Source organism: Bacillus sp. HMSC036E02 (genome assembly GCF_001836235.1).
In the GTDB taxonomy this organism is placed as follows: Bacteria; Bacillota; Bacilli; order Bacillales; family Bacillaceae_G; genus Bacillus_A; species Bacillus_A cereus.
The window spans coordinates 1-57,671 of record NZ_KV827801.1 but is presented as its reverse complement, the minus strand read 5'-3'; the positions used below and the strand labels follow the sequence as shown (position 1 = coordinate 57,671).

Genomic DNA, 57,671 nt, shown 5'->3' with positions numbered 1-57,671 from the left:
GAGCTCTTCCAAAAATGCTACTTCCCTATCAATTCTATATCGGCGGCACCATTGGTTCTGGGAAGCAATGGTTATCATGGATTCATATAGACGATGTCGTTCGTATGATGGATTTCATTATACACAAAAAAGAAATTGATGGTCCTCTTAATATGACAGCACCAACACCTATAAGAATGAAGGAATTTGGAGAAACCATTGCAACTATAATGAAAAAGCCTCATTGGTTGCCTGTACCTTCTTTTATCATTCAAACTTTATTAGGTGAAATGAGCATACTTGTACTAGAAGGGCAACGTGTATTACCCATTAAAGCAATTGAACATGGATACCAATACACATTTCCAGAAGTAGACCATGCATTACAAAATATACTTTCGCATACAATGTAGTACTTCTAAAACACAATTTTACATGGGCTCTTTCAAAACTTTCATTTTCTAGGATCCGAAGCATTACCATACAAATAACCTTTCAGTTACTTTCCCTTAACTTCCATTAGCATTATAAAGTAACAGAAATGAGGTACCTATGAAAATATTGCTCAAACAAGCCATTGTATACCCTATTACATCTCAAAAGTTTCAAGGAGATGTACTCGTTACAGGAGAGCGAATTACCGAGGTCAAACCTTTTATTCCACCTACTCAAGATATGACCGTTATAGATGCACGAGCACTCCATCTCTTACCTGGCTTTATTGATGTCCATACTCACCTTGGTCTCTATGATGAAGGTACTGGTTGGGCTGGAAATGATGCCAATGAAACATCTGAAGTTTCAACACCACATATTCGTTCTTTAGATGGAATCCATCCTTTCGATATTGCCTTTCAAGACGCTGTACAAAACGGAATTACAACCGTTCACGTTATGCCTGGCAGTCAAAATATTATCGGGGGTACTACTTGTGTAATAAAAACAGCTGGAACTTGTATTGATCATATGATTATTCAAGAACCTGCTGGTTTAAAGATTGCCTTTGGAGAAAATCCTAAAAAAGTCCATAGTAATGGAACAAAAGAATCCATTACACGTATGGGGATTATGGGGTTACTTCGGGAATCATTCTATGAAGCACAACACTACGGGCACGAAGCTGATTTTCGAATGCTTCCTATTTTAAAAGCATTACGTCGTGAAATACCCGTACGTATCCACGCTCACCGAGCAGATGATATTAGTTCTGCTCTACGCTTTGCAACAGAATTCAATCTCGATTTACGCATTGAACATTGCACAGAAGGACACTTTATTGTTGAAGAACTTTCAAAACACAATTTGAAGGTTTCAGTTGGTCCCACTCTGACACGCCGTTCTAAAATCGAACTAAAAAACAAAACATGGGATACTTACCATATATTATCAAAAAATGGTGTGGAAGTTTCTATCACAACAGATCATCCTTATACACCCATTCAATATTTAAATGTTTGCGCTGCTGTTGCAGTAAGAGAAGGGTTAGACGAGAAAACAGCACTAGAAGGAATCACCATATTCCCAGCACGAAATTTGCGTTTAGAGGATAGAATTGGAAGCATCGAGGTTGGAAAAGACGCCGATCTCGTGCTATGGACTCATCATCCTTTCCATTATTTAGCCAAGCCTGTACTAACTATGATTGATGGAAAAATAATTTACAAAAAAAATAAAAAAAACTAGTTTATTTTTTTGACTAGATAAAGTATTATACGATTATAAACTGAATGAAACCATAATCAATTTGTGTCGTGATTATCATTTTCAAATTGATGAATGGGGAAGGCAAATGGTGCGCCACCAGCGTTAGAAACTGGTTCTAGTGGGTTCGATTCCCACCCCGAAATTTTTTAAAGATTGATATAAAAATTTCGAGGGTGGGGTGTTTTTTCGTCATGCTACCCTCGTGTGAGGAGGAGTTAGTATGTTGAAAAAACGCGACTTACACGACAGCCACGTTCTATACGAATTAATGGTGGATCCAGCTGTCTTCCCTTTTGTGCGTCAAAAGGCTTATTCTTATGAAGAATATTTATTCTTAACGAAACAAACGATTGAAGCTGAAGAGCGTGGTGAATTAATTTCACGCACAATTTTAGATGAATGGGGTAACCCTATCGGAACAATTACTTTATTTGATGTGCAAGAAAAAGCTGGATTTCTCGGGACATGGCTTGGCAAACCATATCATGGAAAAGGCTATAACAAATTGGCAAAAGATTCATTTTTTAGTGAACTTTTCTATGAATTAGATATTGAAACAATTTTCATGCGTATTCGTAAAATAAATATTCGTTCTATTAAAGCTGCAGAAAAACTGCAATATGTGAATCTAGCAAACGAAACAAGAAAAGCCGTATATGATGAAATTAACGCAAACGAAGAAGTGTATAACTTATATGAAATTCCAAAAGATCAATACACACTTGCTACAATGCGAGATACAACCTTCCAAGATGCTCATCAATTAAAAGAAGCGTAATCTAAATTTTCTGAAATGATAATCAATCGTTAACATTTTCCATATGCGTATATCCCCTCATGTCTTTGGAAACGATAAATAGTAACTTTAAGACACGAGGTGATTTGTAATGGATAAAAAGAAACGTGATAAAGCAAAAAACACATTATCTAGTACACAAGAAGTTCTCTATCAACGCGAATTTCAAAAAGCAGATCGTGCAGCAGGATATCGCTCGAAAAGCATTTAAAGTGAAAATGAATAATTAGAAGTTTCCCCCCTAATTATTCATTTTCATTACATAATTTTCTCGACTGATAGAAGTAAGCAAAAAAGCCCCTTATACATAAGGGACTTTTTTGCTGTGGACAACTTTATCCACAAAACTGATGAAATTGTTAGTAATTTTCAAAAACATTTAATATTTTTCTATATTAAAGCATATATCAGCTGTTTTAATTGTGGATATTTTTCTAAAAATTGTGGACAATGTGGATATAGTTGTTAATATTCCGACTTTACTGTTTAATGAAAGCGCAATCCTTTTGTGGATAACTCACTAAATTTTCTTTAAAAATAATAAAGAACCCTCTTTACATATACAAAGAGGGTTTCATATTAAGTAAAAGATTGTGCAAGAGCAGGTGATTTAATAGGTATATGACGCGGTTCTGCATGATTTTCCGCCAAAATTGCATCTACAATATGGCCAGCTGGCTCTGGAAGATAGATGCTTTTCATTGCTTCTTTCATTTGAAGAAGCTTCACATCATCTTGTAATAATGCCTCTGTTTTTGCAAAAACCTCACTATCATCGCGAATGACAACTGCTGCTCCCTTTCTTTCAAAGTACATCGCATTTTCATTTTCTTGTCCTGGAACAGGCTTATATAAAATGACAGGTACTTGCAACGCTGCTGCTTCACTTAATGTTATTCCGCCTGGCTTCGTAATCATACAAGAAGTAACACGGAATAATTCATCAATATTTTCAACATACCCAAACACTTTTAATGCATCGGAATTTTGCTTCTGTAAACTTAATAAATCCTGTTTTAAAGCTTCATTTTTCCCACAAACGACAACTACTTGTAAATTAGGCACTGACATAAATGATTGGCATAGTTCTTTTACATTTCCTAATACCCCATGAGCACCTGCTACAATTAGTAAAATCTTTTTATTCTTACATAACTGATATTTATTATATATGATTTCTGGATTTACCTTTAACTCAAAACTACTCCGAATTGGAATTCCTGTTTCAACAATTTGTTCCGCAGGTACACCGATATCAACCATCAATTCTTTCACATGATCCGTTGCAACAAAATAACGATCTACTTCTCGATGAATCCATATTTTGTGCACGCAAAAATCCGTTAATACGTTATAGACAGGAATTGAAATACCTGTTTGTTTCTTTAATTCTGGTACAGCGATAATTGGAAATGTATTAATTACAATATCTGGTTTCTCCACCTGTAAAAGTGTTTTCAAACGTTTCCTTCCAAAGTTCGCATACCAAGATGCTATTTTCTTATCATAAATTTTTTCTACCCCGTAATAAAACAAACGATATAATTCTTTTCCTATTGTATAACTTTTTAAATATAGATATTTTGTAATGTCAGTTATAAATGGATGTGATTCTCCAAACAAGTCGCATACAATAACATCTTCAATTCCTTTTTGGCGAAATGTTTGTTCTAATGTTTTTGCTACTTGCACATGACCATTACCGTAATGTGCAGTTAATATTAAAACCTTGGGGTTTTTTATCAAACAAATCCACTCCTAGCTTTTTGTTTCTCCATATTGCATATACGACAATAGGAAAAACATTTTCCTTAAAAATTACATAAACAGATTTTAATAATTCCCTTTCAGCTATGTACCTGTCGTGGATATGCAAAGCATATAAGATTGACCCCTTAATCCTATCTGTGCTCATATCTTTACATTATACTTTCCTATAAGAGCTTTCGCAATAACTTACAAATGTTCTCTATTCCATGATACTCACTCTTTTACTTCTTAATTCTTTTTACTATTTTGATTTCCCTTTACAATTATGTAAATTTCTCCATTTATTCCGTACAAAATTATGGATATTCTATTTTCAGTATACTCTTTTATCAATATATACTCTAGATTTTATTGTAAAGAAAGCAAAAAGCCTAATCCAATATTTGGATTAGACCGCTTGTAAAATATATTTAGCATGTTCTACATTTTTCTCAGTAGGTGGTTCTACATTTGCGAGTGGATACTTGTGTCCAAGCGCCTCCCATTTATATACACCAAGCTTATGATATGGTAACACTTCAACTTTTTGAACATTAGACAGACTTTGAATAAAGCTAGATAGTTTTTGTAGATCCTCTTCATTATCCGTAACACCAGGAACTAATACGTGTCGTACCCAAATCGGTTTATTCTTATCCGATAAATAACGAGCAAATTGTAAAATATGTTCATTTGGTTTCCCTGTTAATTTACGATGCTTTTTGGAATCGATATGTTTCAGATCCAATAAAACTAAATCTGTATAATCCATTAAAATATCTAGCTTATTTTGGAATTCTGGTTCCTCAGAATAACAACCACCAGAAGAGTCGATTGTTGTATGGATACCAGCCTCTTTACACTTTTTAAACAACTCAATTAAAAAGTCTAGCTGTAATAATGGCTCTCCACCGCTAACTGTTATACCACCTCCGGAAGCTTCAATAAATGGAAGGTAACATGTCACATCCTGCATCACTTCTTCAACTGTTATTTCTTTACCTTTACCGATTTCCCACGTATCAGCATTATGACAATATTGACAACGTAATAAACACCCTTGTGTAAATATGACATAACGAATCCCTGGGCCATCAACAGTACCACAAGACTCTACAGAATGTATTCTTCCTTTTACCATGTTACTTCCTCCTTTATTGAAACAGCCTCCCTTCGCTATATATTAAGAGCGAAGGGACACTTTTTTTCATTTACATGCTTTCATGCATTGTACGGTTAATTACATCAATTTGTTGTTCACGAGTTAATTTAATAAAGTTTACAGCGTAACCAGATACGCGAATTGTTAATTGTGGATATTTCTCAGGATGTTCCATTGCATCCATTAATGTTTCACGGTTAAATACGTTAATATTTAAGTGGTGGCCTTCTTTTACTGCATAGCCATCAAGCATTGATACTAAGTTACGTACTTGTACATCATCTTCTTTACCAAGTGCTTTCGGAATAATAGAGAATGTATTAGAAATACCATCTTGTGCATCTTCATATGGTAATTTAGCCACAGATAATAATGAAGCTAATGCACCTTTTGTATCACGTCCATGCATTGGATTCGCACCTGGTGCAAATGGTTCTCCAGTACGGCGGCCATCTGGAGTATTACCAGTTTTCTTACCGTATACAACGTTAGATGTGATTGTTAAGATTGACATTGTATGAACAGAATTTCTGTATGTTTTATGTTTACGAAGTTTATTCATAAATGTTTTTACAAGATTTACAGCAATCTCATCTACACGATCATCATTGTTACCGTATTTAGGGAAATCTCCTTCAATCTCGAAGTCAACTGCAATACCATTTTCATCACGAATTGGTTTTACTTTTGCGTATTTAATTGCACTTAATGAATCTGCTACTACAGATAGACCAGCAATACCTGTTGCCATTGTACGAAGAACGTTTGTATCATGAAGTGCCATTTCAATACGTTCATAGCTATATTTATCATGCATGTAATGGATAACATTTAATGTGTTTAAATATAGACCCGCCAACCATTCCATTGTCATATCAAACTTATGCATAACTTCTTCATAATTTAATACTTCAGAAGTAATTGGTGCGTACTCAGGACCAACTTGTGCTTTAGATTTTTCATCTTTACCACCGTTAATCGCATATAATAATGCTTTCGCTAAGTTTGCACGAGCTCCGAAGAACTGCATTTGTTTACCGATTCTCATTGCAGATACGCAACATGCAATACCGTAATCATCGCCGTATTCAGGGCGCATAATGTCATCATTTTCATATTGAATTGCTGATGTTTTAATAGACATTTTCGCACAGTAGTTTTTAAAGTTCTCTGGTAATTGTTTAGACCAAAGAACAGTTAAGTTTGGTTCTGGAGCTGGTCCTAAATTATCTAATGTATGCAAGAAACGGAATGAGTTCTTTGTTACTAATGGACGACCATCTAATGCCATACCACCGATAGATTCAGTTACCCAAGTTGGGTCACCAGAGAATAATTCATTATAATCAGGTGTTCTTGCGAATTTCACAAGACGTAATTTCATAATGAAGTGATCTACAATTTCTTGTACTTCTTCTTCTGTTAAAGTACCATTTGCTAAATCTCTTTCAATGTAAATATCTAAGAATGTAGAAGTACGCCCAAGACTCATTGCAGCCCCGTTTTGCTCTTTAATCGCTGCAAGGTATGCGAAGTATAACCATTGGAATGCTTCTTGCGTGTTTGTTGCTGGCTTAGAAATATCGAAGCCATGAGAAGCGGCCATTTCTTTTAACTCTTGAAGTGCACGCATTTGCTCAGATAACTCTTCGCGTAAACGCATTGTATCTTCGCTCATTACACCGCCAGTTAAATTTAAATCAGCTTTTTTCGCTTCAATTAAATGATCAATACCATATAACGCTACTCGGCGATAGTCACCGATAATACGTCCACGTCCGTATGCATCTGGAAGACCCGTAATAACACCTGATTTACGTGCATTTCTCATTTCTGGTGTGTATGCATCAAATACACCTTGGTTATGAGTTTTTCTCCAATCTCTAAAAATACGACTAAGTTCTTTATCCATTTCGTATCCATAAGATTCACAAGCTTGTTCTGCCATACGAATACCACCATATGGTTGTAAAGAACGTTTAAATGGTTTATCAGTTTGGAAACCGACTACTTTTTCAATATCTTTATTTAAGTATCCAGGGGCATGTGATGTAATAGAAGAAACAATTTTTGTATCCATATCAAGAACGCCACCGTTTTCACGTTCTTTCGTTGTTAAATCCATTACTTGATCCCAAAGTTGTTTCGTTGCTTCAGTTGCTTCTGCTAAGAAAGATTCGTCTCCTTCGAAAACGTTTACATTATTTAAAATGAAATCGCGAACATCAATCTCTGCTTTCCATTTTTCACCTTTAAAGTTTTCCCATGCGTTTTTAACATTTTCTAATACTTGAGTCATCCTAATCTCCTCCATTTTTGATTAGTACAGGACTAAGATTTTTTATATAACAGCTTACACACTTAGAATACTACTTTTTTACGAAAGTGAACGAAATAGTTGTGACATGTTTGTGAAATATTGAGCAAACTACTATATATATAGTGTTAACTTCATTTAAAAGTCTTTAAAATTAACCCTTTCCTTAATTGTATTTTTTTGGTATCCTTATATACGAGTCCTATTTTGTAATATAAGAACAATACCCATTGTAGAGCTGTAATACTCTTATCTCCTAATCTGTTATAGTTTTTATAACAGAACAAAAAAGTGTACACATGTTGTACACTTTTTTTGTTACTTCTATAAAACATCTCTTTTTCTATTGCCATCATAGAATCCGCCACGATTGTCTGTTAATGAAATTATTTGCTCTAGCCCCTCTATATGATCACCTATAATTCGAAGTACAGCTGGAGGGTGACCTATTTTTGCGAAATGTTCACTGGGACGAATACGGTTCATCTTATCAACCTCAACACGATATACACATGCAATTTCAAATCCAGACAGAAGAGCCTTCACTTGTGCTACACAAGGTGACAATAAAGATTTATACCCAATTGCTTTCAAACACTTTTGGCTAAATGCATTAGGTACCGCAATAAGTGAGCCTACCCCTAAATCCTTTCTATCACAAGCTAAATTTAGTGCATACTTAAATGCAGTTACAAGATGAAGCGGTACTCTTAAATCTAAATAATGATTTAAATCATTTAATGCGACGTCCTTTCCATCTGCTATAGCTTTTGCAAAAGGATATAGCTCACTCGCTGGAATAACAAAATCGCCGTCTATAAATAACACAATTTCTCCTTTTGCAAAATACGTTCCAAGTGAGCGCCCCACATCATTTCCGAGTGCTTCTTTATATACAATTGTCGTTGCCCCTTTGTCTTTTGCAATTTTTTTCGTTTTATCTGACGAACCATTTACGACAACGATAATTTCGAAGGGTTCAATTTTGCGAAGCTCTTCTATAACGTTTCCGATTGTTTTCTCTTCATCTTGTACGGGAATAACAACAGATAGTTGCTTTCCTTTATACAAATTAGATGTGACGCCCCATCCTTGATAAAACTCTTCAAAACTTAAAGTATGATACACACTATCCCTTTTCCTATTTCCATCATAATATCCTCCGCGCTCATCACTGCTTAATATCCGTGCCGCTACTGCTTCTATATGATCACCTATCATTCTTTTTTCAGATTGGGAAAGGTTTGTTCCATATGCAGCATGTTGGAATGGACGAAATTTATTTGGCGTAATAACGTCAATGGCGCAATGACGACTAATTCTCCATTTACTTTGAAGTAGGCGTAAATGAGCCACAATAGGATTAACAAAACATTCATATCCGATGCTTTGAACGACTTCTTTCGTCAGCGCATGAGGTACATCTAATAAAGAATTAATTTTTAATTCTTCACGCTCTAACATTGCATTTAATATTTGGCGCCATACTGTAATAGAAGTAGGTTTTTGCCTTTTTAAAAATAATGCATCCAAATTATTTAAAACTACATCCGCCTGATCGTATAAAATCGGATTAAGGAATAATTTTAATTTTGAAGTTTGAATAGCAAAATCACCATCTATAAATAGTAATACATCACCTATCGCATGTTTTGCGCCGACTGCACGTCCAACATCGTTCCCTAGTAGCTCTGTATGTTTGATTACTTTACACCCTAAACGATCTGCAACATCTTCTGTTCCATCATTACAACCGTTTGCTACTACAATAATTTCTACTGGATTTAATGGTCTTACCGATTGAATAACGTCTGAAATCGTATCGACCTCATTACATGCAGGAATAATAACAGATAATGACTTAGCCATTGTTTTGTTCACGAAACCACTTAATTGTTTCCTTCAATCCGTTTTCCCACGTTACTTTCGCCTGAAATTGAACAAGCTCTTTTAATTTTGTTACGTCTGGTCTTCTATTTGGAATTTCTTCAAAACCATAAGGATATACTTCTTCAAAAGGCACTTGTACAATCTTCGAAGAAGAATTCGTTAATTTTTTAATTACTTCTGCTACTTCTTTTATACTCTGTTCATTCTCAGAACCTATATTAATAATCTCACCATTTACCTTCTCATCCATTGCCCGAATTGTTGCTTCTACCGCATCACTCACATACGTAAAACAACGTGTCTGCTTTCCATCTCCATATACGAGAATGTCTTCTCCTTGCAAAGCCGCACTAATAAATCGCGGGATTACCCCTGCATACGGACCATCTTTCGCTCTTGGACCATAAATATTAAAATATCGAACAATAGTTACCGGTAAACCTTCTAATGCGTATCCTAAACATAATGTCTCTTCCAACGTTTTACAAACTGCATAACTCCAACGAATTTTAGAAGTTGCCCCGTATAATCGATCTCCCTCTTCAGAGAAAGGCGGCTTGGCCTTACCATATACTTCTGAAGTAGAAGCAAAAACTACTTTCTTCTTTCCTTTTAACGCTGCTTGTAAAATATTTCTCGTCCCATCAAAATTCGTTTCTATGAGCTCTATACTTTTTTCCATTGTTGTTTTCACACCTAAAATTGCTGCTAAATGAAACACGACATCATGCTGATCTACTAATTCATAAATAGAATTTTTATCTAAAACACTTATTGGAATAACACGGATTTTTTTCATTAACTCTTCATGGTACTTATTTTTACCTTTATAAAAGTTATCCACAACAGTGACCTCATAACCTCTTCTCATCAACTCTTCAGCTAAATGCGACCCGATAAATCCGGCCCCACCTGTAATTAAACATTTCTTACTCATTTACTCACCTTCTTTACAATCCCGCGTGTATCTATTACTCGGTCCATTCCTTTAAAAAGCTTCCAATCAATATTAGAATGATCCGTTAAAATTAAAATACAATCCGCATTTTTAACTGTTTCTTTATCTAAAGAAACAGATTGATACACCTTATCTCCAATTTCCGCGAAAGAAATATAAGGATCATGATATTCTATCTCGTATCCTTGATTTCTTAATAATTGAATAATCGGTAACGCTGGTGATTCTCTCAAATCATTTACATCTTTTTTATACGCAATCCCTACAATTAACACCGTTGCAGGTGATTGCACCACACTTTTTACTTTCCGGACCATTTTCTCTGGCATTTCTTCATTAATTATATGTGCTGCCTCAATTAATTGACTAATTGCCCCATTCTTTTTTATTCTCCATTGAAAATATAAAGGGTCTACTGGAATACAGTGTCCCCCTATCCCTGGCCCTGGCCAATATGGAGTAAACCCAAATGGTTTTGTAGATGCCGCTTCAATGGCCTCATAAAAATCAATGCCTAAACTTTCACATAGTGTGTTTAGTTCATTTACTAAAGAAATGTTAACTAAGCGCTGAATATTTTCAAATAGCTTACACATCTCTGCTACTTTCGGAGAGCTAACAGGTACAACTTCGTCAAAAATGGTACTATATAAATCCTGTACCTTTTGTCTACACTTTTCTGTTTGTCCACTAATAACTTTTGGAATAGCTTGAACTGAATATTGACTATTTGCTGGATCAATTCTCTCAGGCGAATATCCGATATAGAAATCTTCCCCTACCTTGTTACTATTTTGAGAAATAATAGGTAGGATGACTTCTTCAAGTGTGCCTGGATATGTGGAGCTTTCAAAAATGAAGGTTTGTCCTTTTTGAAGGTTTTGTTGTATATAATGCGAAGCTGAAATGAGGGCACTTAAGTCTGGTTCTCTTTGTTCATTAATTGGAGTCGGGACAGTGACAATAACATAATCACTACTTTGAAAATCAGCAATGCCTTGATCCGGTGTGTTTACTGTTAATTTTTTTTTCGTCAATAAACTTTGTAACTCTTTAGAAGAAACATCTGGAATATAACTTTCTCCTTTTATAATTGAGTCTATTTTTCTAATATCTTTATCTAATCCAAGTACTGTATGCCCTCTTTCTGCAAAATGTACCGCTAAAGGAAGGCCAACATACCCTAACCCAATAATAGCTACTTTACTACTATTCATTTGTATTCTCTTCTTCCCTTCTCAATTGTTGAATGATATCTCTATCTCTATCTCCATCAGTAAAGCCACCACGTTCGTCCGTACGTTGTAATAAATACGTAACCGCCTCAAGTTGATCACCGAAAATACGATCAAACGCTGAAATACGCCCATTTACAAATTCGTGTTGCTCTGGACGTACTCGATTTGTTTTTATAACATCTACTAACTCTACTGTTGTAATAGAGAATCCTTCTAAAATAGCTTTCACTTGTGCTAATGGCGGAATGATAAGGGAGTCATATCCTATTTTCTCTATTACCTTCTTATGCATGGCATGTGGTACAGCAGTTAGTGAGTTATTCCATAAATCTGGTCTTTTCGCTACCAAATTCAAAAAGTATTTTCCCATACTAATTGGATCTGCTGGATGAAACATATCTAATAAGCATTGTAAATCATTTAACACCACGTCATTTCCATCTTCAACAGCATGTAAAAATGGAGTGAGTTTTTTTGCTGGAATAACAAAATCACCATCAACGAATAAACAAATATCTGCCGTAGCATGCATAGCCCCTATTGCTCGTGCTACATTATGTCCAAGCGCCTTCGTAAATTCAACTACAATAACATTCTCTAGCTTTGCCTGTTTAACAGTCTCAACATCTGCTCCATTTGCGACAACTATAATTTCATCTACACCTGCTTCTTTCACTTCTTGTATAACAGACCTTATAATTATTTTTTCTTCTGATACCGGGATAATGGCACTATATTTCGCTTTTTTCTTTTGTAATAAAACTGGTTTATACTTTCCTACAAACGCTCTATCTCTATTGTCCTCTGAAAAACCACCGCGATTACCGTATGTTTCGATTACGTATTGTAAAGCACGCAAATGATCACCCATAATACGACTAGTCGCTTTCGGATAAGGAGAGCCAGGTGATGTGCCCGTATGGACAGGACGAACTTTATTTGTGTAAATGACATCAACTGAAGCCATATCAGAAATATCTACTCCTCTAGACATCGCCATCGCTTGAAATAATGCTGGATCTGCTAAATTCCACCACCCCAGTTTTTCAATCACTTTACGACTTATCGCATGTGGTATTGCAATTAAAGATCCTACAACAAACTCCTTCTTGTTCAAATAACGATTTAACATATATTTTCCAACCGTCGTATAATGCGGTCTCATCTTCAAATAAACGGACCATGTTAAATTATTTAAAACAATCTCATGTCCTTGCTGTATTCCTTTAATAAAATTGTATAATTCTTCACTTTTCATGACGATATCACCATCTAAAAATAAAACAATTTCACCTTTTGCTTCTCTAGCACCAATTGCCCGTCCCACATCATTACCAAGGGAATATCTATAATAAATCACACGGCAATTATGCTGTAGCGCTATTTCTTTCGTACCATCTGTCGATCCATTATCTACTATGATAATTTCATATGGTTCGAGCTTTCTTACTTCTACTAAAACTTTTGATAAAGTACTTGCTTCATTATGCACTGGAATAACAACTGACACTCTCATACTTGTATCACTCTTACCCTTCCAAGCGAACATAAGCAATAATAGGAATACGCACAACTACATCTTCTGGTGGTCCATAAGAAGGAGAAGTACGAACAATTACTGCCCCATCCGTCACAGATAAAAGAACGCCTGCAATGATTTCTACAGCTGTCACAACTTGCACTAGTTCCCCAACATGGTTACGTAATTCATCAGTAAATAACATATATAACGCTCCTTTCTTACGCTTCTTTAATTGATATAATACTTGTAAATGGTAATAAAACTTCTGTTCCTATTCCTTCTTGCAATGTTAAGAAGTCATCACCAACTGCTACAATAACGCCTGTTAACTGTCCCACTGTCACAGTAATTTCTACGTTTTTACCTAAATACTGCTCTGCAATTTCTTTAAAAGGTGATGTAGTACATTCTTTTAAAATGTTACAAATAATAGATTGAAATCTACTTGATTCAATAACTTCTTCAGTAGCTTGCTTAGAGTTTCTTTGAATAAATCTCGCGAAGTTTTGTGAAAATAAAAGTCTTTCCACAGCAGGTAATAACTTATTATCTAAAAAATAATCTAATTGCCTATTAAACAATCTCGATAATTTATTCCAATATTTTCTGAACAGACACATACACTTCTCCTCCTATTATTTTTAGATTATAAAATTTCACATCCATACATCTTAATGTATACAAAATAGATATTTTTGTGATAGGTAAGACATACATTTTCTAAAAGAAATATTTGGTTCAAGGCATAAAAAAAACTATCCAAAAGGATAGTTTCTTACACTTCAATATTCCGCAATATCGAATAAATATCGTTATTCACTTTACCAAATGATTTAATGTTATTTTGAATGTTAGATAATAAAACAACATATACACTACCATTTTTACTAAATCCGTTTAAGCAATTCCAACCTGGCATTACACCATGATTCGAATAGCTTCCTGGGTCTACGTACCATCCAAACCCGTAATCCTTTTTTCCACCCGTAAACATTTGATCGTAACTCTCTTTGGAAATTAATTTTCCAGAATATAACGCCTCATTAAATAAATACAAATCATGTGCACTCGTATATATATCACCACAACCATATAGTTGTGACATGCTCGGAATATTAGGTGTTGTCATATTATTATTTACTATTTTATAACCCGTTGATGGGAACCTTGTTTGCTCTAACGCTGTGCCAAAGCCAGAATGTTTCATACCCGCAGTAGCAAAAATATGTTGTTTAATATATTCTTCGAGTGACTGTCCACTTACCTTCTCGGCAATGTATGCAAGTATAGAGTAGTTCGAATCAGAATACTTCCACTTCTCTCCTGGACCACCAATACGCTTTTGATTTCCTATCCGCTTTATCAGTTCTTCATGAGAAATATCTTCTTTTCCCTGCTCATATTCGGGAATCCCTGATGTATGTGTTAATAGATGTTTTAGCTGAATACTATTACCTTGAGGAAAATTTGGAATATACTTTGCAACAGTATCTTCTACTTGTAATTTATTTTGATCTTTCAACTGCATAATAGCAGTTGCTACAAATGCCTTTGAAATAGAACCAATATAAAAAGTCGTCTCTGAATTATTCGGTACTTTCTGTTCTTTATTTGCCATACCGTACCCTTTATTCAAAAGAACTTTTCCGTTCTTCACAATAACAGCTGTCCCGCTAAATCCTGCGTTTTGTAAATACTGGTCTAATTGAGCGTTTTCATTAATTTCTTGAGGTGGTCCCTCGGGAAGCTTCTCCACAGCTTGCGCTTGCTTCACTTGTTCTTCCTGCTCTTTTTGTTTTTGCTTCTGTACTTCTTGTTTCTTTTTTTCTTCTTTCTTTTTTAGCTCTTCTTGTTTCTTCATTTCTGCTGCCGCTTTTAAAGTTTCTTCTTTCTTATTATGCGCAACAATTTTTGTATACATAAAATATACAAGTGATAATAGTAAGACGAGAATGATTGTTCTTTTTATGTATACAATCGGCCGACGTACTTTCCCATTCGCATTATTTTTTTCCTGATCCATAATTGCTTTTTTCCCCTTACTCGCCAATAATTTAATTCCTCTATTAAAGATTTATTTTAGTAGATTATGGATAATCCATTCTATATCATCCCTACTTTATCACGCACTGCACATATTACCAACCTATATGTACAAAAAAGAAAAAGAAAATTTACAAAAGTAAGATTCCCGTTAAATTATTAACAAAAAAAAGAGGATATCCTCTAAAAAATTGATTTTATCAATCTTTTTGGACATCCTCTTATCTCATTATTTATACGTGTTTTTTCATATCATCGGCAACAGATTCAACATTTGTACCTACGATAACTTGTACACTTGTATTACTTAATTTCATAACACCTTTTGCACCAGCACGTTTTAATGCTGCTTCATTTACTTGACCAGCATCTTTTACTTGTAAGCGTAGACGTGTTGCACAGTTATCAATAACTGTTAAGTTTTCTTTTCCGCCTAAAGCTGCTACGTAAGTTTCACCGATTGAACCTGCAACTGGTGCCTCACCATCTTCAACTAACTCATCGTCATCTTCACGACCAGGAGTTTTTAAATCGAACTTCTTAATTAAGAAGTAGAATACTATGAAATAAATTGCTGCGTAAATTAAACCGATACCTGCTAGTAAGACTGGTTTTGTTGCAATACCGAAGTTTAAAGCGTAATCGATTGCACCGGCACTAAATGAGAAACCATCATGAATGCCAAGCGATGTTGTAATGAATAAAGAAAGACCTGTTAATACAGCATGAATACCATATAATACTGGTGATAAGAACATGAATGAGAATTCAATAGGCTCTGTAATACCAGTTAAGAATGAAGTTAATGCTAGACCAGCTAACATACCAGTAACTGCTTTACGCTTTTCTGGTTTAGCAGCTGCAATCATTGCGAAACATGCTGCTGGTAAACCGAACATCATAACTGGGAAGAAACCAGTCATAAACATACCTGCTGTTTTGTCACCTGCAAGGAAACGAGCAATATCACCATTAACAACATTACCTGCTGCATTTGTAAAGTCCCCAAATACAAACCAGAAGTATGTGTTCATTACGTGGTGTAAACCAATTGGGATTAATAAACGGTTTAATAAACCAAATAATCCTGAACCAATTGCACCTAAATTAACAATTCCATGAGCTAATGCATCAATACCATTTTGAATTGTTGGCCAAATTTGTGCAAATAGAATTCCTAATATCAGCATCACGACTGATGTAACAATTGGAACGAAACGTTTTCCAGCAAAGAAACCTAACCATTCTGGAAGTTTAATCTTATGGAATTTATTATAAAGAAGTCCTGCTATAACACCAACAATAATACCACCTAAGACTTTCATATCTACTTTAGTCGATAATTCAGCAGCCTTAGATACTTGTGTCATTGTATCCGCAAGCTTAGATGGATCTACATTTGCGCTATTACCTATTAAATCTTGGACTTTACTTAATTTACCTTGTAATTCAGCAGTTGAATACCCTTTGCTAAGTGCATCAATACTATTTTTCATAACAAGATAACCAATTGCACCTGCAAGACCTGCTGCACCACTACCATCCACTGAAAGACCGATTGCAATACCAATTGCAAAAATAAGTGCTAAGTTATCAAAAACTGCTGCGCCGGCCTGTGCCATAACAGGAATATCAAATACATCTGGTTGCCCTAAACGAAGCAATAATCCTGCTGCTGGTAGTACTGCGATCGGAAGCATTAAAGCTTTACCAATACGTTGTAAAAACTGCAACATTTTAATTCCCCCTAATCAAATTTATGAAATCGTTATCATTATAAGTACGCTTTAGAAAACGCTTTCTATTACATAACCATAATAACATATAGTTGTATAGATGTGTAGTTTTTATTTCTGAACTTTTTATGGATAAATCTCCTATTTCCAAACTGTTATATAAAAGGAAAATTCTCCTTTTTAAAATACAGAATACTCGAAACGAAAGACCTATTATAGCACATTGAACTTTCGTTTTATCATTCCACTTTTTCATGTTATTATTTATTTCCGAGCATATCGGGAAAAGTAAACTTAGTTAATTCAAAATAGGAGCGTTGGTACTATGCAGTGCATTGAAACAAACAACCTACAACAGTTGTTAGAACAAGTAAAACCATATACGAAAAAAGGAAAACTTGCTACTTATATCCCCGAACTAGGAAATGCAAATCCAGACGATTTAGGGATTGCCATTTTCCATAAAGAAACAGAATATATCCATGCAGGCAACTCACAAACACTATTTACTCTTCAAAGTATTTCCAAAGTAATTACACTTGCCCTTGCCCTTTTAGACCGTGGTGAAGAATATGTATTTTCTAAAGTTGGAATGGAACCAACGGGTGACCCATTTAATTCTATTATTAAGTTAGAAACGACAAGTCCATCCAAACCCCTTAATCCAATGATAAATGCAGGGGCTTTAGCTATTACAAGCATGCTAGCAGGAAAAGATAACGAGGAAAAAATGGAACGTATTCTTCATTTTGTGCGTGAAATAACAGATAATCCTACTATTAATTATTCCTCTAAAGTTGCCGATTCAGAACTAGAGACAGCTTACCTAAACCGTTCACTTTGTTATTATATGAAACAAAACGGAATTATCGATTGTGATATTGAAGAACTTATGGATTTATATACTCGTCAATGCGCAGTTGAAGTAAACTGCATCGATTTAGCACGTATCGGCTTAATTTTTGCAATGGATGGATATGATCCATATAAGAAAAAACAAATTATCCCTAAGCATATTACAAAAATTTGCAAAACATTTATGGTCACATGTGGTATGTATAACGAATCTGGTGAATTTGCAATTCGTGTTGGTATTCCTGCAAAAAGTGGTGTAGCCGGTGGTATTTTTGGCTGCGTAAAAGGAGACATGGGAATCGGTATTTTCGGACCAGCTTTAGATGCAAACGGAAATAGTATTGCCGGTTTTAAAATTCTTGAACTTCTTTCTGCTCAAGAAGGTTGGAGCATTTTTTAATCGCGAGTTATCCTGCTATACTAGCAGGATTTTTTATTTCGCCAAAACCTCACTTTTGTCAGTTATCAATCCTCTTACAAAAACAGTGCTGAAAGTTTCTCTATATCATGCATATTTGTTCCCCCCTCCTGAATAATATAGTACAACCTAGCGCTATATGTGGAGGTGTGAAAGATGAAACTAATATTTCAAATGGGAAAACAACCTGTTCTTGAAAAAACAATCCTTCTTTTTATATTGAGTATTGTAGAAAGCTTGAAGTTAAAAGTTGTTTCACTCGACGAAGCTCACCGATACATATTCAATTTAGAAGTACTTGAATTATTAATGGATCGGAACATCGATGATCAAGTACTTGAACTTATTCATTTCGGGATGGGACTTGAAGACATTTATCATGTGCTTCCTGAAGAACTTGAGCATACGATTGAGGAATTAAAGTGGCTTTGCATTCAAGTATTAAGTGAGTACAGTATGCATGAAGAATCCGAACAATTAATTGAAGATATACGGTAAAAAAGCACCTATGTAGGTGCTTTTAATGTTTTTTTAAACTATTTTTATACGCCTCAATATTTACTGGTAGCTCTTCCTCTTCCAAAGTATGTTCATTTACATCTTTATGAATGAACGCACCTTTAGGTGGTTGATGATCATGCCCTTTTTTCTTATGATCAAATGCTTTCCCGCGTCCCATACAAATCCCCCTTTCTTAAAAGAAATCCGTATTAGTATGGAGAAAAGTACGTCGATATATGCAATCTCTTGCTGTATTTCCAAGGAAATACTCGAACCTTGTTTTCTACTCTCCTTACAACAACTGATCGATCCCAATAAGAATTAATAATAGTCCTGCGATAACTGTCGCCCATTTCCCTAAGTATTCTGCCAAAAATCGTTTTCCTACATACGCAAAACCACTAATACAAATAAAACTAAACACCCCAGAAATAGTCGCTGTAAGCCAAAGATTTAAATTTGTTACCCCTGCATCAAATCCACCTGCAATATTATTAATAGACAACGCAACTCCTAAAACAATTGCTTCTGAGAAACTAATTGTTTTAGAACCATCAAAATCTGCTTTTTCCGGATCACGTAAAATGCCCATAAGTACATTATCATCTTTAGAACCTGCAGTATTTTTTTGACCCAAGAAAGGCTGGCACAAAATAAACACACCGATTACCCCTAAAACGATTGCTCCAATCAGATTTGCTGTAAACTCTGAAATAAATAACGCAATCCAGTTTCCAAAAAATCCAGCTAGTAAAGTAAATAAAAATCCAAAGAATGCGATGATAAAATTGTTAAACCACGAAATACGAATTTTACGAATGCCATATGCAATTCCAACACCTGCATTATCTAAATTAGAAGCGATCCCGATTAAAAAAATTGAAAATAAGCCTGCCGTACTCATAAATAGTCACCCCTTTTTCTCACTTTTCAATGCATATTATGAAAATGTTGAGCAACTGTGCCTGTCTGTTTCATATACTTGTAATAAATGCTCAATATTTTTTCAATACTAAAAAAGGAGTGCCTACACTATGGCTAATGAAAACCCGAATGATCGGCTTGGCAAATTAATAAAAAAACTTTTAAAAGAACGCGCCTTATCTATGCGCCAACTAGGAATACTTACAAATATTGATCCTGCAACAGTCTCAAGAATTATCAATGGTAAACAACCGCCAAAACAAAAACATCTACAAAAATTTGCAGAATGTCTTCAAGTTCCACCCCAATTGTTATTTGATGAAATGTACCCTGATTCTCCTCACATTAATAAAGAAAAAACAGATATGTACACATCTCTTGATACCATTCAGCAAACGCTGCAATCCTCTAACTTATTCGATTTCGATTACACTACAACTCGCGTAAAACAAGAACTCGAAAATTACGAACGCTATGCCCAGACAACAGAAGGCGAAAAACGTATTCATGACAGTTTCGCAAGCAAATTAGAGCAAATTGATAGTGCTGGTCCTTTTATTGAACAATTAACAGATATGTATCAACAATTTTGCAATGAAACCATTTCAAAAGAAGAACGTGCAGTTCTTGGAAGCGCATTACTGTATTTCATTTTATCGACAGATATTATTCCCGACTATCTCTTTCCAATTGGCTATTTAGATGATGCGATCGCCGTTGAATTAGCAAAAGAGAAATTACTTGAAATAAAACGAAAAACATAGCAAAATAAAGAACTATTTCAGTTGTTTATTTTCACCTCTGAAATAGTTCACTAAAAAATCGTACAAGTATACATACTCGTACGATTTTACTATACAAATCTATTTTTTCGTGTGGCACCATTCATATATAAATGCTGTTATTACTTTTGTAAATTCAATTAACTGTTCAATTTCAACTTTCTCATTTACAGAATGTGCTTCTTCTAATGTACCTGGTCCATATATAATCGCTGGAATATGAAACTCACTAAACCAACCGCCATCAGTTACCGTTGCAGACATATCTAAAATTGCATTTTTTGATAAAATAGACTCGTGTACTGAGCTAAGTTTTTTTACAGCTGCATGTTCCCTATCTACTTCTAATGAAGGGAAAATTTCACCACGATCTACAATCATTGATTCTCCGCCCCACTTAAATTGTGGCGGATTTTCGCTTAACCATGGATCGGCAGCTGCTACCTTTCCAATATATTCTTCAATTTCTTTTATTATTTGTTCATGTGTTTCGTTCGGATAGAAGTGCACGGTTATCCATAACTGGCACTCATCCGCAATAAACGCCGCATGCCTTCCCCCCTCAATAACAGCTGGATTAATTGTTGTTGTTCCAGATGGATAGCCTTCATATGTTTTCATGACTGCCCAGTGACGCTCTAATTCTTGTAAGCTCTGCACAATTTTCATCATTTTTTCAATCGCACTCGCTCCAAATAAACGTCCTCCAGCATGGATCATTTGTCTGCGCGTTGCATCATGAAACGTTTGCGGACTTTTCACTGTAATCCATCCAGTAATTACACCACCTTGCCCTTGCATATGTAAATCACTCGTATCCACTACGACTGCAAAGTCAGCATCGTAACCTCGCCTGCAGCATTGAAGTGTTCCTGCCTCTCCAACTTCTTCCCCTATTACTGATTGAAAGATTAAATCTCCAGGTAATTCAATACCAGCTTCTTGTAAAAGTTGAATGGCAAATAGCGCTCCAGCCAGCCCACCTTTCATATCTGCTGCGCCACGTCCAACTAACCAGCCATCTTTTATAAATGGATCAAATGGATCTGTTTCCCACGCCTCATCTGCTGAAACTTCAGCTACATCCATATGACCATTAATAATAAGACTTTTATATGAGTCACTTTTTATTCCTTTTTTTACCCCAACAACGTTCGGATCATTCGGATATACATCCCATTTATTAATACTAAAATTTCGTTTTCTTAAAAACTCTGCAACAAATTCTTGCGCTTCATTTGTATTTCTCGCTGGCGGTGCTGGTGTTTCAAAACGAATTAATGTTTTTGTAAGTTCTAACAATTCCTCTTTCCTTGAATCTATTTGTTTTAACAACTGCGAAATTTCTCGATTCATCGCTAATTCCCCTTTGCATACATAGTATGTTTCCAGCTTTATTTTCACAAAAAAAGAGACTGTTTACAATTTTACAGTCTCCTAATTGATCACTATTATAAACTCTCTACTTCCGTTGTATTTGTCTTTTCAATATGCTCTACATTACTTCCCTTATTTCTTGTAGCACGATAAAACAGTAAACAAACAATCATAAATGGAATACCACAATACAATGCCATTCTTTGTTCTGGAATAAAGGCCATGCCAACGATTACTGTTACATTTAATACTAACGCAAGCAGTGGTACGAATGGATACAGCGGTGTTTTAAATTTCAGGTCTTTCACATCCCCGCCCTGCTTTATGTATGACCTTCTAGCTAATAAGTTAGATAGAGCAATAGATGCCCAAACTAGTATCGCTCCAAATCCAGCGATAGAAAGCAGCCATAAATAAACTGTATCTTCCGCATAAATACCTGATAATAATGAGAGACAACCTACAATTGTGCTTACAATCAATGCATAAATAGGAACACCGTTTTTAGATAACTTACCAAAAATCGGACTAATCATTCCTTGATTAGACATAGACCATAGCATACGAGAAGTTGCATATAATCCTGAATTCGCAACGGATAGTACTGCTGTAATAATAACGAAATTTATAATATCGGCTGCATAAGGAATACCAATTTTATCAAATACAACTACAAATGGACTTTCTATTACTCCTGCTTGCTGCCAAGGGAATAGTCCAGCAAGAATAAAAATAGATAGTACAAAGAAAACAAGTATACGCCAAACTGTATTGTTAATTGCCTTCGGGATCGTTTTCTCTGGATTTTCACTCTCACCTGCTGCAATACCAACTAGTTCTGTTCCTTGGAAAGAAAAATTAACTGCAATCATCGTAATTAAAATGGCTGATAATCCATTCGGAAACAGTCCCCCGTAATCAGTAAAGCTAGAGAACATCGGTGCTGGTTCATTTCCTTTCATATCTAGAAAACCAAACATTGCCGCCCCGCCTAAAATAATAAATGCAATAATTGTAATTACTTTAATACTTGCAAACCAAAATTCCACTTCCGCAAAACTTCTTGAAGATAACGCATTAATAGCAAAGAGCAGTACCGCGAACACTACACACCAAATCCATGACGGTACATCAGGAAACCAACGTTTCATCAAAATACTAACTGCAATTAATTCAATACCTATCGTAGCAGACCAGTTTAACCATGACATCCATCCCACTACATAACCTGCTGCAGGGGAAATATGCTTTGTCGCATACGTTTGATAAGACCCTGCGTCAGGCATCGCAACAGCTAATTCTCCAAGACAGAGCATCGTTAAATACATTACAAATCCACCGACAAGATACGCTACAATTGCTCCTCCAGGTCCAGCCTCATGAATCGTATAACCTGACCCTAAAAAAAGTCCTGTACCAATAACTCCACCGAGTGCAATCATAAATATGTGCCTACTTTTCAATTCTCTTTTTAATCCTTGGTTTTGATCCATCATATAAATCCCCCCTTTTCACTTTGCCAACCCATTTAATGTAAGCGTTTTTAAAAGTATTCATTGTAAAAATAATGATTGAAAAGAGCAAAAATACACGTCACTTACATTAATCACTGCCTGTTACTAAAAGGTCATCCCTTACTGTTATTAATAATTTTTGATCAGCAATAGCTTGTCCTTCTACTACTTCTAATGATTCAATATAACCACTGATCCCTATCTTAATTTCTACTTTCTGTTTATCTATTGTTTCAATTAACGCTAATTTCTCCCACTCGTATACGTAAGAACTTTCCGTAACAAATAACTTCTCTACTTTTCCATAACAAGGACTATACACACCTTCTATAACTGTCTTCACTTTATAAATTCCTCCCTCTTATTAATTGACACCAAAACGTTGTATATCCTGTAAAAATTCATATTCTCCCCTCTAGAGATTTCGAATATTATTTATGCAAAATACGTACCAAGTCTCTAATTCATATATTAAATGAGAGTTTCATACAAAAAAATGTGCACAACCGCAAAATTTTTCGATCATTTAAAAAGTTTTAAACGAAAAATAGCAAAATTTTTTTGCGATTTTATAAGAATTTTAATAAAATTATAAAAAGTCAGTCTTCATAGGGTGAAATGAGGAGAAGATGTTACATGCATACAGAAGAAATTAATTTCAAACAACTTATTGAAATGAATATGCTATATGAAACTTTAATCAATGAACTCGATATCGGGATTCATATTATTAATGAGGAAAGTAAAACGATTGTCTATAACCGCAAAATGATGGAAATTGAATCAATGGAACGCTCAGATGTATTATATAAAAGTCCTTTAGAGGTATTTGCATTTGAAGAAAATAAAAATAGTACTCTTATAGAGGCATTAAAATTTGGAAAAACAAAGAAAAATATAAAACAAACGTATTTTAACAATAAAGGACAAGAAATTACAACGATTAACGATACTTTCCCTATAATAGAAAATGGAAAAATTAAAGGCGCTATTGAAATATCAAAAGAAATTAGTAACTTAAAACAAACGATAAAAATAAGTCCTTCTCGAAAACAAAGCACTAAATTTACCTTTGATCACATAATTGGTGATTCTGAAGCCATTCAATCAATCATTACAGAAGGAAAAAGAGTAATTCGTACATCTTCCTCCATACTTCTCGTAGGGGAAACAGGCACTGGTAAAGAACTATTTGCACAAAGCATCCATAATGAAAGTCAGCGTTCAACCAAACCCTTTATTTCACAAAACTGTGCCGCTATACCTGATACCTTAATGGAAAGCCTACTATTTGGCACAAATCGAGGTGCCTTTACAGGAGCAATAGATAAATCAGGCTTATTCGAAGAAGCGAACGGAGGAACTTTGTTATTAGATGAAATCAACTCATTAAGTCCAGCACTTCAAGCGAAGTTACTACGAGCTATACAAGAAAAAACAATACGAAGAATCGGAGGCACACACGAAAAAGAAATTGATGTTCGTATTATAGCAACTATCAATGAAGATCCTTTCGAAGCCATCGCACATAATCGATTAAGAGAAGACTTATATTACCGATTAAGCGTCGTTACTTTATGTCTTCCGCCTTTACGTGAAAGAAAAGAAGATATTCCAGATCTTGTTCAGCACTTTATTGAAAAATATAATACTCAATTTGGGCTCAATGTAACCGATGTAGATGTAAATGTAAGAGAATTTTTCTATGCATATGATTGGCCTGGAAACGTACGGGAGTTGGAACATATAATTGAAGGTTCCATGAACTTGATAGAAGATGAAACCATCATTACAGCGTTTCATATGCCTACTCGCTTTCGTGAACGAATAAAAACAGAATTCAATATGCAACATGCACTAACTAATCACAATACTCATGCACCTAAAACTTTAAAACACACAATAGAAAAAATGGAAAAGAACTACATTAATCAAATTCTTAAAGAGAATCATGGCAACATTTCACAAGCTGCAAAATTTTTAGGATTAAGTAGGCAAAACTTACAATATCGAATTAAAAAACTGCATTTACACATATGAAATAAACATGTCTCCAAGTGCAAAAAATAACTTGGAAAAATATGTTATAATAAAAATATAACATGCTAGAAAGGGCTATATATATGAGTAATGATAAAAAATTAAAGTTATTACACTACTTATACCTTCTCCCTGCTGTTCTATGTATAATGTTATTCATTAATGGTGATATGAGTAGCTTTCCTTATGCAAAGCTATTAGGAACAATTAGCGGCTCCTTTGCAGCTATTATGCTTGCTGCTTTTTGGAATTTGAAGCTACGTATAAAAAACGAGAAATCTTCGTAATACTAAAAAAATCGAGCTACTTAGCCCGATTTTTTTATTTGCCATTAAAACTCAACATTCTCTAAATACAACCCACTTGCCTCAGCAAGACAATTAATTTGATTGCGCTGCTTTTCCTCTAAAATGTTTGGAATTGCTTCAGCGTCTAATTGTCCTAATCCAACTTCAATTAATGCCCCGACAATTTTTCTTACCATATTATGAAGGAAGCCGTTACCACTTACTCTAATTTGTACAAACCCTGCCTCTTCCATCACATCAAGTGTATATACTTCTCGAACCATAGATTTTTTCTTTGATTTCGCATTTGAAAAAGCAGTAAAGTCATGTGAACCAACTAAATGTTTCGCAGCTGCTTTCATGCTTTTCACATTTAATTTTTTATTCACATGCATGCTGTATTTACGCATAAATGGATTTGTATGCTCTTCATTCCAAATTTTATACAGATATGTTTTTGCTTTAGAATTGTAACGAGCATGGAAACGATCATGTACTTCTTCCACATTCGTAATGCTAATATCATTAGGTAAATATTGATTTAAATATTTTTTCACTTTATGTTCCACTAACTTCTCATCACTTTGAAAGTTAGCAACTTGATTCAAAGCATGTACACCAGCGTCTGTTCTACTACAACCGATAATTTCAATTTCTTTTCCGACCATTTCAGATATGACACTTTCGATTTTTCCTTGAATTGTATTATCGTTATTACCGAGACGTTGCCATCCTTTAAAACGTGCGCCATCGTACTGAATTGTTAATTTATAATTATGCATAATATTCTCCTTCATAGAAAATATTCCCTCATACCATGAGGGAATATTAATAAACTTTACTTTCTAACAAGCTTCACTACATTTTCTACGTGAGCTGTATGCGGGAACATATCAACTGGTTGCACATACTCCACTTCATAGCTCTTCATTAATGCTTGTACATCACGTGCTAATGAAGAAGGATTACAAGACACGTACACAACTTGTTTCGGCTTCACTTTTAAAATTGTTTCCAGTAATTTATCATCGCAACCTGTACGTGGTGGGTCGACAACAATTACATCTGGACGCCATCCTTCTTTTACCCATTTCGGTAACCATTGTTCAGCTTTACCTGCTTCATATTTCGTATTTGTAAATCCGTGACGCTTTGCATTTTTTCTTGCATCTGCAATCGCTTCTGGAATTACATCCATACCACGTACTTCCGCTGCATCATTTGCAAGCCAAAGACCGATTGTACCAACGCCACAATACGCATCTACAATTTTCTCATCGCCTGTTAACGCAGCGGCTTTTTTTGCTTCATTATATAAAACAACGGTTTGCTCTGGATTCAACTGGAAGAACGCACGTGCTGATAATTCAAATGATAAATCACCAAGTGTTTCTTGAATTACTTCTTTTCCAGCTAATTTAAATGTTTTGTCGCCAAAAATAACAGATGTTTTACGCCAGTTTACATTTTGCATAATTGATTTAACCGCTGGCATCTGTTTTTGTACTTCTGCAATAAATTGTTCTTTATTTGGTAATTCTTCTTTTGTTGTAATAAGTGTAACTTGTACTTCACCTGTTTGAACTGCAGTACGTGTTACAATTGTGCGTACTAAACCTTTTTGTTTTTTCTCATTGTAAATAGAAACATTTAATTTTTCTAAAATACGTCTTACAACTTTTGTCGCTTCATTCGTTGCTTTATGTTGAATCATACAGTGAGCGATATCAATTAACTGATGTGAGTTTTGTTTATATAGCCCTGTAATAACCTTTTCGTCTTTACGCCCCACTTGTAATTGACTCTTATTACGATAATGCCATGGATTTTCCATGCCAAGCGTTGGACGAATTTTCTCTTCCATACTATTTTTCATGTACTTCTCAAATGCTTGTACAACGATATCACGCTTTTGATTCAATTGTTCTTTATAATCTAAATGTTGCAGCTGACAACCGCCACACTCCTCATATACTGGACACGGTGCTTTCACACGATGCGGTGAAGCTTTACGAACTTTTTTCACTTTCGCTTCAGCGAAGCCACGCTGAATTTTCGTTGTTTCTGCAACAACTTCTTCTCCTGGTAATGCCCCTGGAATGAAAACAACTTGTCTCTTAAAATAACCAACGCCTTCTCCGTTAATCCCAAGACGTTTAATTGTCACAGGAAACGTTTGACCAACTTCCAACTTACTCTCATGTTGCTTTTGTATCATTATTACACCTCTACTCTATACTTTTCCATAAATATAACGCTGCATAACTGCAGTATGGTTCACACTCTTGTTTCAATTTTTCTAAAAATGCATCATCAGGTTTATCATCTAATTGAAATATACCTTGCACTGCACGCTGAATCCCAATGTCCGCTTTCGGGAACATATTTTTCCGTCCAAGCCCAAACATTAAAAAGTTTTGCACTGTCCATGCACCAATTCCCCTAATTGGCAACAATTGTGCTGAAATGTCTTCTTCCGTCCCATTTTCTATACTCGCTAAATTTAATGTACCACTGACAATACTTCGACCTAATCCTACTATATATTCAGCCTTTCGCTGACTAAACTTCTGCTCTCTCAATTCTTCTATTGAAATATTTGCTACTATTTCCGGAGTGGGGAAAAAGAATACACCGTTCTTCTCTGTTCCATACCGTTTCACAAATTGTTCTGTTAACACAGTAGCAAATTTCAAATTTATTTGTTGGTGAATGATACAGCGAAGCAGACAAGCAAAATAATCAAATTCTAAAATAATTGGAGTATGAGCATATGTTTCAAATAGTGGACGTAATGATGTATTTAAAAAATGATTTTGTATATCTTGAAACGGTTCATTCCAATGAAAAATGGCTCTCATTCGTTTCATGACTTTCTCTGGATCTCCTGTCTGACTAGAAATCCAAAACTGTGGATTTTGAACAGTACCAATCCCTTGTAAGCGAACAACAACCTGTTCCTCGTCTATACAAAGCGGGATATAAATAACTTTCTCATCTAATTGAATGACGTTAAGAGGATCAAAAGATAAACGTTTTAATACTTCTTCAAAATGATACGGATACTCTAACGTAACATGCTCGCTCCACATACGTTTCCCCATCCTTTTTACACATCATTATAGCATGAGAAAACCGTAAGCATACATGCTTACGGTTGATTGCCTTTTACTAAGTCATCTAGACTTTTAAAATGATACCCTTTCTCGCGCAAATCATCAATGATTTTTGCAAGTGCTTCTGCATTATCTTTTGATATTGCATGAAGTAATAAAATAGATCCTGGATGAATCATCGTCATAACATTATTATGCGCATATTGCCATCCTCTTTGCTGATCCACTTTCCAATCCAAAAATGCAAGTGACCAAAATACATTATAATAGCCCATTTCTTTCGTAAGAGCTAACGTTCTTTCACTAAATACACCGCGCGGAGGACGTACATATTTCACTTCTTTTTGCCCAGTTACTTTTTTAATTTCTTCCGTTACACTCGTTAATTCTTCACGAAGTTTCTCATCATTTACCGCTGTAAAATCAGGATGACTCCAAGAATGGTTTCCAATAATGTGTCCCTCATCCTTCATTCTTAACAATAAATCTTTTTGTGTTTTAATGTAATGTCCCGTTACAAAGAAAGTTGCTGGTACTTTTTTCTCTTTTAATACATCTAATATTTTCCCTGTGTATCCATTCTCATATCCATTATCAAATGTTAAATAAATATCTTTTTTCTTCGTATCTCCTAAATAAAACCCGCCATTTTTTTGTAGTAAATCTGTATATAACTTTCCTGCATCTGGTACTGTTTCATTTTTAGGACGCGGGATTCCCCAGTTATGTGGAGTATTTGTATAAGCCAGTGCTGAAACTGGAACAAGTGCCATCATAATTGAAAAAATGAGACCGATATATAACCATTTATATTTCATAAATAGTCTCCTTTCCATATATAATCGTACTTGTAGTTTCTGTTGCAACGCATTCTTTCATGCTGAACATGTTTTTCTATATATACCAAAAAAATGCATCTCGAATCATTCGAGATGCATTTTTTATTTACTTAAATACTGGCTCTTTAAAGCTAGCTAATTTTTCAAGTGATGTTTTATCAACATCTGCATGTAAGCTATTACCATGAGAGTCCATCGTTACAACTGCTTTAAACCCGTCGATACGTAAATGCCACATTGCTTCTGGAATACCAAATTGTAAGAAATCAACATCTTTCACTTCTTTAATACATTCAGCATAATATTGCGCTGCACCACCGATTGCGTTTAAATATACACCGCCATGTTCTTCTAAAGCCGCTAATGTTTTCGCACCCATACCGCCTTTTCCAATGACAGCGCGAATACCGAATTTCTTCATAATATCGCCTTGGTACGGTTCTTCACGAATACTTGTCGTTGGACCTGCCGCTTTAATTTGCCAATTGTCATTGTCATCTTTCACAACAACTGGACCACAGTGGTAAATAATTTGTCCATTTAAATCTACTGGACAATCATTATCCATTAAATGCTTATGGATTGCGTCACGACCTGTATACATCATGCCATTAATTGTTACAACATCACCAACGCGAAGTTCACGAATTTGCTCTTCTGTAATTGGTGCTTCTAATACAATCTCACGTTGCTCTGTTTTTTCTTGTACTTCATGCTGAAGTGTATCTTCCCCTTCTTGATATAGCCAATCCATAATGTCTCCTGTTTCAGGATGAATTTTCACACCAAGGCGACGATATGCCCAGCAATTATACGCAACAGATACATAGAAACTAGCTGGCAAACGATTATAGACGCCAATTTTACAACCAAGTAAAGTTGTTTCTCCGCCAAATCCCATCGTACCAATGCCAAGCTTGTTCGCATTTTCTAATACGTACTCTTCAAGATGTTGTAACTCTGGTACTGGATTGACATCATCTAATGTACGGAATAATTGATTTTTTGCTAATTCATAACCTGATGTGCGGTCTCCCCCGATACCAACACCAATTACACCAGCGCTACATCCTTGCCCTTGTGCTTGATATACTGCATGAAGAAGGCATTTACGAATCCCTTCTAAATCACGGCCAGCTCGTCCAAGTCCTTCTAGTTCACACGGTAAGCTATATTGAATATTTTTATTCTCACAGCCACCACCTTTTAGGATTAAACGTGCATCAATATAATCTTTTTCCCATTGTTCAAACTTAATCACCGGCGTACCTGGTCCTAAATTATTTCCACTATTATCTCCAAAAAGAGAATCAACAGAATTGGGACGAAGTTTACCATCTTTTGTCGCCCGCTCAAGCGCATTATAGATAGCTTCCTTCAACTTTAATTGATTCACACCAACTGGTGTATAAATTTTAAACGTTGGCATCCCTGTATCTTGGCAAATCGGCGAGATGTTATCATCAGCCATTTTAATATTATTTGTAATTGTGCCAAGTGCCATCGCAGAACGAGTCCCTGCATTTTCTCGCTCTTTCGCTTGTTGAATCGCACGACGAACATCTTTCGGTAAGTTCGTTGACGTTTCAACAATTAGTTGATACATGCTTTCTTGAAGCTTTTCCATTGTTACTTCCCCCTCAATTGTGAACGCTACCAAAACGTTATGAGCTGAAAATTCAATTGTTATGCTCTTTAGCTATTTATTTCACGCTATTAGAGCATAAATGAAATTTTTCACAACTTGATTATACCTCTTTTTCTATCGTCCTTCTATTACCCGAACAGAAAAAGGCTACCAAATTGGAATTGGTAGCCTTTTTAATATATTATTCGTCTTTTTTAAATTGCTCACATTTTAATTCTAATTCATCTAACATTGCAAGAAGACGATCTACATCTTCTAATTCTACTTCTTCGGGTTCAATTGTATCAATTACTTCAATGAACATATTTAAACGTTCTTTTAAATATACTAATTGTGTATCTTTATCTTGAATTGCTTTTCCCATGAAGGCACTCTCCTTTTAATTCGAGTTGCTTTTATTATACCGCAAAAACGATTGCTATGGGCATGAAATTTCATCAATTTTGTCACAGTCATCCACTATAATGTAAGCCCTCTCTCTTTTCATGCTAAAAAGTTTCACTTTATAAAAAGCACATATTCTTCTATTATAGAGAATGGACAAATTGTTATTTCAATAGTCAAAGGAGTATTTCATATGACGATATCACAAAAAATGAAGCCGATTACTCCTTCTTACGATCCATGGGAAGCGTATATGGACCTTGAAGAGTACGGCAAACTACTATTAACAAATGTTGAATTTACAACGACGACGTTATGCAATATGCGCTGTGAGCATTGCGCTGTTGGTTACACGTTACAGCCGAAAGACCCAAATCCGCTTCCGATGGATCTTTTATTAAAACGATTAGATGAGATTCCTCATTTACGTTCTTTAAGTATTACTGGCGGAGAACCTATGCTTTCAAAAAAATCCGTCGACAACTATGTAACACCACTCTTAAAATATGCCCATGAACGAGGCGTTCGCACTCAAATCAACTCTAACTTAACTATAGATTTAGCACGTTACGAACAGATTATTCCTTATTTAGACGTATTGCATATCTCTCATAACTGGGGAACAATTGATGACTTCGTTGAAGGCGGATTTGCAATGATGGAGCGTAAGCCTACTTACGAACAACGTGCAAAATTATTCGAAAGAATGATTACAAATAGTAAGGCTCTATCAGATGCAGGTGTACTTGTATCTGCCGAAACAATGTTAAACAAAAGAACTCTACCACATATTGAACATATTCACCGCCAAATCGTCGAAGAGATGGGCTGTAAACGTCATGAAGTTCATCCAATGTATCCAAGTGACTTCGCGAGTAATCTAGAGATTTTAACAAAAGCTGAAATTCGTGATGCGATTGAGCATTTACTAGAAATTCGCGATGAAAATGTATGGATGTTATTTGGAACTTTACCTTTCTATGCTTGTAGCGATGACGAGCGAGACATTGCCACATTTAAAAAGTTACAAGAGAGCAAAAATGTAACTGTTCGTAACGATCCAGATGGTCGTTCACGCTTAAATGTAAATATTTTTGATGGCAATATTATCGTTACTGATTTTGGTGATGTTCCACTTCTAGGAAACATACAAACAAACACATTACAAGAAGCGTATGAAAAATGGAGCGCTTCAAAAACAGCAAAATCATTAAGCTGTCACTGTCCTGCAGTAAAATGTCTTGGACCAAATGTTCTTGTAAAAAACAGCTACTATCCGACAGAAGATTTCTTATCAAAAACAGCAAACATTACATTATAAAAAAACGTCAGCTTATAAGCTGACGTTTTTTCATGTTATTGCGAGTGGGAAGAAGAAATGAATTTAAAATACAAATGATCATGAATTGGAATAGCAGCTCCAATTCCTTGAGAAGTAATATTTTTCACAACAAGTCTTTTTTGATTTCCCTTTAATACAAGATACACTTCTCCAAATGTTACTTTTCCTTTTTCATTTACTGCTGGTGTATAAGCGTATAAATATCCGAGTTGACTCGGACTAATATTATACACACGCTCATGTCCAGTACCATAACCAATGGTCGTTTTAAACGAAAGGGGTAATTGTACTTTTTCAAGTGCTTTGAGAAGCATCATTTTTTTCACATCTGCAGCATCTTTCATATCTGCTGTTAAATCGCCTTCAACCGTCTTTTGTGTTTCTTGCTTATAGCGAAGTGGATATAAATGGTCTCCTCCGCGATTATCATACACATTTCGATTCACTTGTTTATATTCCCAATTAATCGATGTGTCTACTGATTCATAATGTAAAGCCCATTGACCCAAATAAATTTTTGCCCGATACCCTACTGCAAGCGGCGCATTTGAAATTGTCGTTTCATTAAACATCCGAATTAAGTCTGGATTTTCAATTTTAATATTAGCCGTTTTCAATAGCTCTTGAGCAAATTTACTTGGTTGTAAACGTGGCAAATCTTGCGCATCATTTGGAAATGTATTGTCTTTTGAAATATTTAAAACAGATGAAGGCATTTTTGTTCCTACTGTTGTCTTTGCAAAACTCATGTTAGGAAATAATAAAATAAACGAGACCATAGTTGAAAGACATATGCTGTATACTCGTTTCACCTGTCTGGCTCCTTCCTATGTAGGTATATATACTACTTCGTTTATTGTTTTCTCTGAGCGCAATTGTTATGCCTATTTTTCATAATAAATAAAAACCAATTCCCATAATGACATACGCCGCTAGTAAAGTGCCACCTTCAAACCAGTTTGTATCTCCATCATTGGAAATCGCAATCGTTAAGAAAACGGCTGTAATCATAGACACAAGTTCTGGTATAGTAAATACTAAAGGCATCCTTTGCGCGAAGAACATAGATAGCAATACTAATACAGGAGCAACAAACATGGCGATTTGTAATGTAGAGCCTATTGCAATTTCGACTGCAATATTTACTTTATTTTTATAAGCCATAATAATTGCAGACGCATGTTCCGCTGCATTCCCAACAATTGCAACGATAATAACCCCTATAAATAACTCTGACCAACCAAATGACTTTGCAACAGTTTCAAAAGTATGTACGAGTGCCTCTGACACATAAGCTACTGCCAGTGTTGCTATCGCTAAAATAAGGAGCGCCTTCCCTTTTGACCACTCTGGCTCTTCTTCATGCGCTACTTCGTCACTTTTATGTTGATATACACCACGGTGCGTAACTAACTTAAATAGTAATGCAGCAAGGTACATGATAATCATAATAATAGAAACACCTATACTTAATTGATACGTCTTGCCAGCGTCCATCTTCATTGAAAAGATCTCTGGAATAACAAAGGCCACAACAACAGCAAATATTAATAAAGCTGAATTATGCCTTGCATCATATACATTAAAACTTTGTCTTTTGTATTTAAGACCTCCAACAAAGAAAGATAACCCTCCTACCAATAATAAATTTCCAAGTACAGAACCGGTTAAAGAAGCTAACACCACTTCAATTAACCCTGCTTGAAGTGCAAAAATTGAAATGATAAGTTCAACAGCATTACCGAAAGTAGCATTTAATAATCCGCCTATTCTAGGACCAGAAACAATTGCTAGACTCTCTGTTGCTCTCCCCATAAAACCAGCTAATGCGATAATCGTAATACAATACACAGCGAACATAATTGTTTCTGGCCAATGAAGTGTTTTTCCAAGTACAGATAGTGGTACACCTATAAGCGCTACTATAAGAAATATTTTATTAAACATGCTTTTCATCCTTCCATCGTATGTATTTCTCCTCAATATTATTATTATTCTTCTCCTAACTTGTCCGATTTCATCACAATTACGTTTAAAAAATCGGATTGAAGAAAACAGTATGAAAGATATTTAAATTATCTTGTTTAAACAGACAGAATTATAAATTGTGAAAAGGGGTTAAAATTATGCACTTAAAAGAAAAAATCGCAACTATTATTCAAGGTCAACGTACTGGTGTATTATCTACAGTACGAAATGAGAAACCTCATAGCGCCTTTATGATGTTTTTCCATGAAGATTTTGTACTATATGTTGCAACAGATCGACAATCAAAAAAGATAACAGATATTGAACAAAATCCTAATGTCCATGTACTACTCGGACGAGAAGGAAAAAAATTAGATGAAGATTATATTGAAGTTGAAGGGTTAGCTTCAATCGAGGAAGACTCAACATTAAAAAACAAGTTTTGGAATAATAGCTTAAAACGTTGGTTACTCGGTCCTGAAGACCCTAATTACGTATTGATCAAAATCAATCCCGACACAATTTATTACATTGATGGTGCGGGTACGACGGAGCCTGAGTTTTTACGACTATAAAATAAAACAAGCCCCCCCTTAGGTGGGCTTGTTTTGTCGAAAAGTTCTTTTAAAAAAAATAATAAAATAGGTGGAACTTTCCAAAGATTCTGTTATATAATAGCAGTAACTTAAATAAACTGTATTAAAACAGATTGAGGGGAGAAATAAAATTGATGAAGAGAGAAGAACGCAAAAATATGATTGAGTTTATTGAAAAGAAAAAAGGGATTGAGCGTGACGAATTATTGTTTATGACAGACGATGAAGTAGAACATATTTATAATGTAACGTACTTTTTATATGAGGAAATTGCAGAGTAGTATAATAATCCCCACCTTATTAAAAATATAAGGTGGGGATTATTTCGTTATTTAGCCCACTATTTACAGGCAGTAAAACTCCCACCTTAAAATTCAGGTGGAGCAAGAAGTTAAGTTGAAGTCGCGCTTTCTATAAAGCTCAATTGCTTCAACTTTATACATGAGAATCATTTTCATGTATAATACTGTAAGATTGGAGGAATTTTACTATGAGTTCGTGGCTCTTATTTGCACTATTATCAGCAATTGCTGCTGCCCTTGTATCTATTTTTGGAAAGTTTGGTTTAGACGGCATCGATGCAAACGTTGCAACAACAATTCGATCTATTATTATGGCATTATTTATGATAGGCGTTATTATCATACAAGGTAAATTTCAAAATATCGGCGACGTACTGCTAAATAAAAAAGCACTGCTATTTATCACATTAAGTGGGGTTGCAGGTGCTTCGTCATGGCTATTTTATTTTCTTGCCCTCAAAACAGGAAAGGTTTCACAAGTAGCTCCTGTCGATAAATTAAGCGTCGTATTTTCTATCATTCTCGCTATGATTATCCTCGGTGAAAAGTTAAACTTTATGACCGGTGTTGGTGTAGTCTTTATTACAGCTGGTGTATTATTTATTGCTTTCAGCTAAAAAAACCGCTATTAGCGGTTTTTCTTTTTCTTTATGTACAACCATACAACACATGTAACAACTGCTGAAATTAATAAAATCCATATTCCATAATGATGTAAACTATACTCAACGAAGCGCCACTTCTTGCCTAACTTCCAGCCAAGCCCAATAAAAACACTTATCCAAATGAGCGCACCACCGTAAGCGTACAAACAAAAACGCCAAAGTGTCAAATTTGATACCCCAGCAAAATATGCCGTTAAATGACGTACTCCCGGTATAAAATAACCAATCATTAAAAGAAATGGCCCATATTTTTCAAATAAAATATGTGTTTTTTCAATGTGATGTTCTTTAATTCTAATTTTCGGCCCATATTTCTTTAAAACAGGGAGCCCAAGTTTTAAACCTAATATGTAGCTTAACGTGATCCCTAACATCGCACCAGCCATCCCACTTAAAAAAGCAGCAGTTCCTGACATAACTCCTTTTGAAACATTATAACCAACAAAGGTCAATAAAAACTCGTCTGGTATCGGTAATCCGACAATACCACCAGCCAAAGCTATAACAATTCCAAAATAGCCATAATGCGCGATTAACTCGCCAATATGTTGTTCCATTCGGAAGACACATCCTATGCACGATCGTTATTCCACATTGTACCCTTTCTATCTTTAAGGCAAACATGGTATACATATTCACTATACATTGTTTTTATAATGAACTCTACTTCTATTCTTTCCTTTAACAGAGATAAAGTGAAACTTTAATCAGTGGGAGTTTTGTTCATCCTCTACTAATTATTAACCTATGCCAATCTTGCTTCTACAGACATCCCGACTCCCACATAACTTACTTACATTCAACAATTTTGAGATTAGATTCTTACTGCCCGCAAATAACCCGATAAAAAATAAAAATTCATATGCGTGTTTTTTTGTTACAATAAAGGAAAGTTACTTTTCGCAACGGTTTAACTCTCAAGAAAAATGATATATCTAGCAAAAACATAGTTTGGTCTATATAATGCAACTTCTACCTATTAAAAGAACATACACCCTTTTACATACGACATCATTTTTCTAAATTATACAGGGGGGAACGAACATGACCATTGAAAATCAATTTATTCAAAAAGTTTACTATAAAACATTTTTAACAGAAAAAACTTCTACTCCTGCATCGGAAGTACTCGGTGAAGCATATATAAATGAATCTAAAAATGAATTCTCCAACATTTCTAATATTCGATTTGCTCAAGGTGAATTTTATTATCAAAATAAAGATTTTGAAGCAGCTATATTTAAATGGGAAAAAGTAAATAATGCTCTTGCACTTTGGGCGACAAAAAATATTGCAGATGCTTATTTTGAACTAGGATTCTTACCAAAGGCAGAAGAAATTTATCAATCTATTCAAACGGAAGATACAACTCTTACGATGGAGGTTTCCTTACAACTTCTTTCTCTTTATATCGAACAAGATCGTTTAGGACTCGCTTTTAAGACGATTAGTGAAGCTGTTGCATTCCAACCGGATTATCCAAATATTACTGCAATTGCACGTTCTTTCTATGAAAAACAAGAAGATTGGAACAACGCTATCGAACTAGCTGTTCAAGAAGGTATTCGAACACAATCTTTACACTGGTTTGATACGTTAATAAATTACATAAACAAAGGATTTACAAAAAATATTAAGCCTGAATATTTCTATGAGTCTTTAAAAGCTCTATATGCTGTTGATCAAGCTCAATTTAAAGAGCTTGTTATTGCTCTTTGGAATAGCTATCAACATGAATCCTTATACCTTCCTTGGATTCAAAGTATTAATCATTTATTCTTGCATATTGAAACAGACAATAATGACGATTGGAATGAAATTTCTACTCGCTATCAAGAAACATACTTTGCATTAATTACCGGAAATCATTTTATGCATGAATTAAACGGACTTGTACCAAATTTATTAACAAATTGGTTTAGTTTAACGAAAGCAAAAGATTCTCTAGTTGTCTCTGCAGCAGTGTTAGCATGGAATGAAGTCTCACCTACAACTTTAGAATCATTACTCGTAAAAAGTGCTGGATCCTTACTTTCTAATACATCAGCTGAAGCAGATGTAAATATGGAAACAGTTTCTCATTTATTCGAAACAATCGCTGTATGGGCTGAGAAAAATGATGTAGATTTAAGTCATCAATTTACGCTACTAGTCCATGAACTATGTGATTTAAATGTCACACCACTACTAATAGCTGGAACTAGTGACCATGATAAAACATCATTTGTTAATTCAATATTGGGAGAGAACATCTTAACTGAAACTTTAACAACTCCTATTCTATTTAAAGACGCTAGTCAAACTGAAATAACAGAATTTACCGAGTTAGATATACGAAATATCCCTAACCTTGATGAATTCCATCAAATAACGGCTACATCTGCTCAGTCAGAACTTGAGAAAAAATGTATAGAAATTAAGCTACCAAGTAGGTTTTTAAGAAAAAATAAGTTTACATTTCTTCTTACACCATCCATTCAAGAGCAATTGGATAAAAACAATGCATACTTTGAATACTTACAAGCAGCAGATAGTCTTGTTTACGTATTAAATTCTTCTTCACCATTGCATAGTAAAGAAATTGATACATTAATTTATTTACGTGAACAAGTACCAAACTTACAAATTCACTTCGTATTACACACAAATAATACGACTACTAATGAAAAACTAATTAGTAAACTTAAAGTACATTTTCCAGATGCACAATTCTTCCCATACTCTCCTTCGCAAGAGAGTAGCCAGCAACTTGGAGATGTAACAGAATCTATTCTCTCTAATCTTGCAAAACGCGATATAGAAAAAGAACGTATAGAAAAGCTAATATGGTTTACACAAAAGACAATTGCTTATCTCATAAATGAACGTGTGGAATTAGAAAATACATTAGTAAAATCCGTACGCTGGAATAAACACATCTCAGTGAAACTTACTGGATTTATTAATAACCTTACTGCTCTTGAAAAAGATAAAATTCGCTCTATTACCGAATCCTATCTTTTAACGAAAGAAGAAATTACACGAGATATACATTCTCAAATTCCTGAATTATTACAGAGTTGCTCTGATCTTGTTCAAGAAGATAGTGATTTCAAACTAGTTCATGAAGAATTAAATGCTGCAATGAATGAACGTGTTCAAAAGCATGTACAACAGGTACTTCTTCCTAAATTTACTGGGTCTATTCAAGAATGGATTGAAACAGCACATAATGAATTTATTCAAGCTCAAGCTTATTTAGATGAAATGAGTGAAACGTTTAATAAATTATATAAAGAAGAACGTATGAAACTTCCTTGCGATTTCAAATTATTAGATGATTGGAATCGAGATGTTGCACGAATGACAAATCGAATTACAGTAACGAACATCAATATTTTATTACGCTTTACACCGACACAGTTTTTCTTAAAAAGTGCCGGAAAATTATTTGGTAATATGCAAAAAAACCAATCTATGCTCGCCAACAAATATAAACAATATATTGAAACAGAAGACTATACAGAAATTGCTCACACAATTTCCAAACAATTCTTCCTTCAATTTGAAGTATTTGAAGGTGCATTAGAACGTGATATCATGATGTTCTTCAAAGATCCACTTAATATATTGAAACAAAATGTAGATGCAGCTCAACTTGAGATACAGGAAGACGAGCAAACATTAGCGACGCTAAGAAGCAATCCAGAAACATATCATGATCCTTTGGCGTTATTTAAACTACAATTACTACAACATAAATTTGTTTTAAGTACTACAAAGAAACATGAAGATATCTTTGTATCAAACGAATCTCCTACTGTTTAACAAAAAAACCAAGCAAACTAAAATTTGCTTGGTTTTTTTTACTTTATTATTTTCATATGTTCAAACGGATAATAAATGCCTGCTAACTTTCCTAACACATCTTCTCTATCAATAAAACCTAAACCATTTCTACTATCTTTACTTATTAAGCGATTATCTCCCATAACAAAAATCTTATTTTCAGGAACTGTAATCGGTCCAAAGTCCTCTGTTAAATTCATAAGTTTTTTTTCTGCTTGTTTTTTATTACTATCCAAATACTCTTCATCTTTCACTTCAGAATTTACATATAATTGATCATTTCTCATCTCAATTATATCTCCAGGCAATCCAATCACTCTTTTGACATAAAAATTATCTGTTTTCACAACAATAATATCTTCTCTCCCATAGCTTTCAAATTGTTTTGCTAACTTATTAACAATCACCTTATCTCCATCTTGCAACGTTGGCCTCATAGATGCTCCTTTTACAGTCGTCGGAAAAAACACAAAAATTTTCGCCAAAAACACCAATAAACATGCAATTGCAATAGTTCCAAAGAATTCACGCCAACGTTTTTTCTTTTGCATCATTTCACCAACTCATCATCTTTTTACTTTTATTATAAATAATACGACCGATGATTTTCTACAAAATTCTGAATTATAAAATTATAATATTAGAAATTTTAAAATAAAAATACTGATCAAATTAACAAGCAAAAAAGATACTCTCAAAATAGTCTATCCACTATTTTTGAGAGTATCTTTTTATAATCCCACATATATAATACACATTTGAGCAGCTACATATGTAAACCAAATCCAAAGTGGCTCATACTTCAATTTACACCCTCCGATATCTGTCATGCCAATAATGAAATCAGAAATTACAAACAGTAAGCCACCAAACGCTGGTATCCACCATATCCCTGTATTTTCATAATATAAGGCGAATGCAAAGCAAGCCATTCCTCCAACCCACAATCCGTAAATTAGAGCTCCTATCGTAAACAACTTATCCTGCTTATCATTTCGGATAAAGAAGAACCATCCTACAATTAGAAAGAGCCCATATACGAGTAAGCCAATCCAAAAACCATTCCATGAAATTCCTGTTTGCAAAAATGCTTTTACATAAAAACAATGAGCAAGAGCGAAAGTAACCATCCCTCCAATTAATCGATGACCAATTGGAATCAGCCCAGCCATAAACAAATCTCCCACAGTCGATAAAGTCATACCAAGTGCAACCCACGTACTATACTCTACAGATGGATCTTGTAACCATATGCAAATTGCACTACCTGTTAAAGAAAAACTAAGAATAAGACGAATTGCTAAAGGTAACGGCATATTATCTTTCGTTCTTTTTGTCTGCCCCATTGCATAAATTGCACCAATAAAAAAAAGAAATATTTGCCCAATTAACACCACGTAAAGTAGATTCATAATATTTTCTCCTCAATAAATGCTTTTTGTATCTTTTTTCGTTACACTTAGTCTATTATCCTTTTTCTATAAAAAAAGAAGAACAGTACTGTTCTTCCATTGTAATCGCTTTTCTGCTCTCTATGCTACTTGTTTTTCTTGCTCCATTTTTTGCTTAGCTGGTGTCCTATTTACCACAATGATTCCCGCGGCTACACATGCTAAACCGAGTAGCACAAATGAATGAATTGCTTCACCTAAAATCATGCTCGATAATAACACACCAAATACGGGTATAAAGAACATATACATAGATACTTTTCCAACCTTGTTATACTTCATAATTGTATTCCAAATGTAAAAACCAGCTGCAGATAAGAAAGATAAATAAATTAGCATAAGTAGTGCATGTAGACTAAATGTAAATGGCATGACTCCAACTTGTAAAGCCCCTATACATAATAATCCTATAGAACCAAAAATCATTTGGTATGCTGTCATATAACCAATATCTAATGTTTTACTACCTTCTTTTGCTAATATGTTTCCATATGAATACAGCATTGCTGCACTAAGAAGTAATAAGCTTCCGATCCCAAAATGAAATGATAAGCTACCATCACTCGGCACATTTACTAAAATGACGCCACAAAAACCAATAGATACCCCAATTAATTTTCTCATATTGAGAGCATCATCTTTATATAAAAAATGGGCGAGTAAAATTTGAAAGAATGATGATGTTCCTGAAATGATAGCTCCTTCAATTCCTGAACTATAACTCATTCCAATGTAAAAACAGATATATTGAAGAAACGTTTGGAATAAACCAATTTGTATTAACTGTTTCCCTGTTCCTTTTTTGAAGCTCATATCTTTTCCTAACACTTGAAAGAATAATAAGAGCATGACTCCAGATAAAAAGAAACGATAACCGGCAAATAATATTTGCTCTCCAACTTCTTGTGGTTGAATTCCAAGTTCAACATAACTTAATTTAATAAAAGGAAATGCGCTTCCCCATAAAAAAGTTGCTACTATTGCAGCAATAAATACGCCAATCGGATGGGTAAAAATTTTCTCTGTCTTCACTTGTTGTCTTCCTTTCCGACCTTTTTATGAACAATATTCATATATACCAGAGGAGTTGCGAAAACACAAGTTTTCCGTTTATACTTGAAACAAAACCGTACCATCTCATAAAAACATATGATATACTATAGAATAATTACAACATAAGAACTATTAAAAACAGATTCAACAGAAATGCTGCTATCCATTATGGATGGCAGCTTTCGTCGTTTTATAGGGGTTTCGATTTTGATTATTTTTCTCAATAAGAATGCGGAAGGAGCGGGTAGTAATGAACTCAGAAGTAAAAACGTTACAGTCAAAAGAAACAATTTCCCATCCCTCTTTATGGGACACATTAAAAAAACATTATGAACTTGTATTTGCATTAGCATCTGGTATTTTTATTTTAGTTGGCTGGTTATTCACAAAGAACGATGTAATGAATGTAGGTATTACTTGCTATATCCTTGCTTATATAGTTGGTGGATATGCAAAAGCGAAAGAAGGCATTGAAGATACGATTGAAGAAAAAGAGCTAAATGTTGAAATGCTAATGCTCTTTGCAGCTATTGGTGCTGCAATTATTGGCTACTGGGCAGAAGGGGCTATCTTAATCTTTATCTTCGCGCTCAGCGGTGCTATGGAATCTTATACATTAAGTAAGAGCCAAAAAGAAATTTCCGCTCTTCTTGACTTACAACCCGAAGAAGCATTACGCATTTCCAACGGAACTGAGGAACGTGTTCCTGTTGGAGAGTTACAAATTAACGACATTATTTTAATTAAACCAGGTGAACGTGTTCCTGCTGACGGTACGATTCATAACGGTGAAACAAATATCGATGAAGCAGCAATCACGGGAGAACCTATTCCAAATGAGAAAAGACATGGCGATGAAGTATTTGCAGGTACTGTAAATTTACGTGGTGCTATCGAAATTAAAATTACGAAGCCGAGCGATCAAACATTATTCCAAAAGATTATCCGTCTCGTCCAAAGTGCACAAAGTGAAAAATCACCATCACAACTATTCATCGAAAAGTTTGAAGGAACATACGTAAAAGGTGTACTACTCGTTGTTGCGCTTATGATGTTCGTTCCTCATTTCTTACTTGACTGGAGCTGGAATGAAACGTTTTATCGCGCTATGATCTTACTTGTAGTCGCATCTCCTTGTGCACTCGTTGCTGCCATTACACCAGCAACGTTATCTGCAATTTCTAACGGAGCAAGAAATGGAATTCTCTTTAAAGGTGGCATACATTTAGAACGCCTCGCTTCAGTAAGAGCAATCGCCTTTGATAAAACAGGTACATTAACGGAAGGTAAACCTACCGTAACAGATGTATATGTTCGAGAAAATATAACAGAAAAAGAAGTACTTTCTATTACAGCATCCATTGAAAGTCACTCTACACATCCTTTGGCTGAATCTATTGTTAAATATGCACAACATGCGTACGACATTACATTAAAAAAACCTGAAAAGGTTGAAGATGTAACTGGTTTTGGGCTAAAAGGAATATTCGAAAACAACGCTTATAAAATAGGTAAAGCTGATTTTATCGGTGAAGAAACAAAAACATTTCATAATGGTATTTCTGCCTCACTTGAAAAGGAAGGTAAAACTGTCGTTTATATTAGTGATGAGGGAGGCATTCTTGGACTTATCGCTTTAAAAGATACGCTTCGCCAAGAAACAATAGCTGCTATTCGTGAATTACAAAGCATTGGTGTCGAAGCAATTATGATTACTGGAGATAATGAAGAAACGGCAAAAGCAATTGCCTCTGAAAGTAATATAAAGGAATATTACGCATCATGTTTACCAGAAACAAAAGTTGAAACGATTAAAAAGTTAAAAGAAAAATACGGTACAGTAGCAATGGTCGGAGACGGTATAAATGATGCACCTGCACTAGCTACTGCTAGTATTGGTGTCGCAATGGGAGAAGGAACAGATGTAGCTTTAGAAACTGCGGATGTTGTACTGATGAAGAACGAACTATCTCGTCTTTCCCAAGCAATTCGTTTATCAAAACGAATGAACCGTATTGTGAAGCAAAACGTAATCTTTTCGCTAGCCGTTATTGCCATGCTAATTTGTTCAAACTTCTTGCAATTTTTAGCTCTTCCATTCGGTGTTATTGGCCATGAAGGAAGTACGATTCTTGTCATTTTGAATGGCTTACGATTATTAAAAGGCAGCAAATAAAACGGGTCCCTCATAGAGGACCCGTTTTTTTTAATGATAGCTATTATGACCGTTCGCACTGCTACTCGTTTTATGCTTTGGATGCGAACTGCTCTTTTGTTTATTATTACTTTTATTGTTATGGTTCTTTTTATTATTACTCATGAAATATCCCCCCTGTTCCTTTTTATTATGGAACAAGAGCTCATTATTCATTACGGGAATTATTGTCACCGGTTCTATAATGGTGGAGTAAACCATTAATTTCACCGCCAAGTAAAATTACCCATCCAGTTAAGTAAAACCATAACATTAAAATAATGATACCACCGAGACCACCATATGTATTGGCGTAATTCGCAAACTTATCTACATAATAAGCAAATGAGTACGATACCACAATCCATCCTACAGTAGCAAATAACGCCCCTGAAATAACTTCTCTTCTTTTTAACTTTCGATCTGGGGCAAATGTATATAAGAAACTAAACAAAGCAAATAGCACGAAGAAACTCGCTACTAATCGTGTAATGCTCCACACGAAAGAAAAACTATCTGATAAACCGAGTGCTTTAAACACTGCTGCTCCAATAACTTGTCCGAATACCGGAACAATTAACGCAAAGACAATCATAAAAATAATGGCTAATGTAAACACAATTGATAACGCTCTTGTTGTAATAAAAGAACGTGTTTCCTTCACGTCATAAGCGCGGTTAAAAGCATTCATAACCGCATTAACACCATTTGAGGCAAACCATAACATGGATAATAAACCAAATGATAATAAACCACCATTTTGCTGGTTTACAACTTTATCTACATTTACCTCAATTAAGTTCATTGCATCATCTGGTACATAAACCTCTAATAAACTAAGCACATCCTCTGTTTGAATGGGAATAAATCCAAGAAGCGTAATTAAGAAAACGAGCCCAGGAAAAATTGCAAGCAAGAAGAAATAAGCGAGCTGTGCTGCCAAGCCCGCTACATCATCGCGCATCGTCCGGTCATATAAATCTTTACCAAACGAATAAGTACGATTTCTTCTCACCTTTTCTAAAATTTTTCTCATATATGTTTAAACGCTTTTCTTCTCTTCTTTATCTTGCTTTAACTCAATGTACGCTTCAGTTTTTTTTTCCACTGCATTTGAGTCTTTCATAAATAATTCACGCGCTTCTTTCATACCACCATCTTCAGCAACTACTGGCTCTTCTTCTGCTTTCAGCTCATCTACCTTTGGAGATACAGCTTGAATTTCAATCGTTTCTGGCTTTTCTTCTGGCTCAACTTTTTTCTTACTAAAAATTTCTTTCGTTTCTTTTAACGTCTCTACAACAGATGGCGTTAATTTTTTAATTTCTGCTACTTTCGCTTTTACCACATTGAAATCAGCAAGTTCGCGTCCTTTATCTGTAACAGTTTGCACTTTTTCTTTGATCTTTGCATTTTCACCAATTTCAATCATCTTTGTTTTTGCTTTTTCTGCTGTATTTTTTACTTTTTCACGGTTTTCTTTCTTTAACATGGATACAGCTACACCTGCCGCTACACCAATCGCAATGTTTCGAGCAATATTATTTTTCTTTGCCATATTCCTTCACCCTTTCATTTCTTATGTTAGAAAGTATTTCTTTCTAAGCTTCCTCATATTCCTTGTTCATTTCGAATGAAAGCTAATAGCTTTGCACACCCTTCTGTTACAAGGTCATATACTTCTTGGAAATTCCCTGTATAGTAAGGGTCAGGAACGTCTGTCCAGCCACCGTCTGGAACAAAGTCGGACAGCCTACCAATATAGCCTCCAGTTTTACCTAAACTTTTTAAATCTGCTATATTCTTGTTGTCCATGGCAATAATATAATCAAACTTTGTTAAGTCTTCTTTTTCTACTTGCCTTGCTTTAATTCCTTCAAAAGTGACTGCATTTTCTTTTAAAATTTTTTGTGTTCCTTTATGTGGCGGATGGCCAACATGCCAATCTCCAGTTCCTGCAGAATCAATGACAATTTTCTCTTCAAGTCCCTCTTTTACGACAAGATTTCGAAAAATCGCTTCTGCCATCGGAGAACGGCAAATGTTCCCAAGACAAACAAACAATACTTGAACCATGTTTTTGTTTCTTCCCTTCTTGGTGCATTTCTTCATATATACTTATAGTATAAACAACCAATTATTAAATATAAAGGAAATCCCTACTAATTTAATGGGATTGAAAAGATTCATTAACGAAAATGATAAAAAATGTTAAGATAGCCTTATGTTATTTTAAAGGGGGACACTTCGGTGGATTTATCCGTAAAGTCAGAAGAAAACGTTGAATATATGGTCGAAGCTATTAAAGAAAAATTACGTATGGTTAATGCTGGAGCGATGAGAGCTGCTAGTTTTAACGAAGAAATGTACGAAGATTTACGTGACATTTATGATCATGTTATGAAACGTGAAACATTCAGCATTAGTGAAATGCAAGCTATTACAGAAGAATTAGGTACATTAATTAAAAAGTAAAAAAGCCTCTCTTATATGAGGCTCTTTTTTATTTCCAACAAATTCATGACAACTCATCTCTTTCCCTCAACCAACTGTAAAATATTGTACAATAGAAGTAGAACCTCATCTTAGATTTTTTCTCCATACATACTACTCACAAATAATAGCAACACTACCATTGCTAACTGTTTTTACTGGAGGTGCTTACTTATGAGCAATTGGTACAGTAAGACGAAAGATCAAACATTAATTGACCTAGAAACAAACGAACAACACGGTTTAACAGATGAAATTGTAAGTGAACGTTTAAAGCAATACGGTTCTAATGAATTAGCTACAAAACAAAAACGCACTTTATGGCAGCGTATTTTCGCCCAAATTAATGACGTCCTCGTATATGTCCTTATTATTGCTGCCCTTATTTCTGCCTTTGTAGGTGAATGGGCGGATGCCAGTATTATCGCGCTTGTTGTAGTTTTAAATGCTGTTATCGGTGTTGTCCAAGAATCTAAAGCAGAACAAGCTTTAGAGGCACTAAAAAAGATGGCAACACCTAAAGCTATCGTCAAGAGACATGGTGAACTAAAAGAAATTCCATCTGAACACGTCGTTCCAGGGGATATCGTTATGCTCGATGCCGGACGATATATCCCATGCGATTTACGCCTTATTGAAACCGCAAATTTAAAAGTTGAAGAATCTGCTCTAACTGGTGAATCTGTCCCTGTTGATAAAGAGGCAATCTACCACCCTTCCATGCAAAGTGATGAACAAGTACCACTCGGCGATCAAAAAAACATGGCCTTTATGTCTACTCTTGTAACATACGGAAGAGGCGTCGGTGTTGCTGTTGAAACTGGAATGAACTCACAAATTGGTAAGATTGCTACCCTTTTACATGAAGCAGACGATGATATGACACCACTTCAAAAAAGCTTAGCACAAGTCGGAAAATATTTAGGCTTTGTCGCTGTAGCTATTTGTATCATTATGTTCCTCATCGGTTTTTTACAAGGCCGGGATACGTTAGAAATGTTTATGACTGCTATTAGTTTAGCCGTTGCAGCTATTCCAGAAGGCTTGCCAGCTATCGTTTCCATCGTTCTTGCAATTGGTGTGCAACGTATGATTAAACAAAACGTTATCATTCGCAAACTACCAGCTGTTGAAGCCCTCGGTTCTGTCACAATTATTTGTTCAGATAAAACAGGTACGTTAACGCAAAATAAAATGACCGTTACTCACTTTTATAGTGATAACACATACGATCGCTTAGAAAGTTTAAATGTAAATAATGATGCGCAACGTCTATTGTTAGAAAATATGGTGCTATGTAATGATGCGTCTTATAATAAAGAATCACAAACGGGAGACCCGACTGAAATTGCACTTCTCGTTGCTGGAACCACTTTTAACATGCAAAAAGATTATTTAGAAAAAATACATGAACGTGTTAACGAAGTACCTTTCGATTCAGATCGTAAAATGATGTCAACCGTGCATACATACGATGAAAGCTACTATAGCATGACGAAAGGCGCTATCGATAAGCTCTTACCTAGATGTACCCACATATTTAAAAACGGTAAAATAGAGGATCTAACAGAGGCTGATAAAAATCAAATATTAGAAGCTGCTGGGGCAATGTCTCGAGAAGCTTTAAGAGTGCTTTCATTCGCATTTAAACAATACAATTCAAGCAATGTGGATATAGATCATCTCGAAGAAAACCTCATCTTTATTGGTCTTGTCGGTATGATTGATCCACCGCGAACTGAAGTAAAAGATTCCATTACAGAATGTAAAAAAGCCGGTATTCGCACAGTTATGATTACTGGAGATCATAAAGATACCGCCTTTGCGATTGCCAAAGAACTTGGTATTGCTGAAGAAATATCTGAAATTATGATTGGAACTGAATTAGATAACATTTCAGATACAGAGCTAGCAAGCAAAATTAATCACTTGAATGTATTCGCGAGGGTCTCTCCAGAGCATAAAGTGAAAATTGTAAAGGCATTACGCGCGAAAGGAAATATCGTTTCTATGACTGGTGATGGCGTCAATGACGCTCCATCTTTAAAACAAGCAGATGTTGGCGTAGCGATGGGCATTACAGGAACAGACGTTGCAAAAGGGGCAGCAGATGTCGTGTTAACAGATGATAATTTCTCATCTATTGTGAAAGCCGTTGAAGAAGGTAGAAATATTTATCGTAACATAAAAAAATCAATTCTCTTTCTACTCTCTTGTAACTTCGGAGAAATTATCGCTTTATTTTTAGCGATTTTACTCGGCTGGGCAACACCACTACGACCTATTCATATTTTGTGGGTGAATTTAATTACAGATACACTGCCTGCATTATCACTTGGGGTTGATCCTGAAGATCCAGATGTGATGAAGGAAAAACCACGACATGCGAAAGAAAGCTTATTTAGTGGCAGCGTTCCTTTCCTGATTTTCAATGGAGTTATCATTGGACTTTTAACGCTAATAGCTTTTATCGCCGGAGCAAAATTCTATACTGGAGATACAAATTTATTCCCTCTTTTCCCAGAGCGAATTGATGACGATGCTCTATTACATGCTCAAACGATGGCATTTGTCGTTCTTAGTTTTTCTCAGCTCGTTCATTCATTTAACTTGCGTTCAAGAACGAAATCCATTTTTTCAATTGGGGTATTTACAAATAAATATTTAGTCTTCTCTCTTCTTATCGGTATTTTAATGCAAGTTTGTATCATCTCTATCCCACCTCTTGCAAATATATTCGGTGTACATGCATTAACGATGCGAGATTGGGGATTTGTTCTCTTATTAAGTATCATTCCACTTGTTGTGAATGAGATTATTAAATTAGTGAAGAGAAACTAAAAGGCAATGAGGAATAGTCCTCATTGCCTTTTCATTTACCCTTGTAATTCTTTTTTAATGTTCTCAGTTAATGTAGCCATACGTTTGCGGCTTTCTTCACGCTCACGTTTGTTTTGCTCTTCAATTTGTTGTGTTTCTTGCATACCTCTTGAAATAATGTTCCAAGTTTCCTCAAGCGTTTCCATCTTAATACTAGAAGAACCTGATAATCTTGCTACTTCTACACTTTGCGTTGCGATATTTTGTGCATTTTTCTTAAGTAATTCATTTGTACGGCGATCCAGTTCAGCCATAGAATCTGCAACAAGCTTTTGACGCTTCGCATTTACCGCTTGAATGATACCATTTTTAAAAATAGGAATCGTTGTAATAAATGCTGTATTAATTTTACCAATTAATTTATTATTACCACGTTGAATCATACGAATTTGTGGTGCTGTAAGTAACGCAACCATACGTGCTTTTTCTAAATCATCAATACGTTGCTCTAAAATTTCAACAGAGTTTTTAAGCGACTCTAATTCAATACCTGCTAATTGATCATTATTACGCACACGCTCTTCATACATCGGAACTAATTCTGTATTTAAACGCTCTAATAGCATTTCTCCTGCTACTACGTACTTCTCTAAGTCTAAATAATATTTTAAGTTTTGCTCATACAAGCCATCTAACGTACCAATTGATTTTTTCATCTCATCTTGGTACTTCGTAATTTCCACATATACTTTATCAATTTCACGGCCCATCGTTTGATACTTGCTAAAAATTTGTTCTATCATTTTATCCGCTTTTTTGAACATACGTGAGAAGAAACCACTTTTCTCTTCCGCAAAGTCTTTGCTATCAAATCTGTCCATAATTTTACCAAGCTGTTTTAATAATTCACCAGAATCTTCTATCTTTGATAATGACATTGTATGTAAAATTTGATCAGCAAAACGTGAAATTTCCATAGAAGGTTCTTTTCCAAGTTCAATTAATTCTAATTGATCTTTAATATCTACCGCATTATAAATACGTTGTACATCCGCATCTTTTCTAAGTTGTAAGCGAACATCTTGTGCTGTTTGCTCATTTAATTCTGTTTTCGGATCTAGTACGACTGGGTTATTCATATAGTATTCTCCCTTTCCTTATAAAAATGGACGAAATAGTCCTTTTATTGTTTGTGATAAATTTTTATAAGCTGATGAACCATGAAACTCAAGATCGAAATTAACCTCTTCAAGCCAATGGGAATCAAATGCCCCCGCTTCAATATACGGTTCAATATCGTTTCTTCCCGTTGGATTAAAATGGAATACATCTACTCCAATTTGATTTAAAAATAGTAATAAAACAGCATCAGAACGAGTTAACTCTCCACTCTTCTCATTATTAAATATAACAATTTTCGGTACATCTTGTGAATAATCAAATTTCTCAAGTTGTTCTAAAATATTCGGTGGTATTTGAGAAAGTTGCGCGAAAACATATAGCGCTACATCTTGTTTCGTCTCTTTCGCAATTGGTTTGCACATTTCACTTTCACACGTATGGATAATCGCTTCTGCAATCCCATGTTGTAAACCTTCCGGTAAACGCTTATGCGGCCACCAATGGCTATTCATAATTAGATCAGGATGTAATTTCCCCCCACGGTCTAATGCATCTCGGTAATGATATTGGAAATTTGCTTTTTGTTCTTTCGTAAACGGGAATGTATTAATTAATAAACTATTATCAAATGATGTAACAGCCTTTAATCGTTGAAAATACTCTTTATCATTCTTTGAAACACCTGATATTTTCGCAAATAAAGAAGGGATATAAATGTGTTTATTTTCAACAAAGAATGTCGGACGTACAAACGCCTTTTCTTTCGTAATTAAAAAGAGTTCATCATATGTTGTTTTTAGTGTACGAGCTACAGGCGTATAGGAACGGAATTGCCACGGCTTGTACAGCAGTGAATTATCGTGGTGAAGTACTTGCTCAATTTCTTTTGAAGCTTGATACGCTACTGTTGCCACACGCTCGCGGCGGCGATCTGGAAATGGTTCAAGAGAAATACGGCCTGGATGAGACACAATAAAGGTCCTTCCCTCTTCATCGACATTCTCAAATCCATCTTTTCCTTCTGGATGATAATAAAGCACATCACAACCGAGCATAATAAGAAAGTATAAGAAATATATACGGCTTTCCTGTGCATCACCATACCAAACGATACGCGGCATTTGTTTCTTATAGTTAATTGTAGAGAACCACTTCGCTACGTAATTTTCGCTTAGTTTAATTATGTCGATTAAGAAACGCCGGAAGCCTTCTGTCTTTAACGACTGATTATGTTGTTTCTCATATAATTTCAATAGTGAAATAAACGTCGTATGTATGTAATGCTGTAAATCAGGATTGTCTACTTTCGGTAAAAGTTGTTTCCCAGATAAGTGTGCAACTAACCTATTTACTGTCAGACCATTTGGTGCTTCTTGATGTAATCCGAACACTTCTTGAATATGACGAAGCTTTTCCGAATCAATCACTTTGTTTAAATTTTGTTCGTGTAAAACTTCGATTCCTTTCGCTTCACTATAATCAAACAGTTCATTAAAATATTCATCTACATCATTAGGAACGCCAAGGATTCGACATGCTATATAACTAAATTTCATCTCATTCTCTGTCAGTTCATATTGTGGACGTTTTTCTAAAAGCGTTTCAAATTGCTTTAAATCTGATTCATCTTTTAATGCATATGGTTGAAGTGTAAAACGTGAAAACACAACAGTTCACCTCCAAAAACATTTACGTTTTTTCTAAGTCCTTCTTCTATTATAAACTATTTTTGGTTATAAAAAATGGGCGCTCACAAAACGAGCAAACCCATTTCAATTATTTATTGTCTTCTTTAGTAGCTGCAACTTCTTCTTTAGCTTGTCCAGAATTCTTCATGTAGTGAATTATAAATGTTGCTCCAAATGCTACAACTAAAATAATAAAGAATAGTGTATGACTAATCTCAATCTCGATTAAAGACAGTAACATTTTCGATGCAATAATTAAGATTAAAATGTATGCTGTCGTTTCAAGCTCTGGAATACGCTCTAACAATTTCAAGAATACACCGGCAATACCACGCATCATTAAAATACCTAGCATTCCGCCTAATAATAAAATCCAAACTTCATTAGATACACCAAATGCAGCAAGTACACTATCTACAGAGAATGCGATATCCATTAATTCGACCATTGCAACTGTTCCCCAGAAGACACCGAACATTCTGAAGAAAATACTGTTTTGGTTCATACCATGAGCTTCCTCTTCTTCACCTGCACCTTTACGCTTATCAATAAAGTATTTTACTGATAACCAAGCAAGGTAAAGTGCACCAAGAAGTTTTACCCACCATAATTTAATTAAGAACATTCCAATTCCAATTGCAATAAAACGGAATATATAAGCTCCAATAAGTCCATAGAATAATGCTTTTTTACGTTTCTCTTCAGGAAGGTGTTTTACCATTACTGCTAACACAAGTGCGTTATCAGCAGATAACAACCCTTCAAGTACAACAAGTGTACCAATTAATCCCCAAGATACTGGATCTTGCAACACTTTAATCCACATGTCCAAGTCGAAAAACTGAGCATACGTATCAAGGATTCCTTGCAAAATACTCATCTTACCTTTATCCCCTATTCTTTGCTAGATTTATAGAAAGGTCAAAAAAAGGAAACGAATATCGTTTCCTTTCTATGCATCCAAGCCATACGCTCTTACAAGCGCACCTAAACCACCTTGGAATCCACTTCCTACTGCATTAAACTTCCACTGTCCATTATGACGGTATAATTCACAAAAGACAACTGCTGTTTCGATGGAGAAATCTTCCCCTAAATCAAAACGAAGAACTTCTTCATTCGTCTCTTCATTCGCTAAACGAACAAACGCATTTCCTACTTGTCCAAAGTTTTGACTACGGCCTTCCGCATCATAAATCGTAACTGTAATAGCAATTCTGTGCACATCTGCTGGAACTTTCTTCAAATCTACAACAAGTTGCTCATCGTCACCTTCACCTTCACCTGTACGGTTATCTCCTGTATGTAAAACAGATCCACAAGGAGACTGTAAATTATTATAGAAGATAAAATCAGTTTCCTTCGTACATTTTCCGTTTGCATCTAATAAAAAGGCAGATGCATCTAAATCGAAATCGGCTCCGCCGTCATAAGATTTAATATCCCATCCAAGACCAATTACTGCTTTTGTTAAACCAGGGCTTGTCTTACCTAAATCGATTTTCTGGCCTTTTTGTAATTGAATAACCATCTATATTCACCTCTATATTTTTATCTTTAAAAATATATCCATCAGTAAACATACATTTCACCGATGGATATACAAATCAAATCTATTACTCTACATCTAAACCAAAGTTATTACATAGAGACGCTAATCCACCTTGGAATCCACTTCCGATTGCATTGAATTTCCAGTCACCTGCATGACGATATAATTCACCTACTACTACGGCTGTTTCAATAGAGAAATCTTCTCCTAAATCGTAACGAATTAATTCTGCATTCTTTTCTTCGTCGAGAATACGTACGAAAGAATTAGAAACTTGTCCGAAGTTTTGGCTACGGCCTTCTCCATCATAAATTGTAATTGTGAAACAAATACGTTCGATGTGAGCAGGAACATTTTTCAAATCTACTTTAATCGCTTCGTCATCGCCTTCACCTTCACCAGTGCGGTTATCTCCTAAATGCTCTACAGCACCATTCGCACCTTTTGGATTATTATAGAAAACGAAATCTTCAGCTCCTGAAACTTTACCATTCGCACCTACTAAGAAAATACTAACATCTAAGTCGAAATCGTTTTGTCCGTCATAACGATTCGTGTCCCAACCAAGTCCTACAAGAACTTTCGAAAGACCTGGATTCGTTTTTGTTAAGTCTACCTTTTGTCCCTTTTTCAATGAAATTGATGCCATATACAATTCCTCCTCGGTTATTTTATTGATAACGTGATACAATCTCACTTAAGTTTTTATCTTGCGTGCCTTCTCCAACTGCTGAAAACTTCCATTCACTTCCGTGACGATACATTTCACCTGCAATTAGAGTCGTTTTGCCAGCATAATTATCCGATAAATTATAGCGTGCTAATTCTTCACCAGTTTGCGGGTTTTGAATACGAATATATGCATTACGAATCATCCCGAAATCTTGACGACGATTTACACAGTCATAAATATTTACAACGAATACTAAACGATTAATACGGCTCGGAACTTTATGTAATTCTACGAAAATTGTTTCGTCATCACCAGCGCCTTCACCTGTTAAATTATCTCCTGAATGAATAATACTACCACAAGTAGAAAGTTTATTTCCGAAGTAAACTAAATCATTTTTGTTTAAAAAACGATCTCCTTCTAACATAACAACAGATGCATCACAATCTACATTTGGTTTACTTCCAAATAATGAAGACAGAAATCCACCTGATTGCCCAATTGGATCCCAGCCTAAGCCAACCTGTAGTTTTGCTACTTTTGGTTGTCCTTTCGTTAAATCGATCTTTTGACCTTTTTCTAAAATAATAGGCATGAAGTTTCTCCCTTTCTACAAAGCATTTTCCAAATCGGAAAATATTGTATTCTTCTCTTATATTGTAGCATTATTTACCTAGCGATAAAAAGGATAAATTCTCAGTTATATGAAAACATTCATATAATTTACTTATGATGATGTAAGAAGTGGTAAATAGCACCAATCATTCCTGCACAATTACCGTTTTGTGCAAGTTCAATCTCACAATTATTATAAATCTCTTGATTTAAGTATTTACTGATTTCTTCTTTTACTTCTTTTAAAAACTCATTTCCTCTATCGGTAATTCCTCCACCAATAATAATCGTTTCTGGATTAAAAATATAAGCAAGATTACTAATTCCGATTGCCAAATGTTTAAAGAAGATCCCAACTGCTTGAGCAACTTCCCGATCTCCTTTATCATACAACTCGAAAATTCTTTTCCCATTCCACTCGCCTTTGCCTTTATATTTTCTTACAAGCCGAATTAATCCTGAAATCGAAGCAACCTCTTCAAACGTTTTTCCTTCTATTAGCATATTCCCCCATTCACCAGCACTAAATGAATGTCCTCGGTACAATTCTCCATCTATAAAAATTGCTCCCCCAACTCCTGTTCCAATGGTGAGCATAATAAAGTTCTTTTTCTCTCTTCCACTACCATTCCACTTTTCTCCAAACGCTGCACAATTCACATCATTGTCAATCGATACTGGAACTTTTAATATCTCTTGCAATCTATCAATAATAGGAATAGTACTATATCCTGGAATATGATCGGCACCTCCCATCACAATTCCTTTATTAATATCAACAATTCCCGCAGTGCTAATACCAATTCCTGCAATAGTATGTTCATTCATTATTTCTTTGGATACATATATAAGTTTTTGAATAATTTGTTCTCCGCCTAAATGAATTTCTGTTGCAACTGTTTTATGCTTTAATACTCTCCCTATTTCTGAAACAATACCATACTTAATTTGCGTACCGCCAATATCAAACGCTATATACACTTTCATCTACTGCCACTTCCTCTACCGTTATGAATGTAAATTCTCCACCTCTACTATTTGTAGAAAATCTACATTAACTCTTTTCTGCTTTGACAAATACACCACCTTTTTCTATATATAGTTTTTTTTGCATAAAACTCTTTTTCCTAAGAAATATTACAAAGGGATGTATTGATGGAATATTAATTTCTTAGGAGGAAAACCATGACGAAAATCTTCATTTTAGCATCAACACTCTCTTTATCTTTTTTTAGCGGTTTAAATATCGGTAATGCCGCAACTGAAAACTTCCAACCATTAACAAACGCTATTGTACAAAATAGCGATCATTTTGCAGAAGGAAACTCAAAGGATAATAATAAACCTCCAGGAAATAACGGTTCTCAGGACGATAGTGGTTCTGGTGGCAGTGGTTCCGGTGGTAACGGTTCTGATGGCAGTGGCTCTGGTGGCAATGGTTCTGGTGGCAGCGGCTCTGGTGAAAACGGTTCTGGCGGTAACGGTTCTGGTGGTAACGGTTCTGGCGGCAACGGTTCCGGCGGTAACGGT

At 35.1% G+C, this 57,671-nt stretch carries 56 protein-coding genes and 2 pseudogenes (1 of these 58 running past the window's edge); 18 read left to right on the top strand and 40 right to left on the bottom strand.

Annotation, left to right across the window (positions count from 1 at the left end; all coding sequences use genetic code 11):
- The 4 genes from HMPREF2590_RS00880 to HMPREF2590_RS00865 all read left to right on the top strand — a co-directional run.
- On the top strand, positions 1 to 392 hold the 3' portion of the coding sequence (locus tag HMPREF2590_RS00880; RefSeq protein WP_050821572.1) for a TIGR01777 family oxidoreductase. It extends 514 nt beyond the left edge of the window; only the last 392 of its 906 coding nucleotides appear in the window; its start codon lies beyond the left edge, outside the window; its stop codon occupies positions 390 to 392.
- A 139-nt stretch (positions 393 to 531) separates the two neighbouring features.
- Complete coding sequence (locus tag HMPREF2590_RS00875) at positions 532 to 1,662, top strand: amidohydrolase (protein WP_000698314.1); 1,131 nt, start codon at positions 532 to 534, stop codon at positions 1,660 to 1,662.
- A 241-nt stretch (positions 1,663 to 1,903) separates the two neighbouring features.
- On the top strand, positions 1,904 to 2,461 hold the full coding sequence (locus HMPREF2590_RS00870; RefSeq protein WP_000914737.1) for a GNAT family N-acetyltransferase: 558 nt from the start codon (positions 1,904 to 1,906) through the stop codon (positions 2,459 to 2,461).
- Between the two features lie 109 nt (positions 2,462 to 2,570).
- Entirely contained in the window at positions 2,571 to 2,690 is a 120-nt protein-coding gene (locus HMPREF2590_RS00865) for a YfhE family protein (protein WP_000358482.1), read from the top strand.
- Between the two features lie 368 nt (positions 2,691 to 3,058).
- On the opposite strand, the gene HMPREF2590_RS00860 is transcribed toward HMPREF2590_RS00865, so the two are convergent.
- The 13 genes and pseudogenes from HMPREF2590_RS00860 to HMPREF2590_RS31040 form a co-directional block, all read right to left on the bottom strand.
- On the bottom strand, positions 3,059 to 4,225 hold the full coding sequence (locus HMPREF2590_RS00860; protein ID WP_000594688.1) for a diglucosyl diacylglycerol synthase: 1,167 nt from the start codon (positions 4,223 to 4,225) through the stop codon (positions 3,059 to 3,061).
- Between the two features lie 412 nt (positions 4,226 to 4,637).
- Positions 4,638 to 5,369: a pyruvate formate-lyase-activating protein gene (gene pflA, locus HMPREF2590_RS00855; RefSeq protein ID WP_000238467.1), complete on the bottom strand. Its 732-nt coding sequence runs from the start codon at positions 5,367 to 5,369 to the stop codon at positions 4,638 to 4,640.
- Between the two features lie 70 nt (positions 5,370 to 5,439).
- Positions 5,440 to 7,689: a formate C-acetyltransferase gene (pflB, locus tag HMPREF2590_RS00850; RefSeq protein ID WP_000195464.1), complete on the bottom strand. Its 2,250-nt coding sequence runs from the start codon at positions 7,687 to 7,689 to the stop codon at positions 5,440 to 5,442.
- 152 nt (positions 7,690 to 7,841) lie between these two features.
- On the bottom strand, positions 7,842 to 8,063 hold the full coding sequence (locus tag HMPREF2590_RS00845; RefSeq protein WP_002094217.1) for a hypothetical protein: 222 nt from the start codon (positions 8,061 to 8,063) through the stop codon (positions 7,842 to 7,844).
- Entirely contained in the window at positions 8,032 to 9,576 is a 1,545-nt protein-coding gene (locus tag HMPREF2590_RS00840) for a glycosyltransferase family 2 protein (RefSeq protein WP_033685777.1), read from the bottom strand. The genes HMPREF2590_RS00845 and HMPREF2590_RS00840 overlap by 32 nt, the downstream gene beginning before the upstream one ends.
- Positions 9,569 to 10,534, bottom strand: a complete 966-nt coding sequence (locus HMPREF2590_RS00835; protein WP_050821570.1) for an NAD-dependent epimerase/dehydratase family protein — start codon at positions 10,532 to 10,534, stop codon at positions 9,569 to 9,571. Before HMPREF2590_RS00835 ends, HMPREF2590_RS00840 begins: the two co-directional genes overlap by 8 nt.
- Complete coding sequence (locus tag HMPREF2590_RS00830; RefSeq protein ID WP_050821568.1) at positions 10,531 to 11,772, bottom strand: nucleotide sugar dehydrogenase; 1,242 nt, start codon at positions 11,770 to 11,772, stop codon at positions 10,531 to 10,533. The genes HMPREF2590_RS00835 and HMPREF2590_RS00830 overlap by 4 nt, the downstream gene beginning before the upstream one ends.
- On the bottom strand, positions 11,765 to 13,309 hold the full coding sequence (locus HMPREF2590_RS00825; protein ID WP_001266461.1) for a glycosyltransferase family 2 protein: 1,545 nt from the start codon (positions 13,307 to 13,309) through the stop codon (positions 11,765 to 11,767). The genes HMPREF2590_RS00830 and HMPREF2590_RS00825 overlap by 8 nt, the downstream gene beginning before the upstream one ends.
- 13 nt (positions 13,310 to 13,322) lie before the next feature.
- Entirely contained in the window at positions 13,323 to 13,517 is a 195-nt protein-coding gene (locus tag HMPREF2590_RS00820; RefSeq protein WP_000899469.1) for an LSm family protein, read from the bottom strand.
- Positions 13,518 to 13,533: 16 nt separating this feature from the next.
- Complete coding sequence (locus HMPREF2590_RS00815; protein ID WP_000335548.1) at positions 13,534 to 13,935, bottom strand: LSm family protein; 402 nt, start codon at positions 13,933 to 13,935, stop codon at positions 13,534 to 13,536.
- A 155-nt stretch (positions 13,936 to 14,090) separates the two neighbouring features.
- The gene (locus HMPREF2590_RS00810; RefSeq protein ID WP_050822187.1) at positions 14,091 to 15,338 is read right to left on the bottom strand and encodes a serine hydrolase domain-containing protein; all 1,248 of its coding nucleotides are present in this window, start codon (positions 15,336 to 15,338) and stop codon (positions 14,091 to 14,093) included.
- Positions 15,339 to 15,591: 253 nt separating this feature from the next.
- Positions 15,592 to 17,094, bottom strand: coding sequence for an N-acetylglucosamine-specific PTS transporter subunit IIBC (gene nagE, locus HMPREF2590_RS00805; protein ID WP_000938903.1), 1,503 nt, complete (start codon positions 17,092 to 17,094; stop codon positions 15,592 to 15,594).
- 141 nt (positions 17,095 to 17,235) lie between these two features.
- Positions 17,236 to 17,350 (bottom strand): annotated as a pseudogene (locus HMPREF2590_RS31040) (transcriptional regulator).
- A gap of 69 nt (positions 17,351 to 17,419) precedes the next feature.
- On the opposite strand from HMPREF2590_RS31040, the gene glsA reads away from it, so the two are divergent.
- Together glsA and HMPREF2590_RS00790 are read left to right on the top strand one after the other, a co-directional pair.
- Positions 17,420 to 18,349, top strand: coding sequence for a glutaminase A (gene glsA / locus HMPREF2590_RS00800; RefSeq protein ID WP_001149850.1), 930 nt, complete (start codon positions 17,420 to 17,422; stop codon positions 18,347 to 18,349).
- Between the two features lie 174 nt (positions 18,350 to 18,523).
- Entirely contained in the window at positions 18,524 to 18,865 is a 342-nt protein-coding gene (locus HMPREF2590_RS00790) for a DUF3969 family protein (protein ID WP_000766604.1), read from the top strand.
- A gap of 22 nt (positions 18,866 to 18,887) precedes the next feature.
- Here HMPREF2590_RS00790 and HMPREF2590_RS30230 read toward each other — a convergent pair whose 3' ends face one another.
- On the bottom strand, positions 18,888 to 19,046 hold the full coding sequence (locus HMPREF2590_RS30230) for a hypothetical protein (RefSeq protein ID WP_000532409.1): 159 nt from the start codon (positions 19,044 to 19,046) through the stop codon (positions 18,888 to 18,890).
- A 114-nt stretch (positions 19,047 to 19,160) separates the two neighbouring features.
- On the bottom strand, positions 19,161 to 19,772 hold the full coding sequence (gene ytaF / locus HMPREF2590_RS00780) for a sporulation membrane protein YtaF (protein WP_030022841.1): 612 nt from the start codon (positions 19,770 to 19,772) through the stop codon (positions 19,161 to 19,163).
- A 130-nt stretch (positions 19,773 to 19,902) separates the two neighbouring features.
- Here ytaF and HMPREF2590_RS00775 point away from each other — a divergent pair, with 130 nt between their 5' ends.
- On the top strand, positions 19,903 to 20,556 hold the full coding sequence (locus HMPREF2590_RS00775; protein WP_001262772.1) for a DUF1232 domain-containing protein: 654 nt from the start codon (positions 19,903 to 19,905) through the stop codon (positions 20,554 to 20,556).
- A 99-nt stretch (positions 20,557 to 20,655) separates the two neighbouring features.
- Here HMPREF2590_RS00775 and HMPREF2590_RS00770 read toward each other — a convergent pair whose 3' ends face one another.
- The 3 genes from HMPREF2590_RS00770 to HMPREF2590_RS00760 all read right to left on the bottom strand — a co-directional run bounded on the left by HMPREF2590_RS00770 (position 20,656) and on the right by HMPREF2590_RS00760 (position 23,808).
- Positions 20,656 to 21,930, bottom strand: a complete 1,275-nt coding sequence (locus tag HMPREF2590_RS00770) for an acetylornithine deacetylase (protein ID WP_001078357.1) — start codon at positions 21,928 to 21,930, stop codon at positions 20,656 to 20,658.
- A gap of 95 nt (positions 21,931 to 22,025) precedes the next feature.
- Positions 22,026 to 23,447, bottom strand: a complete 1,422-nt coding sequence (locus HMPREF2590_RS00765) for an amino acid permease (RefSeq protein ID WP_000969250.1) — start codon at positions 23,445 to 23,447, stop codon at positions 22,026 to 22,028.
- A 106-nt stretch (positions 23,448 to 23,553) separates the two neighbouring features.
- Positions 23,554 to 23,808, bottom strand: coding sequence for a biotin/lipoyl attachment domain-containing protein (locus tag HMPREF2590_RS00760; protein ID WP_000859489.1), 255 nt, complete (start codon positions 23,806 to 23,808; stop codon positions 23,554 to 23,556).
- A gap of 293 nt (positions 23,809 to 24,101) precedes the next feature.
- Between HMPREF2590_RS00760 and HMPREF2590_RS00755 the strand changes: the two genes are divergently transcribed.
- On the top strand, positions 24,102 to 25,505 hold the full coding sequence (locus tag HMPREF2590_RS00755) for a sigma-54 interaction domain-containing protein (protein ID WP_000556698.1): 1,404 nt from the start codon (positions 24,102 to 24,104) through the stop codon (positions 25,503 to 25,505).
- Positions 25,506 to 25,588: 83 nt separating this feature from the next.
- On the top strand, positions 25,589 to 25,792 hold the full coding sequence (locus tag HMPREF2590_RS00750) for a hypothetical protein (RefSeq protein WP_000063854.1): 204 nt from the start codon (positions 25,589 to 25,591) through the stop codon (positions 25,790 to 25,792).
- Positions 25,793 to 25,836: 44 nt separating this feature from the next.
- Here HMPREF2590_RS00750 and truA read toward each other — a convergent pair whose 3' ends face one another.
- The 6 genes from truA to HMPREF2590_RS00720 form a co-directional block, all read right to left on the bottom strand.
- The gene (truA, locus tag HMPREF2590_RS00745; RefSeq protein WP_000553118.1) at positions 25,837 to 26,574 is read right to left on the bottom strand and encodes a tRNA pseudouridine(38-40) synthase TruA; all 738 of its coding nucleotides are present in this window, start codon (positions 26,572 to 26,574) and stop codon (positions 25,837 to 25,839) included.
- Positions 26,575 to 26,630: 56 nt separating this feature from the next.
- The gene (gene rlmD / locus HMPREF2590_RS00740; protein WP_000615200.1) at positions 26,631 to 28,010 is read right to left on the bottom strand and encodes a 23S rRNA (uracil(1939)-C(5))-methyltransferase RlmD; all 1,380 of its coding nucleotides are present in this window, start codon (positions 28,008 to 28,010) and stop codon (positions 26,631 to 26,633) included.
- A gap of 10 nt (positions 28,011 to 28,020) precedes the next feature.
- A complete protein-coding gene (locus HMPREF2590_RS00735; protein ID WP_000269418.1) occupies positions 28,021 to 28,884 on the bottom strand; it encodes a DNA-3-methyladenine glycosylase family protein in 864 nt (287 codons plus the stop codon).
- 59 nt (positions 28,885 to 28,943) lie between these two features.
- Positions 28,944 to 29,726: a delta-lactam-biosynthetic de-N-acetylase gene (gene pdaA, locus HMPREF2590_RS00730; RefSeq protein WP_000875956.1), complete on the bottom strand. Its 783-nt coding sequence runs from the start codon at positions 29,724 to 29,726 to the stop codon at positions 28,944 to 28,946.
- Positions 29,727 to 29,853: 127 nt separating this feature from the next.
- Entirely contained in the window at positions 29,854 to 31,374 is a 1,521-nt protein-coding gene (gene fumA, locus HMPREF2590_RS00725; RefSeq protein WP_000413520.1) for a class I fumarate hydratase, read from the bottom strand.
- 202 nt (positions 31,375 to 31,576) lie between these two features.
- The gene (locus HMPREF2590_RS00720; RefSeq protein WP_000513558.1) at positions 31,577 to 31,759 is read right to left on the bottom strand and encodes an SE1561 family protein; all 183 of its coding nucleotides are present in this window, start codon (positions 31,757 to 31,759) and stop codon (positions 31,577 to 31,579) included.
- A gap of 213 nt (positions 31,760 to 31,972) precedes the next feature.
- Between HMPREF2590_RS00720 and yfkAB the strand changes: the two genes are divergently transcribed.
- On the top strand, positions 31,973 to 33,100 hold the full coding sequence (gene yfkAB, locus HMPREF2590_RS00715) for a radical SAM/CxCxxxxC motif protein YfkAB (RefSeq protein WP_000156023.1): 1,128 nt from the start codon (positions 31,973 to 31,975) through the stop codon (positions 33,098 to 33,100).
- Between the two features lie 35 nt (positions 33,101 to 33,135).
- On the opposite strand, the gene HMPREF2590_RS00710 is transcribed toward yfkAB, so the two are convergent.
- Positions 33,136 to 33,933, bottom strand: a complete 798-nt coding sequence (locus HMPREF2590_RS00710; protein WP_070861268.1) for a YfkD famly protein — start codon at positions 33,931 to 33,933, stop codon at positions 33,136 to 33,138.
- Between the two features lie 79 nt (positions 33,934 to 34,012).
- A complete protein-coding gene (cax, locus tag HMPREF2590_RS00705) occupies positions 34,013 to 35,068 on the bottom strand; it encodes a calcium/proton exchanger (RefSeq protein ID WP_000482133.1) in 1,056 nt (351 codons plus the stop codon).
- A gap of 179 nt (positions 35,069 to 35,247) precedes the next feature.
- On the opposite strand from cax, the gene HMPREF2590_RS00700 reads away from it, so the two are divergent.
- The 3 genes from HMPREF2590_RS00700 to HMPREF2590_RS00690 all read left to right on the top strand — a co-directional run bounded on the left by HMPREF2590_RS00700 (position 35,248) and on the right by HMPREF2590_RS00690 (position 36,604).
- The gene (locus HMPREF2590_RS00700; protein ID WP_000550220.1) at positions 35,248 to 35,664 is read left to right on the top strand and encodes a pyridoxamine 5'-phosphate oxidase family protein; all 417 of its coding nucleotides are present in this window, start codon (positions 35,248 to 35,250) and stop codon (positions 35,662 to 35,664) included.
- Positions 35,665 to 35,819: 155 nt separating this feature from the next.
- The gene (locus HMPREF2590_RS00695) at positions 35,820 to 35,966 is read left to right on the top strand and encodes a BH0509 family protein (RefSeq protein ID WP_000817786.1); all 147 of its coding nucleotides are present in this window, start codon (positions 35,820 to 35,822) and stop codon (positions 35,964 to 35,966) included.
- 209 nt (positions 35,967 to 36,175) lie between these two features.
- Entirely contained in the window at positions 36,176 to 36,604 is a 429-nt protein-coding gene (locus tag HMPREF2590_RS00690) for an EamA family transporter (RefSeq protein WP_000100296.1), read from the top strand.
- 11 nt (positions 36,605 to 36,615) lie between these two features.
- Here HMPREF2590_RS00690 and HMPREF2590_RS00685 read toward each other — a convergent pair whose 3' ends face one another.
- The gene (locus HMPREF2590_RS00685) at positions 36,616 to 37,209 is read right to left on the bottom strand and encodes a DedA family protein (RefSeq protein WP_050821565.1); all 594 of its coding nucleotides are present in this window, start codon (positions 37,207 to 37,209) and stop codon (positions 36,616 to 36,618) included.
- Positions 37,210 to 37,696: 487 nt separating this feature from the next.
- Here HMPREF2590_RS00685 and HMPREF2590_RS00680 point away from each other — a divergent pair, with 487 nt between their 5' ends.
- Positions 37,697 to 40,459 carry a tetratricopeptide repeat protein gene (locus tag HMPREF2590_RS00680; RefSeq protein ID WP_050821563.1) on the top strand — a complete coding sequence of 921 codons (2,763 nt, stop codon included), beginning with the start codon at positions 37,697 to 37,699 and terminating at the stop codon, positions 40,457 to 40,459.
- 38 nt (positions 40,460 to 40,497) lie between these two features.
- Here the strand turns inward: HMPREF2590_RS00680 and lepB are convergent, their stop codons facing one another.
- The 3 genes from lepB to HMPREF2590_RS00665 form a co-directional block, all read right to left on the bottom strand.
- Complete coding sequence (lepB, locus tag HMPREF2590_RS00675; RefSeq protein ID WP_000983307.1) at positions 40,498 to 41,034, bottom strand: signal peptidase I; 537 nt, start codon at positions 41,032 to 41,034, stop codon at positions 40,498 to 40,500.
- Between the two features lie 177 nt (positions 41,035 to 41,211).
- On the bottom strand, positions 41,212 to 41,892 hold the full coding sequence (locus HMPREF2590_RS00670; protein WP_070861267.1) for a lysoplasmalogenase: 681 nt from the start codon (positions 41,890 to 41,892) through the stop codon (positions 41,212 to 41,214).
- A 120-nt stretch (positions 41,893 to 42,012) separates the two neighbouring features.
- Entirely contained in the window at positions 42,013 to 42,963 is a 951-nt protein-coding gene (locus tag HMPREF2590_RS00665) for a DMT family transporter (RefSeq protein WP_050821558.1), read from the bottom strand.
- A gap of 271 nt (positions 42,964 to 43,234) precedes the next feature.
- Here HMPREF2590_RS00665 and HMPREF2590_RS00660 point away from each other — a divergent pair, with 271 nt between their 5' ends.
- Entirely contained in the window at positions 43,235 to 45,160 is a 1,926-nt protein-coding gene (locus HMPREF2590_RS00660; protein ID WP_050821556.1) for a heavy metal translocating P-type ATPase, read from the top strand.
- A 187-nt stretch (positions 45,161 to 45,347) separates the two neighbouring features.
- Here HMPREF2590_RS00660 and HMPREF2590_RS00655 read toward each other — a convergent pair whose 3' ends face one another.
- From HMPREF2590_RS00655 to HMPREF2590_RS00645, 3 genes are read right to left on the bottom strand one after another with little or no spacing between them, the layout of a single operon-like run.
- Positions 45,348 to 46,214: a YihY/virulence factor BrkB family protein gene (locus HMPREF2590_RS00655; protein ID WP_001226536.1), complete on the bottom strand. Its 867-nt coding sequence runs from the start codon at positions 46,212 to 46,214 to the stop codon at positions 45,348 to 45,350.
- Positions 46,215 to 46,220: 6 nt separating this feature from the next.
- Positions 46,221 to 46,736, bottom strand: coding sequence for a DUF4075 domain-containing protein (locus HMPREF2590_RS00650; protein ID WP_001085388.1), 516 nt, complete (start codon positions 46,734 to 46,736; stop codon positions 46,221 to 46,223).
- Between the two features lie 53 nt (positions 46,737 to 46,789).
- Complete coding sequence (locus HMPREF2590_RS00645; protein ID WP_000250916.1) at positions 46,790 to 47,254, bottom strand: low molecular weight protein-tyrosine-phosphatase; 465 nt, start codon at positions 47,252 to 47,254, stop codon at positions 46,790 to 46,792.
- A 174-nt stretch (positions 47,255 to 47,428) separates the two neighbouring features.
- Here HMPREF2590_RS00645 and HMPREF2590_RS00640 point away from each other — a divergent pair, with 174 nt between their 5' ends.
- Together HMPREF2590_RS00640 and HMPREF2590_RS00635 are read left to right on the top strand one after the other, a co-directional pair.
- Complete coding sequence (locus tag HMPREF2590_RS00640) at positions 47,429 to 47,653, top strand: DUF1128 domain-containing protein (RefSeq protein WP_000366196.1); 225 nt, start codon at positions 47,429 to 47,431, stop codon at positions 47,651 to 47,653.
- A gap of 192 nt (positions 47,654 to 47,845) precedes the next feature.
- Positions 47,846 to 50,512 carry a cation-translocating P-type ATPase gene (locus HMPREF2590_RS00635; protein ID WP_050821554.1) on the top strand — a complete coding sequence of 889 codons (2,667 nt, stop codon included), beginning with the start codon at positions 47,846 to 47,848 and terminating at the stop codon, positions 50,510 to 50,512.
- A 35-nt stretch (positions 50,513 to 50,547) separates the two neighbouring features.
- On the opposite strand, the gene HMPREF2590_RS00630 is transcribed toward HMPREF2590_RS00635, so the two are convergent.
- The 7 genes from HMPREF2590_RS00630 to HMPREF2590_RS00600 form a co-directional block, all read right to left on the bottom strand.
- Complete coding sequence (locus HMPREF2590_RS00630) at positions 50,548 to 51,630, bottom strand: toxic anion resistance protein (protein ID WP_001064405.1); 1,083 nt, start codon at positions 51,628 to 51,630, stop codon at positions 50,548 to 50,550.
- Between the two features lie 18 nt (positions 51,631 to 51,648).
- Positions 51,649 to 53,280: a YceG family protein gene (locus HMPREF2590_RS00625; protein ID WP_000492867.1), complete on the bottom strand. Its 1,632-nt coding sequence runs from the start codon at positions 53,278 to 53,280 to the stop codon at positions 51,649 to 51,651.
- Between the two features lie 109 nt (positions 53,281 to 53,389).
- Positions 53,390 to 54,181: a TerC family protein gene (locus HMPREF2590_RS00620; protein ID WP_000025688.1), complete on the bottom strand. Its 792-nt coding sequence runs from the start codon at positions 54,179 to 54,181 to the stop codon at positions 53,390 to 53,392.
- A gap of 72 nt (positions 54,182 to 54,253) precedes the next feature.
- Positions 54,254 to 54,832, bottom strand: a complete 579-nt coding sequence (locus tag HMPREF2590_RS00615) for a TerD family protein (RefSeq protein ID WP_000236642.1) — start codon at positions 54,830 to 54,832, stop codon at positions 54,254 to 54,256.
- 85 nt (positions 54,833 to 54,917) lie between these two features.
- The gene (locus HMPREF2590_RS00610) at positions 54,918 to 55,502 is read right to left on the bottom strand and encodes a TerD family protein (RefSeq protein ID WP_000146726.1); all 585 of its coding nucleotides are present in this window, start codon (positions 55,500 to 55,502) and stop codon (positions 54,918 to 54,920) included.
- A gap of 22 nt (positions 55,503 to 55,524) precedes the next feature.
- Positions 55,525 to 56,121: a TerD family protein gene (locus tag HMPREF2590_RS00605; protein ID WP_001121586.1), complete on the bottom strand. Its 597-nt coding sequence runs from the start codon at positions 56,119 to 56,121 to the stop codon at positions 55,525 to 55,527.
- 128 nt (positions 56,122 to 56,249) lie between these two features.
- Positions 56,250 to 57,128 (bottom strand): ROK family protein, encoded by an 879-nt coding sequence (locus HMPREF2590_RS00600; RefSeq protein WP_000870141.1) that lies wholly within the window; start codon positions 57,126 to 57,128, stop codon positions 56,250 to 56,252.
- A 198-nt stretch (positions 57,129 to 57,326) separates the two neighbouring features.
- Between HMPREF2590_RS00600 and HMPREF2590_RS30225 the strand changes: the two are divergent.
- Positions 57,327 to 57,671 (top strand): annotated as a pseudogene (locus HMPREF2590_RS30225) (cell wall anchor protein); the annotation flags it as partial.

Excerpts from the sequence above, each read along its gene's own strand:
- HMPREF2590_RS00875 (WP_000698314.1), top strand. The coding sequence starts at position 532 with ATGAAAATATTGCTCAAACAAGCCATTGTATACCCTATTACATCTCAA.
- HMPREF2590_RS00870 (WP_000914737.1), top strand. The coding sequence starts at position 1,904 with ATGTTGAAAAAACGCGACTTACACGACAGCCACGTTCTATACGAATTA.
- HMPREF2590_RS00865 (WP_000358482.1), top strand. The coding sequence starts at position 2,571 with ATGGATAAAAAGAAACGTGATAAAGCAAAAAACACATTATCTAGTACA.
- pflA (WP_000238467.1), bottom strand. The coding sequence starts at position 5,369 with ATGGTAAAAGGAAGAATACATTCTGTAGAGTCTTGTGGTACTGTTGAT.
- pflB (WP_000195464.1), bottom strand. The coding sequence starts at position 7,689 with ATGACTCAAGTATTAGAAAATGTTAAAAACGCATGGGAAAACTTTAAA.
- HMPREF2590_RS00845 (WP_002094217.1), bottom strand. The coding sequence starts at position 8,063 with ATGATGGCAATAGAAAAAGAGATGTTTTATAGAAGTAACAAAAAAAGT.
- HMPREF2590_RS00840 (WP_033685777.1), bottom strand. The coding sequence starts at position 9,576 with ATGGCTAAGTCATTATCTGTTATTATTCCTGCATGTAATGAGGTCGAT.
- HMPREF2590_RS00835 (WP_050821570.1), bottom strand. The coding sequence starts at position 10,534 with ATGAGTAAGAAATGTTTAATTACAGGTGGGGCCGGATTTATCGGGTCG.
- HMPREF2590_RS00830 (WP_050821568.1), bottom strand. The coding sequence starts at position 11,772 with ATGAATAGTAGTAAAGTAGCTATTATTGGGTTAGGGTATGTTGGCCTT.
- HMPREF2590_RS00825 (WP_001266461.1), bottom strand. The coding sequence starts at position 13,309 with ATGAGAGTGTCAGTTGTTATTCCAGTGCATAATGAAGCAAGTACTTTA.
- HMPREF2590_RS00820 (WP_000899469.1), bottom strand. The coding sequence starts at position 13,517 with ATGTTATTTACTGATGAATTACGTAACCATGTTGGGGAACTAGTGCAA.
- HMPREF2590_RS00815 (WP_000335548.1), bottom strand. The coding sequence starts at position 13,935 with ATGTGTCTGTTCAGAAAATATTGGAATAAATTATCGAGATTGTTTAAT.
- HMPREF2590_RS00810 (WP_050822187.1), bottom strand. The coding sequence starts at position 15,338 with ATGGATCAGGAAAAAAATAATGCGAATGGGAAAGTACGTCGGCCGATT.
- nagE (WP_000938903.1), bottom strand. The coding sequence starts at position 17,094 with ATGTTGCAGTTTTTACAACGTATTGGTAAAGCTTTAATGCTTCCGATC.
- glsA (WP_001149850.1), top strand. The coding sequence starts at position 17,420 with ATGCAGTGCATTGAAACAAACAACCTACAACAGTTGTTAGAACAAGTA.
- HMPREF2590_RS00790 (WP_000766604.1), top strand. The coding sequence starts at position 18,524 with ATGAAACTAATATTTCAAATGGGAAAACAACCTGTTCTTGAAAAAACA.
- HMPREF2590_RS30230 (WP_000532409.1), bottom strand. The coding sequence starts at position 19,046 with ATGGGACGCGGGAAAGCATTTGATCATAAGAAAAAAGGGCATGATCAT.
- ytaF (WP_030022841.1), bottom strand. The coding sequence starts at position 19,772 with ATGAGTACGGCAGGCTTATTTTCAATTTTTTTAATCGGGATCGCTTCT.
- HMPREF2590_RS00775 (WP_001262772.1), top strand. The coding sequence starts at position 19,903 with ATGGCTAATGAAAACCCGAATGATCGGCTTGGCAAATTAATAAAAAAA.
- HMPREF2590_RS00770 (WP_001078357.1), bottom strand. The coding sequence starts at position 21,930 with ATGAATCGAGAAATTTCGCAGTTGTTAAAACAAATAGATTCAAGGAAA.
- HMPREF2590_RS00765 (WP_000969250.1), bottom strand. The coding sequence starts at position 23,447 with ATGATGGATCAAAACCAAGGATTAAAAAGAGAATTGAAAAGTAGGCAC.
- HMPREF2590_RS00755 (WP_000556698.1), top strand. The coding sequence starts at position 24,102 with ATGCATACAGAAGAAATTAATTTCAAACAACTTATTGAAATGAATATG.
- HMPREF2590_RS00750 (WP_000063854.1), top strand. The coding sequence starts at position 25,589 with ATGAGTAATGATAAAAAATTAAAGTTATTACACTACTTATACCTTCTC.
- truA (WP_000553118.1), bottom strand. The coding sequence starts at position 26,574 with ATGCATAATTATAAATTAACAATTCAGTACGATGGCGCACGTTTTAAA.
- rlmD (WP_000615200.1), bottom strand. The coding sequence starts at position 28,010 with ATGATACAAAAGCAACATGAGAGTAAGTTGGAAGTTGGTCAAACGTTT.
- HMPREF2590_RS00735 (WP_000269418.1), bottom strand. The coding sequence starts at position 28,884 with ATGTGGAGCGAGCATGTTACGTTAGAGTATCCGTATCATTTTGAAGAA.
- pdaA (WP_000875956.1), bottom strand. The coding sequence starts at position 29,726 with ATGAAATATAAATGGTTATATATCGGTCTCATTTTTTCAATTATGATG.
- fumA (WP_000413520.1), bottom strand. The coding sequence starts at position 31,374 with ATGGAAAAGCTTCAAGAAAGCATGTATCAACTAATTGTTGAAACGTCA.
- HMPREF2590_RS00720 (WP_000513558.1), bottom strand. The coding sequence starts at position 31,759 with ATGGGAAAAGCAATTCAAGATAAAGATACACAATTAGTATATTTAAAA.
- yfkAB (WP_000156023.1), top strand. The coding sequence starts at position 31,973 with ATGACGATATCACAAAAAATGAAGCCGATTACTCCTTCTTACGATCCA.
- cax (WP_000482133.1), bottom strand. The coding sequence starts at position 35,068 with ATGTTTAATAAAATATTTCTTATAGTAGCGCTTATAGGTGTACCACTA.
- HMPREF2590_RS00700 (WP_000550220.1), top strand. The coding sequence starts at position 35,248 with ATGCACTTAAAAGAAAAAATCGCAACTATTATTCAAGGTCAACGTACT.
- HMPREF2590_RS00695 (WP_000817786.1), top strand. The coding sequence starts at position 35,820 with ATGAAGAGAGAAGAACGCAAAAATATGATTGAGTTTATTGAAAAGAAA.
- HMPREF2590_RS00690 (WP_000100296.1), top strand. The coding sequence starts at position 36,176 with ATGAGTTCGTGGCTCTTATTTGCACTATTATCAGCAATTGCTGCTGCC.
- HMPREF2590_RS00685 (WP_050821565.1), bottom strand. The coding sequence starts at position 37,209 with ATGGAACAACATATTGGCGAGTTAATCGCGCATTATGGCTATTTTGGA.
- HMPREF2590_RS00680 (WP_050821563.1), top strand. The coding sequence starts at position 37,697 with ATGACCATTGAAAATCAATTTATTCAAAAAGTTTACTATAAAACATTT.
- lepB (WP_000983307.1), bottom strand. The coding sequence starts at position 41,034 with ATGATGCAAAAGAAAAAACGTTGGCGTGAATTCTTTGGAACTATTGCA.
- HMPREF2590_RS00670 (WP_070861267.1), bottom strand. The coding sequence starts at position 41,892 with ATGAATCTACTTTACGTGGTGTTAATTGGGCAAATATTTCTTTTTTTT.
- HMPREF2590_RS00660 (WP_050821556.1), top strand. The coding sequence starts at position 43,235 with ATGAACTCAGAAGTAAAAACGTTACAGTCAAAAGAAACAATTTCCCAT.
- HMPREF2590_RS00655 (WP_001226536.1), bottom strand. The coding sequence starts at position 46,214 with ATGAGAAAAATTTTAGAAAAGGTGAGAAGAAATCGTACTTATTCGTTT.
- HMPREF2590_RS00650 (WP_001085388.1), bottom strand. The coding sequence starts at position 46,736 with ATGGCAAAGAAAAATAATATTGCTCGAAACATTGCGATTGGTGTAGCG.
- HMPREF2590_RS00645 (WP_000250916.1), bottom strand. The coding sequence starts at position 47,254 with ATGGTTCAAGTATTGTTTGTTTGTCTTGGGAACATTTGCCGTTCTCCG.
- HMPREF2590_RS00635 (WP_050821554.1), top strand. The coding sequence starts at position 47,846 with ATGAGCAATTGGTACAGTAAGACGAAAGATCAAACATTAATTGACCTA.
- HMPREF2590_RS00630 (WP_001064405.1), bottom strand. The coding sequence starts at position 51,630 with ATGAATAACCCAGTCGTACTAGATCCGAAAACAGAATTAAATGAGCAA.
- HMPREF2590_RS00620 (WP_000025688.1), bottom strand. The coding sequence starts at position 54,181 with ATGAGTATTTTGCAAGGAATCCTTGATACGTATGCTCAGTTTTTCGAC.
- HMPREF2590_RS00615 (WP_000236642.1), bottom strand. The coding sequence starts at position 54,832 with ATGGTTATTCAATTACAAAAAGGCCAGAAAATCGATTTAGGTAAGACA.
- HMPREF2590_RS00610 (WP_000146726.1), bottom strand. The coding sequence starts at position 55,502 with ATGGCATCAATTTCATTGAAAAAGGGACAAAAGGTAGACTTAACAAAA.
- HMPREF2590_RS00605 (WP_001121586.1), bottom strand. The coding sequence starts at position 56,121 with ATGCCTATTATTTTAGAAAAAGGTCAAAAGATCGATTTAACGAAAGGA.
- HMPREF2590_RS00600 (WP_000870141.1), bottom strand. The coding sequence starts at position 57,128 with ATGAAAGTGTATATAGCGTTTGATATTGGCGGTACGCAAATTAAGTAT.